The sequence below is a fragment of the Hyphomonas adhaerens MHS-3 genome (assembly GCF_000685235.1).
GTDB lineage: Bacteria > Pseudomonadota > Alphaproteobacteria > Caulobacterales > Hyphomonadaceae > Hyphomonas > Hyphomonas adhaerens.
On record NZ_ARYH01000001.1, the window covers coordinates 1,850,976 to 1,906,152 of the forward strand.

The 55,177-nt window shown below is 63.3% G+C and carries 58 protein-coding genes and 2 tRNA genes (2 of these 60 only partly in view); 43 read left to right on the forward strand and 17 right to left on the reverse strand.

Annotated features, from left to right (window positions below; translation table 11 throughout):
* The 4 genes from HAD_RS09105 to HAD_RS09120 all read left to right on the forward strand — a co-directional run.
* On the forward strand, positions 1 to 1,156 hold the 3' portion of the coding sequence (locus HAD_RS09105) for a penicillin-binding protein activator (RefSeq protein ID WP_162177488.1). Its footprint begins 155 nt before the window's first position; the window shows 1,156 of its 1,311 coding nt (coding positions 156-1,311); the start codon falls outside the window, past its left edge; the stop codon is at positions 1,154 to 1,156.
* 134 nt (positions 1,157 to 1,290) lie between these two features.
* A complete protein-coding gene (gene dnaJ, locus HAD_RS09110; RefSeq protein ID WP_035570631.1) occupies positions 1,291 to 2,448 on the forward strand; it encodes a molecular chaperone DnaJ in 1,158 nt (385 codons plus the stop codon).
* Between the two features lie 101 nt (positions 2,449 to 2,549).
* On the forward strand, positions 2,550 to 4,430 hold the full coding sequence (locus tag HAD_RS09115; RefSeq protein ID WP_035570632.1) for an ankyrin repeat domain-containing protein: 1,881 nt from the start codon (positions 2,550 to 2,552) through the stop codon (positions 4,428 to 4,430).
* 53 nt (positions 4,431 to 4,483) lie between these two features.
* A complete protein-coding gene (locus HAD_RS09120) occupies positions 4,484 to 4,846 on the forward strand; it encodes a SpoIIAA family protein (RefSeq protein ID WP_035570633.1) in 363 nt (120 codons plus the stop codon).
* Here HAD_RS09120 and HAD_RS09125 read toward each other — a convergent pair.
* On the reverse strand, positions 4,843 to 5,736 hold the full coding sequence (locus HAD_RS09125) for an alpha/beta hydrolase family protein (protein ID WP_162177489.1): 894 nt from the start codon (positions 5,734 to 5,736) through the stop codon (positions 4,843 to 4,845). The genes HAD_RS09120 and HAD_RS09125 overlap by 4 nt on opposite strands.
* Positions 5,737 to 5,904: 168 nt before the next feature.
* Here HAD_RS09125 and HAD_RS18560 point away from each other — a divergent pair, with 168 nt between their 5' ends.
* Positions 5,905 to 6,267 (forward strand): hypothetical protein, encoded by a 363-nt coding sequence (locus HAD_RS18560; protein ID WP_156942210.1) that lies wholly within the window; start codon positions 5,905 to 5,907, stop codon positions 6,265 to 6,267.
* Positions 6,268 to 6,436: 169 nt separating this feature from the next.
* On the opposite strand, the gene HAD_RS09135 is transcribed toward HAD_RS18560, so the two are convergent.
* From HAD_RS09135 to HAD_RS09145, 3 genes are all read right to left on the reverse strand, one after another.
* Positions 6,437 to 7,123 carry a Fe2+-dependent dioxygenase gene (locus HAD_RS09135; RefSeq protein WP_035570635.1) on the reverse strand — a complete coding sequence of 229 codons (687 nt, stop codon included), beginning with the start codon at positions 7,121 to 7,123 and terminating at the stop codon, positions 6,437 to 6,439.
* Between the two features lie 63 nt (positions 7,124 to 7,186).
* The gene (locus HAD_RS09140; RefSeq protein WP_051596068.1) at positions 7,187 to 9,406 is read right to left on the reverse strand and encodes a TonB-dependent receptor; all 2,220 of its coding nucleotides are present in this window, start codon (positions 9,404 to 9,406) and stop codon (positions 7,187 to 7,189) included.
* A 204-nt stretch (positions 9,407 to 9,610) separates the two neighbouring features.
* Positions 9,611 to 10,861 (reverse strand): acetyl-CoA C-acetyltransferase, encoded by a 1,251-nt coding sequence (locus tag HAD_RS09145; RefSeq protein WP_035570636.1) that lies wholly within the window; start codon positions 10,859 to 10,861, stop codon positions 9,611 to 9,613.
* Positions 10,862 to 11,004: 143 nt separating this feature from the next.
* Here HAD_RS09145 and HAD_RS09150 point away from each other — a divergent pair, with 143 nt between their 5' ends.
* Entirely contained in the window at positions 11,005 to 11,994 is a 990-nt protein-coding gene (locus HAD_RS09150; protein ID WP_162177490.1) for an aspartyl protease family protein, read from the forward strand.
* Between the two features lie 9 nt (positions 11,995 to 12,003).
* Here the strand turns inward: HAD_RS09150 and HAD_RS09155 are convergent, their stop codons facing one another.
* The 3 genes from HAD_RS09155 to HAD_RS09165 form a co-directional block, all read right to left on the reverse strand.
* Positions 12,004 to 14,838, reverse strand: a complete 2,835-nt coding sequence (locus HAD_RS09155) for a phosphoenolpyruvate carboxylase (RefSeq protein WP_035570638.1) — start codon at positions 14,836 to 14,838, stop codon at positions 12,004 to 12,006.
* Positions 14,839 to 14,945: 107 nt separating this feature from the next.
* Positions 14,946 to 15,857, reverse strand: a complete 912-nt coding sequence (locus HAD_RS09160) for a hypothetical protein (RefSeq protein ID WP_035570641.1) — start codon at positions 15,855 to 15,857, stop codon at positions 14,946 to 14,948.
* Positions 15,858 to 15,907: 50 nt separating this feature from the next.
* A complete protein-coding gene (locus tag HAD_RS09165; protein ID WP_035570643.1) occupies positions 15,908 to 16,744 on the reverse strand; it encodes a TrmH family RNA methyltransferase in 837 nt (278 codons plus the stop codon).
* Positions 16,745 to 16,852: 108 nt separating this feature from the next.
* Here HAD_RS09165 and HAD_RS09170 point away from each other — a divergent pair.
* The 3 genes from HAD_RS09170 (at position 16,853) to HAD_RS09180 (ending at position 18,975) form a co-directional block, all read left to right on the forward strand.
* Positions 16,853 to 16,936, forward strand: a tRNA-Tyr gene (locus HAD_RS09170).
* 25 nt (positions 16,937 to 16,961) lie between these two features.
* Positions 16,962 to 17,035, forward strand: a tRNA-Gly gene (locus HAD_RS09175).
* 128 nt (positions 17,036 to 17,163) lie between these two features.
* Positions 17,164 to 18,975: a sensor domain-containing diguanylate cyclase gene (locus tag HAD_RS09180; protein WP_035570645.1), complete on the forward strand. Its 1,812-nt coding sequence runs from the start codon at positions 17,164 to 17,166 to the stop codon at positions 18,973 to 18,975.
* Between the two features lie 84 nt (positions 18,976 to 19,059).
* Here HAD_RS09180 and HAD_RS18380 read toward each other — a convergent pair whose 3' ends face one another.
* Complete coding sequence (locus HAD_RS18380) at positions 19,060 to 19,233, reverse strand: DUF1328 domain-containing protein (protein ID WP_035570646.1); 174 nt, start codon at positions 19,231 to 19,233, stop codon at positions 19,060 to 19,062.
* Positions 19,234 to 19,379: 146 nt separating this feature from the next.
* On the opposite strand from HAD_RS18380, the gene HAD_RS18565 reads away from it, so the two are divergent.
* The 5 genes from HAD_RS18565 (at position 19,380) to HAD_RS09210 (ending at position 22,471) form a co-directional block, all read left to right on the forward strand.
* Positions 19,380 to 19,541, forward strand: coding sequence for an entericidin A/B family lipoprotein (locus HAD_RS18565; protein ID WP_199285847.1), 162 nt, complete (start codon positions 19,380 to 19,382; stop codon positions 19,539 to 19,541).
* Between the two features lie 413 nt (positions 19,542 to 19,954).
* Positions 19,955 to 20,821 (forward strand): diacylglycerol/lipid kinase family protein, encoded by an 867-nt coding sequence (locus tag HAD_RS17960; RefSeq protein ID WP_051596069.1) that lies wholly within the window; start codon positions 19,955 to 19,957, stop codon positions 20,819 to 20,821.
* A complete protein-coding gene (locus HAD_RS09200; RefSeq protein WP_051596070.1) occupies positions 20,818 to 21,621 on the forward strand; it encodes a metallophosphoesterase family protein in 804 nt (267 codons plus the stop codon). The genes HAD_RS17960 and HAD_RS09200 overlap by 4 nt, the downstream gene beginning before the upstream one ends.
* A 35-nt stretch (positions 21,622 to 21,656) precedes the next feature.
* Positions 21,657 to 21,920, forward strand: a complete 264-nt coding sequence (locus HAD_RS09205) for a hypothetical protein (protein ID WP_051596071.1) — start codon at positions 21,657 to 21,659, stop codon at positions 21,918 to 21,920.
* 41 nt (positions 21,921 to 21,961) lie between these two features.
* A complete protein-coding gene (locus HAD_RS09210; protein WP_051596072.1) occupies positions 21,962 to 22,471 on the forward strand; it encodes a Dps family protein in 510 nt (169 codons plus the stop codon).
* A 41-nt stretch (positions 22,472 to 22,512) separates the two neighbouring features.
* Here the strand turns inward: HAD_RS09210 and HAD_RS09215 are convergent, their stop codons facing one another.
* From HAD_RS09215 to HAD_RS09225, 3 genes are read right to left on the reverse strand one after another with little or no spacing between them, the layout of a single operon-like run.
* Complete coding sequence (locus HAD_RS09215) at positions 22,513 to 24,156, reverse strand: sensor histidine kinase (RefSeq protein WP_035570648.1); 1,644 nt, start codon at positions 24,154 to 24,156, stop codon at positions 22,513 to 22,515.
* A gap of 48 nt (positions 24,157 to 24,204) precedes the next feature.
* Complete coding sequence (locus tag HAD_RS09220; RefSeq protein ID WP_035570649.1) at positions 24,205 to 24,807, reverse strand: sigma-70 family RNA polymerase sigma factor; 603 nt, start codon at positions 24,805 to 24,807, stop codon at positions 24,205 to 24,207.
* A gap of 8 nt (positions 24,808 to 24,815) precedes the next feature.
* A complete protein-coding gene (locus tag HAD_RS09225; protein WP_035570650.1) occupies positions 24,816 to 25,007 on the reverse strand; it encodes a NepR family anti-sigma factor in 192 nt (63 codons plus the stop codon).
* A gap of 170 nt (positions 25,008 to 25,177) precedes the next feature.
* Here HAD_RS09225 and HAD_RS09230 point away from each other — a divergent pair, with 170 nt between their 5' ends.
* A complete protein-coding gene (locus tag HAD_RS09230) occupies positions 25,178 to 25,960 on the forward strand; it encodes a response regulator (RefSeq protein WP_035570651.1) in 783 nt (260 codons plus the stop codon).
* A gap of 71 nt (positions 25,961 to 26,031) precedes the next feature.
* Here HAD_RS09230 and HAD_RS18570 read toward each other — a convergent pair whose 3' ends face one another.
* Positions 26,032 to 26,172 (reverse strand): hypothetical protein, encoded by a 141-nt coding sequence (locus HAD_RS18570; RefSeq protein WP_156942211.1) that lies wholly within the window; start codon positions 26,170 to 26,172, stop codon positions 26,032 to 26,034.
* Positions 26,173 to 26,330: 158 nt separating this feature from the next.
* Between HAD_RS18570 and HAD_RS09235 the strand changes: the two genes are divergently transcribed.
* The 3 genes from HAD_RS09235 (at position 26,331) to HAD_RS09245 (ending at position 27,766) form a co-directional block, all read left to right on the forward strand.
* Entirely contained in the window at positions 26,331 to 26,642 is a 312-nt protein-coding gene (locus HAD_RS09235) for a hypothetical protein (protein ID WP_156942212.1), read from the forward strand.
* Positions 26,643 to 26,644: 2 nt separating this feature from the next.
* Positions 26,645 to 27,043, forward strand: coding sequence for a phage holin family protein (locus HAD_RS09240; protein WP_051596073.1), 399 nt, complete (start codon positions 26,645 to 26,647; stop codon positions 27,041 to 27,043).
* Positions 27,044 to 27,130: 87 nt separating this feature from the next.
* Positions 27,131 to 27,766, forward strand: a complete 636-nt coding sequence (locus HAD_RS09245; protein ID WP_156942213.1) for a hypothetical protein — start codon at positions 27,131 to 27,133, stop codon at positions 27,764 to 27,766.
* Here the strand turns inward: HAD_RS09245 and HAD_RS09250 are convergent, their stop codons facing one another.
* Together HAD_RS09250 and HAD_RS09255 are read right to left on the reverse strand one after the other, a co-directional pair.
* Entirely contained in the window at positions 27,767 to 28,789 is a 1,023-nt protein-coding gene (locus HAD_RS09250) for a phytase (RefSeq protein WP_035570654.1), read from the reverse strand. It abuts the gene before it with no gap.
* 87 nt (positions 28,790 to 28,876) lie between these two features.
* Positions 28,877 to 31,657, reverse strand: a complete 2,781-nt coding sequence (locus HAD_RS09255; RefSeq protein ID WP_035570655.1) for a TonB-dependent receptor — start codon at positions 31,655 to 31,657, stop codon at positions 28,877 to 28,879.
* A gap of 318 nt (positions 31,658 to 31,975) precedes the next feature.
* On the opposite strand from HAD_RS09255, the gene HAD_RS09260 reads away from it, so the two are divergent.
* From HAD_RS09260 to HAD_RS09280, 4 genes are all read left to right on the forward strand, one after another.
* Complete coding sequence (locus HAD_RS09260; protein WP_051596074.1) at positions 31,976 to 32,326, forward strand: ArsR/SmtB family transcription factor; 351 nt, start codon at positions 31,976 to 31,978, stop codon at positions 32,324 to 32,326.
* Positions 32,327 to 32,336: 10 nt separating this feature from the next.
* The gene (locus HAD_RS09265; protein ID WP_035570658.1) at positions 32,337 to 33,203 is read left to right on the forward strand and encodes an MBL fold metallo-hydrolase; all 867 of its coding nucleotides are present in this window, start codon (positions 32,337 to 32,339) and stop codon (positions 33,201 to 33,203) included.
* Between the two features lie 27 nt (positions 33,204 to 33,230).
* On the forward strand, positions 33,231 to 35,036 hold the full coding sequence (locus HAD_RS09270) for a SulP family inorganic anion transporter (RefSeq protein WP_035570660.1): 1,806 nt from the start codon (positions 33,231 to 33,233) through the stop codon (positions 35,034 to 35,036).
* Positions 35,037 to 35,529: 493 nt separating this feature from the next.
* On the forward strand, positions 35,530 to 36,786 hold the full coding sequence (locus HAD_RS09280) for a DNA-packaging protein (protein WP_241765336.1): 1,257 nt from the start codon (positions 35,530 to 35,532) through the stop codon (positions 36,784 to 36,786).
* 5 nt (positions 36,787 to 36,791) lie between these two features.
* Here HAD_RS09280 and HAD_RS09285 read toward each other — a convergent pair whose 3' ends face one another.
* Together HAD_RS09285 and HAD_RS09290 are read right to left on the reverse strand one after the other, a co-directional pair.
* Positions 36,792 to 37,304, reverse strand: a complete 513-nt coding sequence (locus HAD_RS09285) for a hypothetical protein (protein WP_035570663.1) — start codon at positions 37,302 to 37,304, stop codon at positions 36,792 to 36,794.
* Complete coding sequence (locus HAD_RS09290; RefSeq protein ID WP_051596075.1) at positions 37,301 to 38,185, reverse strand: ParA family protein; 885 nt, start codon at positions 38,183 to 38,185, stop codon at positions 37,301 to 37,303. The genes HAD_RS09285 and HAD_RS09290 overlap by 4 nt, the downstream gene beginning before the upstream one ends.
* Positions 38,186 to 38,465: 280 nt before the next feature.
* On the opposite strand from HAD_RS09290, the gene HAD_RS09295 reads away from it, so the two are divergent.
* The 21 genes from HAD_RS09295 (at position 38,466) to HAD_RS09395 (ending at position 54,393) form a co-directional block, all read left to right on the forward strand.
* A complete protein-coding gene (locus tag HAD_RS09295; RefSeq protein WP_206741248.1) occupies positions 38,466 to 39,530 on the forward strand; it encodes a phage portal protein in 1,065 nt (354 codons plus the stop codon).
* Positions 39,530 to 39,760 (forward strand): hypothetical protein, encoded by a 231-nt coding sequence (locus HAD_RS09300; RefSeq protein ID WP_035570665.1) that lies wholly within the window; start codon positions 39,530 to 39,532, stop codon positions 39,758 to 39,760. The genes HAD_RS09295 and HAD_RS09300 overlap by 1 nt, the downstream gene beginning before the upstream one ends.
* A complete protein-coding gene (locus tag HAD_RS09305) occupies positions 39,753 to 40,154 on the forward strand; it encodes an HK97 family phage prohead protease (RefSeq protein WP_035570666.1) in 402 nt (133 codons plus the stop codon). The genes HAD_RS09300 and HAD_RS09305 overlap by 8 nt, the downstream gene beginning before the upstream one ends.
* Before the next feature lie 125 nt (positions 40,155 to 40,279).
* Positions 40,280 to 41,455 carry a phage major capsid protein gene (locus HAD_RS09310; RefSeq protein WP_035570667.1) on the forward strand — a complete coding sequence of 392 codons (1,176 nt, stop codon included), beginning with the start codon at positions 40,280 to 40,282 and terminating at the stop codon, positions 41,453 to 41,455.
* 96 nt (positions 41,456 to 41,551) lie between these two features.
* Entirely contained in the window at positions 41,552 to 41,755 is a 204-nt protein-coding gene (locus tag HAD_RS09315; protein ID WP_035570668.1) for a hypothetical protein, read from the forward strand.
* Positions 41,756 to 41,812: 57 nt separating this feature from the next.
* A complete protein-coding gene (locus HAD_RS09320) occupies positions 41,813 to 42,358 on the forward strand; it encodes a head-tail connector protein (RefSeq protein ID WP_035570670.1) in 546 nt (181 codons plus the stop codon).
* Complete coding sequence (locus tag HAD_RS09325) at positions 42,355 to 42,771, forward strand: DUF3168 domain-containing protein (protein WP_035570672.1); 417 nt, start codon at positions 42,355 to 42,357, stop codon at positions 42,769 to 42,771. The genes HAD_RS09320 and HAD_RS09325 overlap by 4 nt, the downstream gene beginning before the upstream one ends.
* On the forward strand, positions 42,771 to 43,184 hold the full coding sequence (locus tag HAD_RS09330) for a phage major tail protein, TP901-1 family (protein WP_035570675.1): 414 nt from the start codon (positions 42,771 to 42,773) through the stop codon (positions 43,182 to 43,184). Before HAD_RS09325 ends, HAD_RS09330 begins: the two co-directional genes overlap by 1 nt.
* Positions 43,181 to 43,474, forward strand: a complete 294-nt coding sequence (locus tag HAD_RS09335; protein WP_035570676.1) for a GTA-gp10 family protein — start codon at positions 43,181 to 43,183, stop codon at positions 43,472 to 43,474. The genes HAD_RS09330 and HAD_RS09335 overlap by 4 nt, the downstream gene beginning before the upstream one ends.
* Positions 43,474 to 43,695 (forward strand): phage tail assembly chaperone, encoded by a 222-nt coding sequence (locus HAD_RS09340; protein ID WP_035570677.1) that lies wholly within the window; start codon positions 43,474 to 43,476, stop codon positions 43,693 to 43,695. Before HAD_RS09335 ends, HAD_RS09340 begins: the two co-directional genes overlap by 1 nt.
* Positions 43,696 to 43,768: 73 nt before the next feature.
* Positions 43,769 to 44,134 carry a phage tail tape measure C-terminal domain-containing protein gene (locus tag HAD_RS09345; protein WP_051596076.1) on the forward strand — a complete coding sequence of 122 codons (366 nt, stop codon included), beginning with the start codon at positions 43,769 to 43,771 and terminating at the stop codon, positions 44,132 to 44,134.
* 2 nt (positions 44,135 to 44,136) lie between these two features.
* Positions 44,137 to 44,748 (forward strand): phage distal tail protein, Rcc01695 family, encoded by a 612-nt coding sequence (locus HAD_RS09350; RefSeq protein ID WP_035572006.1) that lies wholly within the window; start codon positions 44,137 to 44,139, stop codon positions 44,746 to 44,748.
* 3 nt (positions 44,749 to 44,751) lie between these two features.
* Positions 44,752 to 45,399, forward strand: a complete 648-nt coding sequence (locus HAD_RS09355) for a DUF2163 domain-containing protein (protein ID WP_051596077.1) — start codon at positions 44,752 to 44,754, stop codon at positions 45,397 to 45,399.
* Entirely contained in the window at positions 45,396 to 45,827 is a 432-nt protein-coding gene (locus HAD_RS09360; protein ID WP_035570678.1) for an NlpC/P60 family protein, read from the forward strand. Before HAD_RS09355 ends, HAD_RS09360 begins: the two co-directional genes overlap by 4 nt.
* A gap of 3 nt (positions 45,828 to 45,830) precedes the next feature.
* On the forward strand, positions 45,831 to 49,448 hold the full coding sequence (locus HAD_RS09365) for a baseplate multidomain protein megatron (protein ID WP_051596078.1): 3,618 nt from the start codon (positions 45,831 to 45,833) through the stop codon (positions 49,446 to 49,448).
* Between the two features lie 41 nt (positions 49,449 to 49,489).
* A complete protein-coding gene (locus tag HAD_RS09370) occupies positions 49,490 to 50,377 on the forward strand; it encodes a DnaJ C-terminal domain-containing protein (RefSeq protein ID WP_035572013.1) in 888 nt (295 codons plus the stop codon).
* A gap of 36 nt (positions 50,378 to 50,413) precedes the next feature.
* Positions 50,414 to 51,238 (forward strand): helix-turn-helix transcriptional regulator, encoded by an 825-nt coding sequence (locus HAD_RS18385; protein ID WP_084331856.1) that lies wholly within the window; start codon positions 50,414 to 50,416, stop codon positions 51,236 to 51,238.
* A 55-nt stretch (positions 51,239 to 51,293) separates the two neighbouring features.
* Positions 51,294 to 51,608, forward strand: coding sequence for a PepSY domain-containing protein (locus tag HAD_RS09380; RefSeq protein ID WP_035570679.1), 315 nt, complete (start codon positions 51,294 to 51,296; stop codon positions 51,606 to 51,608).
* Between the two features lie 34 nt (positions 51,609 to 51,642).
* On the forward strand, positions 51,643 to 52,326 hold the full coding sequence (locus tag HAD_RS09385) for a response regulator transcription factor (protein WP_035570680.1): 684 nt from the start codon (positions 51,643 to 51,645) through the stop codon (positions 52,324 to 52,326).
* Between the two features lie 25 nt (positions 52,327 to 52,351).
* Entirely contained in the window at positions 52,352 to 53,779 is a 1,428-nt protein-coding gene (locus tag HAD_RS09390; protein ID WP_035570682.1) for an ATP-binding protein, read from the forward strand.
* Positions 53,776 to 54,393 (forward strand): tetratricopeptide repeat protein, encoded by a 618-nt coding sequence (locus HAD_RS09395; RefSeq protein WP_035570683.1) that lies wholly within the window; start codon positions 53,776 to 53,778, stop codon positions 54,391 to 54,393. Before HAD_RS09390 ends, HAD_RS09395 begins: the two co-directional genes overlap by 4 nt.
* 12 nt (positions 54,394 to 54,405) lie before the next feature.
* On the opposite strand, the gene HAD_RS09400 is transcribed toward HAD_RS09395, so the two are convergent.
* On the reverse strand, positions 54,406 to 55,177 hold the 3' portion of the coding sequence (locus HAD_RS09400) for a [FeFe] hydrogenase, group A (protein WP_035570686.1). 1,301 nt of this gene lie beyond the right edge of the window; the window shows 772 of its 2,073 coding nt (coding positions 1,302-2,073); the start codon falls outside the window, past its right edge; it ends in the stop codon at positions 54,406 to 54,408.

The window sequence follows — 55,177 nt, forward strand, 5'->3', positions numbered from 1 at the left end:
CGAACAGCCGGAAGAGGGCGTCGACGTCACAGACCTCGGCGAACCGGAAGACCTGACACAGGTGCGCGGCGATGGCGGCCTGACACCGGCCTTCATGGAAGGGCGCGAGATCAAGCGCGCCGCCGTACTGCTGCCATTCTCCCACCCGAACGCCCAGGTCCGCGCCGAAGCGGAAAGCATGCTGGCCGGGATCGAGCTGGCCCTGTTCCAGTATGCCGGCGACAGTTTCCTGATCATCCCGAAAGACACTGCCGGCAAGACCTCCGTCACCGAGGCTCGCATCGATGAGGCCATCCGGGAAAAGGCCAATGTCGTGCTGGGCCCGCTGTTCGGCGCCAATGTGAAAGCCATCCGCGAGCGCGCGCAGGAGAAGCAGATCCCCGTCATTGCCTTCTCGACCGACCGCACCGCGGCGGGCGGCGGCGCCTATCTCGCCTCCATCTCGCCGGAGGAAGAAGTCCGCCGCATGGTCGAATACGCCGCCGCGCAGGGTATCCGCAGCTTCGTCTTTCTCGGCCCGCAGACAGCCTATGGGCGTCAGATCGAGACCGCGCTGCGCACGGAATCCTTCAATGTCGGCGGCACGGTGCTGACCTCGGCCTTCTACATGCCGGAAACCGGCGCCACGGAAGCGGCCCGGTCAGTCTCCGGGATCCTGAAATCCGAAATCGCGACGCGTCCGCGCGACAAGGTGGCCGTGATGATCCCCGAGCGCGGCGTGAAGCTGCTCTCCATCGCGCCGCTGCTGCCGTACAACGGCGTGGACATGACCCATGTCACCCTGATGGGCACCAGCCTGTGGGGCGATGAATCCGTCTGGCGCGAACCGACGCTGGATGGCGCCGTCTATCCCGCGCCGGACCCGGAAAATCTCACCACCTTCCGCGAAGCCTATCGCCGGATCTATGGCAAGGCGCCGACAGACCTCGCCGCCGTGGCCTATGATGCGGCCGCCGTGGCGGTGCGTCTCGCAGCGGAAGACAACCTCAAATACAATGGCGTGACAGACCCCGACGGCTTCTTCGGCGTCGACGGCCTGTTCCGCTTCCGCATTGACGGCACCAGCCAGCGGGGCCTCGCCGTCATGCAGATCCGCCCGACCGGCGCAGAGCTGATCGAGAAGGGCGCCAGCCAGTTTGGCCCGGGGGCCAGCTGATCCAGACAATCCAGCAGGCAATTTGACCGGGAAACCGGCGCATTCTGCCTGCATCCCTCCCTTGCACGTGTGTAATTCGCGCCCCACATGACGCGGCAGGGCAGGACTAGAGAGAAACGGCGAGCCATTCATCCATGAGCAAGCGCGATTATTACGAGGTTCTGGGCGTCTCACGTGACGTGGACGACAAGGCGCTGAAATCCGCCTACCGCAAGCTGGCGATGAAATACCATCCCGACCAGAACCCGGACAACAAGGAAGCCGAAGACAAGTTCAAGGAAGTCGGTGAGGCCTATGCGATCCTCTCCGATGCGCAGAAACGCGCGGCCTATGACCAGTTCGGCCATGGCGCCTTCGAGAACGGCATGGGCGGCGGCGGCAATCCGTTCGGGGCCGGTGTCCACCCCGAAGACATTTTCCAGGACCTGTTCAGCCAGGTATTCGGCGCGGGCGGCTTTGGCGGCGGCCGGCGCCGCGGCGGGCCCCAGCGCGGGGCAGACCTGCGCTACGATCTCGAAATCACCCTCGCCGAAGCCTATGCCGGCAAGGACGAAACCATTCACGTGCCCCAGGCCGTCGACTGCAAGACCTGCGAAGGGTCTGGCGCCGCGCCGGGCACAGAGCCGGAAACCTGCGACACCTGCGGCGGCGCTGGCCGTGTCCGCGCCCAGCAGGGCTTCTTCACGATGGAACGCACCTGCCCGCGCTGTGGCGGCAAGGGCAAGACCATCAAGAAGCCGTGCAAGGATTGCGGCGGGGCCGGCCAGGTGCGCGAAGAGCGCACGCTGAACGTGAAGATCCCCGCGGGCGTCGAAAGCGGCATGCGTATCCGGCTGGCCGGTGAGGGCGAAGACGGCGCGAATGGCGGCGGCAAGGGCGACCTCTACATCTTCGTCGATGTCGTCGAGCATGACATTTTCGAACGCGACGGGCCAAACCTCTACTGCCGCGCGCCGGTGCCGATGGTGACGGCCGCGCTTGGCGGCGAGATCGAGATCCCGACCATTGATGGCGGCCGTGCCCGCGTCGTGGTGCCGGAAGGTGCCCAGACCGGCCGCAAGCTGCGCCTGCGCGGCAAGGGCATGCCGTCGGTGCGCCAGTCCGGCCATACCGGCGACCTGTTCGTCGAGATGTTCGTGGAAACCCCGCGCAACCTGTCGCCCCGCCAGAAAGACATCCTGCGCGAATTCTGCGACTGTTCCGGCGCCGACTGCCACCCCGAAAGCGAAGGCTTCCTCGGCCGCATCAAACGCTTCTGGAACGGCGACCACGAAGAAGACCGCCCGAACTAGGCCCTTCGTCTCGAATTCGCCTTCAAAATAAACTGTCCATTTTGGATTGCTGACACATTCTCCGTTTAGGAGATTGTGACGGCAGGCAGAAAGGGCAGGCAATGAAGACGATACGAGGCGCGCTGACCGCAGGGCTTCTGGCGCTGGCCACAGTCTCCGCCCATGCCGAAGCCGAGCCGGAGCCGCCCCCGCGCGAAACCGGCTGGAACATCGCGCCCTTCCAGCCGCACCTCACCCGCAATGACGCGCCAGAACTGTGCCAGCCCTTCGCCGCGGCCTGGACGGATCTGTTCGGCGCTGCGGGGCGGTTGGACTCCGCCGATCTCGACCTGTCCGCCATTCCGCATGAGGCGGTGTTCGCCTTTCCGGAAACGGTGAGAAGCGGGCGGGCGGCACGCACCCAGACGCTCTACGGCCAGACATTTGAAGCGCGTCATGACCTTGATGGCGATGGGGATGAAGAAGTCCTGTTCGTCGTGTCTTACGATAGGGGATGGCGGTATCGCGGCGCGGGTCTCTATCTGTTTGACACGGTCGCCGATTTTGAAGCCATGCAGGCTCAATATCCGGAGCGGTACGGGGAGATCAGCTTTACCTATAACTGGAACGAACTCGCAGCCGAGGTGACAGGCGGGCCGGTCGCCAGTTTCGGCCGGCTCCACCGGGTCCAGTTGTTCCTGCATGAAGGGGTGCTCTATACCGTCTCGGACGGCCGGGGCGTTTCGAGGGGCCAACAGAGTAAACGCGAATCCGTACGCCGCATCTGGCCCGCTGAAGAGGCTGAAACGGTTTGCGAACTTCAGATTCGTCCGGGGCCGGAGCAGTTCGAGCCCTTCATTTCCGCTTCACCATTTTATCAGGCGCTCAAGGCGATGTATGCCGGGCCCGGGGCCAATCAGGGTGGGCGGTGCCACGCGAACAGGGGATGGGTTGGCGTGCCGCCGGACGCCATATTGCCCGACCTGTTCCACCGTCCGCAGGCCTGGCCGGAGCCGAATGGACGGTTTGAACCCGAGGAAGAGCGCCAGGACGACGTTGCCCGAGAGGTGCGCCCCCTGAGCTGGGGGACAAGCGACCCGTCAGGTTGGCAGACCTATCTCTCACTCAAGGCGGACCAGCCGGAATTTCTCCGTCGCATGGAGGAATACTACGCGGAGCGGTTCGCCATGCCGCCGGAGCAGGCAAAGGCCGAAGCACTTCAAGCCTGGCGTGCACTCGTTGACCGCGTCTTCTATTCCCGGAACAATGATATGGCGCTCGCCGTCCTGGTTCCGCCATTTTATATCGCGCACCCGACCAGCGATCCCGTGGATTTCGATTGGGATGCACCGCTCGACGAAATACTCGACGAAGTCATTGCGGGTGTCCGGAACAGTGCGGCGCCGCTCTGGCAGTCCGGTCCGGTAAACGGAGCCGCCATTGCTGCAGCGATTTATGTTAATCGGCCGACTGAGGAAATTCGCGAGCTATACAATTTGGTGCTGCCGGCGGCCGGCCCCCCAGCGACTGAACGTGAACAGAAAAGGCAATGGTATGCCAAGCGGGCCCTGCATGTGGCGATCCTGCCTGCGGCGGTCACCCGGCCGGATGTTCTGGCCATGCTGCTTTCAGAGGGGGCACCACCGGATGACGCGACCAACTCATTTCGCAAGACAGCGCTGATGTATGCCGCGCAGGAAAACCAGCCGGACTCCGCCCGGCTCCTGCTGGCTGCAGGTGCCGATGTAAACCAAACAACTGACGACAGCCCCTACCAAACTGGCTTTCTGACTTGCGTAGAACTACAGCGGGACCACCGAACGGCACTCATGTACGCCGCCGAGAATGCCTCCGAAGAGCTGATCTCACTGATGCTCGATGCCGGGGCCGATCCGGCCGCTGAAGATACCGAAGGCAACTCGGCCAGCTGGTATCTCGCCCGCAACACAAAGCTGGCGGATGAGGCCCGGTCCCGTCTGGAAACGCGGCTGGCGGTGGAGTGAACATGGCCGCGAGTTCATTTGCCTGACGGGCAGGGCGCGCCCATCTGAAGGGCATGTTCAAGCGCATCCCTTCCGCCCCGCCCGGGATTGTTGCCTTCGATGCCGAGGGCAAGATCACCGATTCCGATTACAAGACGATCCTTGTCCCCGCGGTCGACGCGGCGATCAAGGAACATGGCAAGGCTCGCATCCTGATCCGGTTCGGCCCCGAATTCGAAACCTATACGGCCCACGCCATGCTGGACGATGCCGTCTTCGGCACGGCGCACTACACCGCGTTCGAGCGCATCGCCATGGTCACCGACATTGGCTGGCTGGCCAATTCGATGCGTTTCTTCGCGCCGCTCATTCCGGGCAAGATGCGGGTGTTCCCGCTGGCGTCACAGGATGAGGCCATGGCCTGGACGGCCGCCTAGCGGCAGGCTTCTGCCCAATCCATCACGGTGCCGATCAATTCGTCGCGCGACCATGAGAAGGAATGGTCGCCGGAGAGGACGATTCCCGTTGTGTCGATGGCCGGGTCTGCCTCATAGGCGGCGATGAGCGGGCGGATGATCGCGTCGGCCGGGACGGAGGCGTCCTTGTCGCCGCCGACGACGAGAATGCGCTTGCCTTCCAGTTCCGGCGCGAGGCCCTGCAGGCCGAACGCGTCGCGATTGGCCGCGATCTCGGCCATGATCTTCTCGCCGGTCAGGCCGTGCAGCATCTGGAGGCTGTCGCTGTAGGCCATGAAGCCGGCCTTCGCGTCCGGGTCCGCTTCAAAGACGCTGGCCATCACGCCGACATTTGCCGGGGCGATGCCCGCGGCGCAGGCAATGCCGTCATCGCGCGCGGCGGCCTGAAGCGAGGCGAAGCCCCCCATGGAGTGCCCCACAAGCACGATATGATCCGGATCGGTCCGGTACTGGTCCGCATGGGTACGCAGGAAGTCCGTCGCGCTGGCGACATCCTCGATCACATGGGTGAGGGTGTAGTCGCCCTCGCTGCCCCAGGCGCCGCGATAGTGGAAGAACAGCACGTTCCAGCCCGCCGCGCGCATGTCCTGCGCCAGGTCCAGATTTTTCTCATTGCCCGGAAAGCCGTGCAGCAGCACCACAGCCGGGTGAGGTCCCGGCCCGTCGGCCACATAGACGAGGCCATTCAGCCGGTCGCCATGACTGTCGAAGGAGATTTCCTCAATCGCAGGCGGGAAGGCTTCATCATAGGCCGGCGCGGCAGACACGGCCGGCGTGTCCGCAGGGGCTGTCGCGCAGGCGGCGAGCAGGGCGGCGCCGGTGAGCGCGGCGAAAATGGATGCGTATTTCATGAAGATCCTCCCGTTGGAGCGAACCATAAGCGGGAAGACGGAAAGGGGGAAGTCTGGCGGGGACAGGCCGGGCGATATCCCCTCGCCTCGGGCCCGGTTTCATTGGGAAGGCCGCTTGAAAAAGGGCGCTCTATCCGCCCGCTTGGCCTGGCCCCTACGCTTCGAGGCATGCATCCCGACCTCCAACGCTACTTTACCCATGTCTGGCCGCTCTTCTGGCCGTGGCTGGTGTGGAACCTGGTGCGCATTGCCCGTTGGCATACGCGCACCGGGCGGGATGCGCTTATGGCGGTCGATTGCTTTGGAAACATTCGGCTTGTATTCGTGGCCGATGCCCCGCCGCCCGGTGATCTCTACACATATGAAGCGCCGCGCATTCCGCGCTGGGACCGTCCTGCCCTCGGCAGCGATGTGCCCGTGTGCGTGTCTGAGGCGCAGATCCCTCATGATCCGGTGAAGTCCGGTATGGTCATGCTTAGTCATGACATAGTCCGGATTAGTCCGGTTCAGTATGTGCGAGGTCCGCCTTAGCCGGGGCATTGTGCGCCGCCATCATCCTTCGACTTCGCTCAGGATGAGTCTCGTTCTCAGGCGCCACAAATACCGGACTCATGCTGAGCGAAGTCGAAGCATGCGCCACAAAGAACCAAACTTCCCAACGGATGGCTCCGCCACTCCGGCCGCAGGTGCTGGCAGATACCTAGGCGCCTTCGGCCCAGCGCCGGATAAGGTTGTGATAGATGCCCGTCAGGCGGATGACTTCCGGGTCCTTGTGGCCCTTCTCCGCCACCAGCGCCTGGATGGACTGGTCGAGATCGAACAACAGGGTGCGCTCGCCATCGTCGCGCACCATGCTCTGTAGCCAGAAGAAGGACGAGATGCGCGCGCCCCGCGTCACCTCGCTGACAGAGTGCAGGCTGGAGGCGGGATAAAGAACGAGGTCGCCAGCTTCCAGTTTGACTTCCTGCGCACCGAACAGGGTCTCGATCACCAGTTCGCCGCCGTCATAGTCTTCCGGTTCGGTCAGGAACAGCGTGCAGGACAAGTCGGTCCGGATGCGCTCCGGCGAATTCTTGACCGAGCGGATCGCATTGTCGACATGGGCGCCGAACTGGTCGCCGACGACATAGCGGTTGAACAGGGGCGGAAACACTTTCTGCGGCAGTGCCGCCGCCAGGAAGACCGGATTGTTGCCGACGGCCAGGCTGACCAATTGCTGTGCCTTGCGCGCGGCCGGGCTGTCTTCCGGCAGCTGGGTGTTGCGCTTCGCCTCGGCCGACTGGACCCCGGCGGTCACGCGGCCGTCCACCCATTCGGCGGCATCGATCAGCTGGCGGATGTCTTTCACCTGCGCTTTTGTCAGGACGTTTGGGATGCAGATCAGCATGAGGTCACTCTACCGGAAAACTGGAAAGGCGGCCCCCGGAAGGGCCGCCCCTCTTTCGGATGATCAGAAGTCGATGTCCAGTGTCACAAGGGCCGAGCGGCCCGGGGCAACATAGGAGAACGGCGTGCCGGAGCGGTAGAGCGCATCGTAATAGAGCTCGTCCGTGGCGTTCAGCACATTGAAGGTCACTTCCATTGTGTCGGTCAGCTGGTAGCCGCCGAAGAAGTCCACGCGCCAATAGTCCGGCACGAAGGTGGAACCGGCCGCGACCGTGCCGCCGAACTTCTCGCTGTTGTACCCGGCCGTGCCGCCAAGGTGCAGGCGGTCGGTGATCTGGTAGCGGGAGGTCAGCGTGAAGCTCTCTTCGGAGACGTTCGGGAACATCTCGCCGATCTGGGAGGCAATCGTGCTGTCGGTCACTTCGGTCTCGAACAGGGTGAGGCCGCCGAACAGGCTCCAGTTCTCGGTGATGTTGCCGGCGATGCCGAACTCCACACCGGTCACTTCCTGTTCCTGCTCGCCGGTGCCTGCGACGCCCCGGCCAAGCGAGATCGGGACACCGTCGCGGGTGATCTGGAAGACCGCCGCGGTCAGGTCCAGGTGGCCGCCGAGATTGTATTTGGCGCCGAGTTCGAAGGAGGTGTTGTCGATCGGGTCCATCGTGGTGATGCGGGCATCACAGCCGCCATAGTCCAGCGCGAAGGCGTCGAGCTGTTCGCAGGGCGGGTTCGAGGCGGAGGAGTAGCTCGCATAGATGGAGGCATTCTCCACCGGCTTGTACACGAGGCCGGCATGCCAGTTGAAGAAGTCGCTGTCGGCGGAGCGGTCCGGCGCGGCTGAGCCGTCGCGTTCGGTCAGGCCGGTGACGTCGGCGGAGTAAGTGTCGGCCCGCACGCCGATGAAGGCTTCCCATTGCGGGCTGAACGTCAGCGTGTCGAGGGCATAGAGCGCGGCGGTTTCCGTCTTGATGACCGGACGTCCGGTCACCTCGGTATCGTTTCCCCACGGAATGGAATTGTCCGGGCGGTCGAGGTTCAGCAGCGGGTTGGAGGTCGCGCCGGTGCACGGCAGTTCAGCGCATTCCGTGAAGACGCGCTGGCGGTTCAGCGTTTCCTCACGCGACAGCTCGATGCCGGTCACCAGCGTGTGGCCAATTGTGCCGGTGTCGAAGCGGAAGGTGAACCGGCTCTGATTGGTCCAGTAGTCGGTCACCGCGTCGCGGCGTTTGCCGTTGGCGCTGACGGTGCGGGCGACCGAATCCGGCCGTTCGGGGGCCGAAGCGGTGTAGGCATTCTTGCTTTGGCCGTAGCGCAGGATGGAATCGAATTCGACCTTGTCGGAGATCACCCAGTTTGCGTTGGCCGTGTAGACGTCTGCAAAGGTCTCGCCGTAGTCGCGGGAAAGGACGCCGTAGAAATTGTCCCGGTTCACAGCGAACGGGCGGTTGTTCTCGGTGTCATAGGGGTGGCCCCAGTCGGGCAGGTAATCGGAGGACAGGTGATAATAGTCGACGCCGAAGGTCAGCGCGTCCGTGGGAGTCCACTCTGCGGCGGCGGCAACGCCCCAGCGGTCGTTGAACACTTCATCGCGCCCGGCGACCTCGGAATTGTGCGTCATGGCATTCACGCGGACGGTGAAGGTGTCGGTGACCTCGTGGTTCACATCCAGGGTGGCCCGGCGGGTGGCATCGGAGCCGAGGGTGAACTCGACATCGCCCCAGTCGCCCTTGCCCGGTTTCTTGGAGACGAGGCTGACAGCGCCGCCGGTCGTGCCGCGGCCGCCGAAGGCAGAGGATGGGCCCTTCAGCACTTCGATCTGCTGAACGGCAAACGTCTCGCGGGAGCCCACGCCGGGGTCGCGCACGCCATCGACATAGACGTCGTTCCGGGCATCGAAGCCGCGGATGAAGATCCGGTCGCCGAACGCGTTGCCGCCCTCGCCGGTGCCGAGCGTGATGCCCGGCTGGGCACGGAACAGGTCCCGGAAGGATTTGGCGCCGAGGTCGTGCAGCGTTTCGTCGGTGATGACCGTGATGGTCTTCGGCGTGTTCAGCAGGTCTTCGGTGAACAGTCCGCTGGCCGAACGGATGGCCCGGTAGGGTGCGTCCGGGTCGCCATAGGGATTGGTGTCAGCTGTTACGTCGGTGACGGTGATGGTTTCATTGCGCAGTTCCGGCTCGTCGGGCTCGTCTGCGAAGGCCGGCGCGGTGGCTGCAACGGCGACTGCCGCATACATGCCGACCTGTGCGCGGAGGCTCCGCGGTTTGCGAATGGCTTGTCTCATTTAGTTCTCCCTGAGGCCTTTGTTTGTGACCGTTCAGGAGGGGCCTAATGAAAATGAGAATTAATCGCAAGTAATTTTGCAAATAATTCTCAGGCGCATTTGCATTTGTGGATTCTGGGGCATCCCAAGCGAAAAGCGCCCGGTCCTTGTCCAGAACCGGGCGCTTGTCAGAATCTGCCGTCAGGCAGGTGATCAATCAGGCGATCAGGCGTCGATACGCTCGATGATGATTGCCGGGGCCATGCCGCCAGCGGCGCACATGGTGACCAGGCCGTAGCGGCCGCCGGAGCGCTCAAGTTCGTCCAGCGCCGTGCCGATCAGGATCGAGCCGGTTGCGCCGATCGGGTGGCCAAGCGCCATGGCACCGCCATTGATGTTGACCTTGCTGCGGTCGAGATCGAGGTCACGGATGAACTTCTCGGCCACAACCGAGAAGGCCTCGTTGATCTCATAGACGTCGATGTCGCCGGTCGTCAGGCCAGCCTTGGCCAGCACTTTCTGCGCGGCCGGAACAGGCGCGTTCAGCATCAGCGTCGGGCAGTCGCCCATGTTCGCCGTTGCCACAACGCGGGCGCGCGGCTTCAGGCCGTGCTTCTTCATATAGTCCTCGGACGTCACCAGGATGGCGCCGGATCCGTCGACAACGCCGGACGAGTTGCCGGCATGGTGCACGTGCTGGATCTTGCCTTTCAGCTGCGGGTATTTCTTCTCGATCAGGCCGCCATAAGTCATGCCCTTGTCGTCGACGGGCACGTCCCAGAACATGTTGAACACGGTCTTCAGGCCAGCGAGGCTTTCCATCGAGGTGCCCGGGCGCGGGAACTCATCCTTGTCGAGGGCGAGCGAACCGTCGCGGTTGTAGACAGGCACGACCGACTTGTCGAAACGGCCTTCCTTCAGGGCGCGGTCGGCGCGTTCCTGGCTGACCACGGCCAGCTGGTCGACGGCTTCACGGCTGATGCCTTCCAGCGTCGCGATGGCATCGGCGCAGCAGCCTTGTTGCGATTGCGGGTGCATCTCGCGCAGGTGCAGGTTGCCGGCGTCCATCATCGGCGGGTTTTTCGGATCGGCGGTCGCCGCCGTGTAGCTCATCATCTCGCAGCCACCGGCCACGATGCAGTCTTCCATGCCCGACATGATCTGAGCCGTGGCCAGTGCCACAGTGGTGATGCCGGAGCCGCAGAAGCGGTCGAGCGTGACACCGGAAGCTTTCACGTCATAGCCGGCGTCGAGGGCAGCCATGCGGCCCATGTCGGCGCCCTGGGCGCCGCGCTGGCTGGACGTGCCCCAGATGACGTCGTCCACGGTGGCGGTGTCGAGCTTGTTACGCTCGGCGATCTGGCCCAGCACGGTGGCGGCCAGGTGCTGCGGGTGCAGGTGGGCAAGCGATCCCTTGCCAACTTTGCCGATACCGCGCGGTGTGCGGCAAGCATCAATGATGAAGGCCTCAGCCATGATCAGTCTCCGGTTTCCTCAGTTAGTATGGCGCAGGTTTACGCGAACGTAAGGGGCAGCGGAAGTCGTGACGCCGGGGCAGAGTCCCTAACGTCAATACAGTGTGACTTTGAATATTCTATCGAATGTGGGATATTCATAAGATGACAAGGGAGTCGAAACGCGGGCCGACCAAAATGGCGGACCGGTGGCATGTCAAAGGTGCCTTATTCAGCGTTCTGGCCCTGATGGGCTGCTTTCCGGCGTTTGCCAACGAACGTCTGGTTATCCCGTTCGAGGTGAATGAATATCATCATATGGTCGTGCACTTGGAAGTGAACGGGAACGATCGAACGACCGGTATCATCGACACCGCAGCGACTTTTCCGATGATCAACCGGCGCACGGCGCGTCTGGCCGAGCTTCTGGACGTTGAAGAAAATCCGCCTTTGATCAACGTACTGGGCCTGACCGGAGAGGGTATCTATCCTGTTGTCGAGCTGGAGACGCTGCTGATCGGGAACGTCATGAAGCAGGATGTACCGGTTGCCCTGAACGTGGATCTGGATGTCACGGGCGCTCAGAATGTCCTGCCCGCGAGCGCTTTTGAAGGCGATGTGATCGACTTCGATTTCGAGAACATGCAGGTGATGGTCTATGACGGGCGGCCCGACCGGTCCGTCCGCCGGGTATCCAGTTCACTGAAATACGCCGATGAGAACGGGCTGATTTTCGTAGAAGTCCGGATCAATGGCCGTAAAGGCCGGGCACTGATTGATACCGGATCCAGCGTGACCTTTATCAACAGCCGGTTTGCGGAAAGCTCCCATACGAAAACGAACGAAGAAAAAACACAGATCCTCCAGGGAGCCACAGGGGGTGACCAGTCCCTGCGCGTTGCCACTTTGAGAGTCCTGGAGATCGGAGATTACCGGGTGTCGGATATGGATATCCTGGTGAGCGACCCGCCATTGTTTGAATATCTTGGTATGCACGAAGAACCGGCGATGGTGATTGGCCTCGACCTCCTGTCGTCTTTCCGGCTGCAGATCGACCGCCGGCGCAACAGAGTCGTCCTGAGCCTGCCGACCAGCCGCCGCTTTTCCAGAGGCCTCAACTTTAACGCCCGGGACACGAATATTCCGGAATTTTGATCGCTGCGCCTAACCGAATGCGCCATAGGCGTGTGTGATGGCCAGGCTGATCCCGTGTAGGGTCCGGCCGATTTCGTCCAGCGGCGCAATGATGTCCTTGTGGATGCGTTCGTACCCATATGACGTGCTTCGGGTCTGGCTGCCGGGTTCGGTCAGGGCCTGCAGAGGTGTGTCCTGATCGCGGGCGCGGGGAAAGATCTCACTCAACAGCTCGACCACTTCTGCAAAGCGCATTTCCGCAATCATGTTCACGACGTCGCGGGCGCTGGCATCATGACGTTCCGAAAGCCGCGGCAAGCGGCCGGCCAGGGCAAAGGCCCGCATCATCAATGCCTGTCGAACGGCGTGAAGCACGTGCAGGGCGAGACGGTTTTCATGACGCTCTTCCGTGGATGGGGCATCCTGCAGCTGGGCAGTGAGCCGGTCGAACCGGCGCAAGTCGACCGATAGCAGGTTGGCGATCCGGTTGATGGAGACGGCTGTCTCATCGGCTCGCAAGGCGTAGTAGACGGCCCTGTAGGCGGCGGCGCCGCTTTCGGTCTTCATCATGCGGGCATGGGCGATCCAGACGCCCGGATCATAGACGCTGGCATAGCCGCGCAAAGCGGGCAGGCTGGTCAGTCCGCGGGCCTTCGCAGCGAGGAAGACCAGCTGGCGCATACGCGGGCTGGTATCGATCAGCTCCACCAGCCGTTCCGTCTCGCGCTGCAGGGACGAGCCGATTCCGGCGGCGGTGTTGGCCGGAACGCTCAGTTGCTGCAGCGTGGCATTATGGGAAATCGCGCGCAGGGATCGCGGGCCGGAAGGGCCGGCCGCGCGGCGCTTCGGCCGTGACCCTGCTTTGACCGTCAGTCCGCTGGAGAACGCGCCCAGAAGGCGCCCGTAATCCGGGTTCACGAACAAACGTTCATGCCAGGCGCGCAGGGCGCGGTAGAAGTCCCAGACGAGGTCCGTTCGCGTATAGAACGGGTCTGTCTTCGACGCTTCGTCGACCGGTTTGAAAATGTGCACGCCCCAGGCGGCCATGGTCGCGTCCGCCAGGACAGGCGTTGCGAAGTGCAGGTAACCGTCCCCGCCCTGAAAGCTGACTTCATGGCGCAGGTTCAGGCCGCGCATCTCCGCGCCGGCCCGGGTCCAGGGCGTCAGCAAATGGTCGAACCGCTGTTCGAATGTGCCCGGCCATGCGCCCCGCCCCATGGACTCGCCATGCGTGTTGAAGATCAGCAGGTCGACATCGGCATTCTTCGCGGCAAGCGCGCGCGAGATAAGATTGTGAATGCGCTCAATCGCCATGTCGGCTGCGACCTGCCCGATGAACCGTCCAGCGTCGGAGAAGCCGAGCTGGATCGACAGATAGCCGCGCTCTTTCACATAGGCGAGGAATTCGGGCTCCTCCAGCAGCCGTTCGATGAAGCGGCCTCCAGTTTCCAGGGCTTCCGGCGTCTCGAACAGCGGTGAGATATCGAGCATCTCATCGACACCGTACTGGCGGGCAAGATAGAGCGCGCCCATCACGGTGGCCGGGTTTTCGCTTTCGGCGATCAGGAAACGGATGACCGAGCCGGCATCGATGTGCTTGAGGATTTGAGCGCACATCATGAACTGCCGCCGGGCCGTCGATTGCTCCATGAACAGGTCGCCGAAATTGACGTTCACGGGTTTTGACTTGCGGGCCTTCTGGGCGAGTTCCGCCAGCGCCACACGGCCAAGCTCGCGATCTTCTGTCTCGAGGCCGAGGTCCCGGTTGATGACCGTCCGCACCTGGGCCGCGTTGACGCGCAAATGGATGCGGGCGGTGCCGAGTTGCTGGGCGGCGACTTCGGCCCGGAAGGCGATCAGGTCCGCGGCGAGGGCATCGCTTGCGGCCGGGATGGCAGAGTCGAGCACGGCTGTGATTGCGGCGGCATCGAGAATGATATGCTGGTCATGTCCGGTCAGCGCATTGGCAGCCGCGACCAGATTGTCGGCATCGGTCAGGTCTTTCGCGAACAGTTCTGCATGAGACCGGGTAAGCCGGGCCGCGGCGGCGAGGCGGCGGGCGAGGCCGTTGAGGCCCGGCACCTTGCCATGGGCGGCAAGCAGCGTGCCCAGCCGGTCAGCATACCGCTCCAGCTGCATGGCCTTTTCCGTCAGGCGGAAGGTCAGCGATTGCGACCAGTGAATATCGGCCCGGCCGTCGAGGTCATAGCCGACCCAGCATGCCAACGTTGGCATCGCCGGGCGAAGCTCCCGCCAACGATCCGGGAAAGATGTCCTCGCAATTTTGAGAATGGCTTCCGCCATCTTCCGCTGGGCATGCGCGGCATTTTCGAGGGCGGTCTGCACTTCCTCATGTTCGCCATAGAGGCTGATGGCCTGGTTCCAGTCGCGGCTGTCGGCCTTGATCAGTTTTGCGAGGCGGGCGCGGCTGGCTTTGGTCGGCTTGCCGACATGGTCGGCGAAGGCGGCCCGCAGCTCTGTCGACAGGGCGAAGGTCGGGTGGCCGGTAAAGACCAGCCCGCCGCGTTCCTGCGCGACGGCCTCTGCGAAGGCATCGAACCCCTGCTTCGCGATTTCCTCCAGCCGGGAGAGCAGCGGGGCCCAGGCGGCGGTTTCGTCGGCCCCGGCATGCTGGGCGCGGAAACGGCTGGCCCGTTCGTCGATGAGTTCGAGATGGACTTCATTGGCCAGCGCCGTGAGGCCTGCCTGGCTGGCCTTTCCGTCTTCCATGTCCCGGAACAGGGTCTGGGTCAGCGCAAAGACCGAATTGGTCATCGGATCAATGTCGATCCGCTGGGCTTGTTCGCGCAGAAATTCCTGCGCGGCATCAAGGGTTAAAGGCGGCGTGGAGGACGTCTTGTTCATACCCGCGAGTCAAACCGGCCTTTGACCGGAAAGTCAAAGCGAACCTCTCCCGCCGGAAGCATAATACGGCGCCTGACTGGAGATAACAGGCGGCTGTGCCGGATATCCTAGCGGCGGCGGACGAACTTGATGGCGCCAAACAGGCCGGCGAGCACGGAGCCGATCCCGCCGAGGAATACGGCGAGCGGGTTGGCCTGATCGGCGAAGGCAATCGCGCGGTTGATGCCGGTCACCTGCACGGTCACCGTATTGTGGAACGTGCGCAACGGCACGGCCGGGCCCTCATCGATGGCATAAATGTCGAAGGTCAGTTCCTGATTGCCGGCCGTCAGCGGGGTGACGGACCAGCGCCAGGTGTTCTCGGTCAGTGGCGAGATGGTTTGCTGTTCCGGGGTCATCGCCTTGATGGCAAAACCCGACCCGGACAGGCGGGCCTCGACCGTTTTGGAAACCTGGGCTGTGCCCTCTGAAATATTGCCATGGCCCGGCAGGGCATCGACGGCCGTGGAATCGCCGGTGGCGTCGATGGCAAGAACGGCTTCGAAGGGCCGTTTGTATTCGGCGGTTGTCGGCGTCTCGTGGGCTACCGGCACTGTCTTGAGATTGTTCAGGAACGCATCGGATGGGGTGGGTGCCATGACATCCGGGGCCACTTCGACCCTCGCCATGGATTCAGCCGCGGCGGATCCACTGCCTGACAGGCCGTCTGGATTGGACATTGGCTGGTCCAGCGTCGGCGCGGGCACAGAGCGGGAAAGGGACGGGACGGAGGCCGTTTCAGCCAGGATTTCGTCTTCCGGGCCGGGCGGCAGAGGCTCGGCTTCCGGCAGGGCTTCGACCATGACCTCGTCTTCGACGAACGCCTCTTCTGCAGGTGCCGGTTCCGCCATGTCTGACTCGAGCGCCGCAGATTTCGTCATCGCGTTGCCAGGTCCGTACAGCTCCAGCATGCGGGCGCCGCCATAGCCCGCCACGATCAGGCCAGCCAGAAGGACAAGAATCGAGAAGAATCTCAACATGGCGATCACGTGCTCCGTACGGTGAATCCCGGCCGGACCCTAGCAGAGGTTCAGGCGCCGGGAAAACTGTTCCGGGCTGCTTCGTAGAAGGCAATTGCGGCAGCATTGGACACGTTGAGGCTTTCCATGGCTGCGCTGATCGGGATGCGGGCAAGTTCGGCGCAGGCTTTGGCGACGCCCGGGCGGAGGCCCGGACCTTCGGCGCCCAGCACGATGGCCAGTTTCCCGGCCCCTTTGACGGCCTGCGCGATGTCGGCTTTGCCCTCACCGGCCAGGCCGACCGTGTGATACCCCGCCTCTCCCAGCTGTTCGAGGGCACGGGAAACGTTCACGACGCGGGCCTCGGCCACGGTTTCGATGGCGCCAACAGCACTTTTGGCAACGATTCCGGTGATTGGCGGGGCATTCCGGGTTTGCAGAACGAGCGCGCCGAAGCCGAATGCGGCAGCCGACCGGTAGATGGCCCCAAGATTGTGGGGGTCTGATACCTGATCCAGCACCACAATCCGGTCCACGCCCTCATGGATCAGGTCTTCCAGCGCGACCGGGTCCAGCGGTTCGGCGCGCAGGGCGAGGCCCTGGTGGACCGAACCGGGAGGCAGCCGCGTGTCGATGTCCTTGGCCGTCACGATCTGCGGTTCTGGCGATCCCGCAGGCAGGCGGGCCGCGGCATTTTCGGTCGCCAGCAGCTGGATCAGCTTGCGTTCCGGGTTTGCCAGCGCCGCTTCGACCGCATGAATTCCCCAGATCCAGACTCCTGATTCATCAGATGTGTGGCCTTTATTGGGATGCCGGGGGCCCGGCCGGTGCCCCGACGGAGGGCCGCCGTCCTGCGGCCGGCCCGGGCGGCCGTGTGCATTTCGCCGTCTTCCATGGTTGCGCGGCATTTGGTGTTTCCTTATAAGGCCGCTTCCGGAGTGGATCGGCGGTGCTGCGGCGCCTATGTGAAGCCCCGGTCGGACGGCGTCAACGCCGTGCGGCCCGTGAGGTCCCGTGGAGGGATGGGTGAGTGGTTAAAACCGCCAGACTGTAAATCTGGTCCGCAAGGTACGCTGGTTCGAATCCAGCTCCCTCCACCACTTCAGGCGGCTGCATGCTTACGGCGCGGGTATAGCACAATGGTAGTGCAGCAGCCTTCCAAGCTGAGTATGTCGGTTCGATTCCGTCTACCCGCTCCAGCATTTCATCCCAGCCGCGGAAAAGTCGCAACCAGACCGAGGGTCTGAAGCTGGACTGTGCCAAATCGATAAAATTTGGCGGTTTATAGGAGAAATGGGCTTAACGTCTCTGGTGTATGGCTCAGCCTATGCGCCTGAGAACAATTACGAATATCGCTTATGCAGCCACCGTGCTGCTGACCCTTGCCGGCGGCGTCACCATGCTTCTTGCGTCCAGCGCGCTCGAAGACGAGCGTGCGGCAGTCAGCCGTGCCGATGAACTGAAAGAGCGGACTGCGGCCGTCGGAAATGACGTTCTGCGGCTTTCGGACAGAGCGCGGGAATATGTCGTGACCGGGAAAGAGGAGTTTCTCGAAGACTATCTCCACCTCCGGCAGGCCGTGCAGCAGGATGAAGCCCGTATCGCTGCGATCGAGGACATCGGTGCCGGCGATGCGGAGATTAGGGCTCTGTCCGAAGCGGTCCAGATGGCCGATCAGTTGTCAGACGAGCAGGACGCTGCGATCGACGCTTACCAGACGGGTGATGATGCGGCGGCACGGGAATACCTGTTCGGGTCGCACTATGAGAATGAGCTGGACCTGATCGACGCCCGGATCAACACTTTCCACTCGCTGCTCGATCAGCGCACCAACAATGAAGTGCTCGCCGCCGAGCGCCTCGCGCGCTTCTGGCGTGCTGTATCGGAAACGGTGGTGCTGGCGACGGCGTTCATTTTCTTCATCGTCCTGTATTATGTGCTGAAGCGGCGGATTCTGAAACCGGTCGTCAAGCTCAGCGATGTCGTCAGTCGTCTGGCCGCTCAGGAATACGATACGGAGATGATGGAATACGACACGGTCGACGAGATCGGTGACATGGCGCAGGCCATCCGTGTCTTCCGCGAGAACGGGCTGGAGCGCCAGCGCCTTGAAACCGAGCTCGAACATGACCTGCAGCTGCGTAATCTTATGTCTCGCATGACACAGCGCATGCAGGCCTGTGACACCATGAAAGAGATCGCAGGTGTGGTGCGCCGCTTCGTGCCAGTCATTATCCCGAACTGCGCCGGACGGCTCTATGTGCTCAACCATGACGCCTCTGGAATGGTGGCGTCCTGTGAATGGCTGACCCCGCGCGAGGCTGCGTCTGAGTTCATGATGAATGATTGTTGGGGCCTTCGCCGGGGGACCATGCACTACCATCGCGAAGCGGACGCGGACGTGCCTTGCGCCCACCTGGAGGGTGCGGACGAGGACGAGAAGCAGTCCGTCTGTATTCCCCTCATGACCCAGCGCGAGGTTGTCGGCCTCCTCTATATGGAACTGCCCGAGGAGTCCGAAGCGAGCAGTCGCGCAGAAACCTATATTCAGATGCTGGCAGAGAACATTGCCTTGTCGCTTTCGAACATCCGGCTTCGTGAGACGCTTCACGAAATGGCGATGGCAGACCCGCTCACCGGCCTCTCCAATCGCCGGCGGATGGAGGAGAAGGTTGAAGACGCGCTGGGCGACCTAAAGCGTTCAGGCGGCAAAGTCAGCGTCATCATGATTGATGTGGATGAGTTCAAGAAGTTCAACGACACCTATGGCCACGCCGCCGGTGATGATGTGTTGCGCGAAGTGGCGCAGGTGCTCGGCGGGCTGACACGGGAAGACGGTCTCGCATTTCGATATGGAGGTGAGGAGTTTGCAGTCCTGCTGCCAGGGGTCTCGGCTGACGTTGCCGCAAGCCGCGCAGAGGCAATCCGCAGGGAGATTGAGCAGATCTCGATTGTGCGGGGTGATCTGGTTATCTCTGACATCTCCGCGTCCTTTGGTGTTGCAACGACGCCCGATCATGGCAGCGGGGAGGACCTCTTCGCCCTGGCCGATGCGGCGCTCTACAGTTCGAAAGCGTCCGGACGTAATCGCGTGACGGTCGCAGCGTCTCCGGAAGTTGCGCACACACGCATTGCCTGACCTGGCAAACAGTCCTGATGTCATCAAACGAAAAAAATGGGCGCCTTGGGCGCCCATTTTTTACTGCGTTCCGTAAGCGTCGCGTCAGGTGACGCTTTTCCCCTTCACCGCGCGGACCACGAAGGTCAGCACAAGGAGGGCGAGAAAGACAAAAAACAGAATTTGCGCGATTCCGGCAGAAGCGCCGGCGATACCGCCAAAGCCAAGAGCCGCAGCGACGATGGCGAGAATGAAAAATGCGATGGCCCAGCCAAGCATGTTGATCTCCTTTGTTCGTTTCCCTTCGGCGTTGGTGCCGATAGTCAGATAACGGACCTGCCATCAAAGTGTTCCGCGAAAAAATCCGGGAACATTCCTCTTGGTCAAACGTTGCTGCTGCATGGTTCAACGGAAAGGAATTATTCATGAAAACCGCTAAGAATGCTCTCAAGATTGCAGGCTTCGGACTGATCACGCTGATGGCTGCGGCCTGCAACACTGTTGCCGGTGCTGGTGAAGACATCGAAGCTGGCGGCAGTGTGATCCAGGACTCGGCAGATGAAGTCAAGGACGAGATGTCGAACTAGATTTTCGGCATCGGGGAGGAAAGAGCGCACCAGGCCGGTGCGCTCTTTCTTTATGCGGAGAAAGGAAATTCAACCGCTCAGGGTTGCTTGTGGGTGAGCAAAAGAACCGCCCCGTCCGTTGTGCGGGTGGCTGAAGGTGTGTTTCCGGCGCGCAGGCACGAAAGAAGTGACAGGACGCCAGCCAGCGCAAGGGCCATCACAGCGCGGAATGCGCGGGGTCCGCGAATGCGGTCCAGTGAGCGCACTGTCGCCTTCCATGTCGATCGAATGGGAAGGTGGCAGACAGGGCTCAGTCGGGTCGGGGATGCGTCGTTCATGGACCAGGAACGCACCGTCTCGTTTTCGGTTCCCGGTCGCCGCATGGAACATGCAGCCGCCTGGTGCGTTGGAATCCCGTTGACGGAGACTCCTGCATGAAATTCTCAGTGATCATCAATCCATTGTCCCGGTCCGTGCCGAAAGGCGCAGCGGATGAGCTGGAGGCGGCGATCCGCGCTTCCGGGCACGACATTGCGCAATTGCATTGTCGTTCCAACCAGCTTGAGGACGATGTCCAAGCTGCTGCGAGCAGCGGCGCGGATGGCGTTATTGCCTGGGGTGGCGATGGCACGCTTGCCTGTGCGCTGACTGCCTGCGGTGTCTCTGGCCCGCCGGTCCTGGCGCTTCCGGGTGGCACGATGAACATGCTGCCGAAGCGTCTGTATGGCGATGAGGCCTGGCACCAGATCCTGGCGCGGGTTTTGTCAAAGCCGGCCACTGAAACGCTTGCAGCGGGTAAGATCGAGAACCGAAGGTTCTATGTCGCCGCCCTGTTCGGCCGTCTGACGGGGCTTGCGGAAACGCGCGAAGCTGTCCGCAAGGGCGAATTGCGCGATGCTGCGCAGGCGCTTGTCGAAGGGGAGGTGCTGGATGTCGAGACCAGGTTGAAACTGTCTGGGGCGAGACAGCATGGCAGGTCAGACCTGTCAGAGCAGGATATTCAAGCGGTGGCCGCAGCCGTAACGCTGAAAAGCGGGCCATCCCCTGCCTTTGAAATCGCTGCGATTGATCCAAACAGCACGATGGAACTTTTCTCCACGGCGCTCGACGCCATGATCCATGGATGGAAAGACGCCGGTCCGGTCGAGCATGATGTGTCCGACACGGTTGCCGTGCAGGACCTGGCGGGTGCGGACATTCCGGCGACCCTGGATGGCGAGCAGGTGACCTTTTCCTCGCCCGTCCGGATCGACCTTGTAAAAGACGCTGCCCGCGTATTGTGTGCGGAGGCGAGCCATTGAGGCTTGTTCACCTTGCTGACATTCACTTTGGCGCCGCTGACCCGCGCGTGCTTGATGCCGCAGTCCGCTCGATCGAGCAGGTCGCGCCGCATGCACTTGTCATCGCGGGCGACCTGACGCAGAGCGGGAAACACCGGGAGTTCGAAGCGGCCCGGCGGTGGCTCCAGGATTTGGGGCTGCCTTGCGCCTGCACACCCGGAAATCACGACACCCCGATGTTCCAGCTGCATCATCGTGTGCTGAACCCGTTTGGCCGGTATGAGAAATACCTGTCCGACTTTGCGTTTCCGCTACGTATGGGGGACATCCGGATCGATGGACTGAATACGGCGCGCGGCTGGCAGGCGCGGCGGAACTGGGCGGAAGGGTCCGTTGACCTTGAAGATCTGGACGCCGTACTGGAGCAGGAGAGCCCTGAGGGCATCCGCTTGCTCAGCTGCCACCATCCTTTCATCCCGCCGACAGACACGCCCCTGCAGACCGCCACCCGGCGCGGGCACCGTGCCAGCCGCAAGCTGGGGCGGAGCGGTACAAATGTCCTGCTCACCGGGCATGTTCACTCCCCGCAGGCGGAGATCATCCGTGTGCCGGAAGGAAGCTATGTTGCTGTAACATCGGGCACCCTGTCGATGCGTCTTCGGAACGTGCCGCCCTCCTTCAACGTGCTGGACTTCGATGGTGACGTGATGAGTGTGATGGCGCTCAGCTATGACGGGAACGGGTTCACGCAGAAAACAAGAAGCGTCTGGAATCTCTCGAGGATGGAACAGTTGCGTCCGCCGGGCGTTGTATCAACGTGACTCTCAAGGGGGCACATCATCAAAGGAGATTTGAGATGCGTATGAAAATTATTGCTGCTGCACTAGTCGCCACCGGTGTGCTCGCTGCTTGCGATGCCAACCAGGGCCCGATGGAAGAAGCGGGCGAGTCGATTGATGAAGCCGTCGATAATATGGACCAGCCGGATACGGTGGGTGAGTCCATTGATAACGCTGCAGATGAAACGGCGGACGCTGTTGAAGATGCTGCCGACGATATTGACGGCGCGATCGATGAAGCCGGTGAGGCGATGGAGGAAGCTGCCGATCCTCCGCAGTAAGATCCGGCAGACATTCATTCGAGACACGAAAGGAGATTATCATGGCCACTGAGGCCCTTAATATTACCAAACCCGATTTCAGAACACGGAACGGAATTTCCGAGGAAGACCGCAAGAAGATTGCCGAGGCGCTGGGTATTGTCCTTGCCGACACCTACATGCTGTTCATCAAGACGCAGGGTGTCCACTGGAATGTCACCGGCCCGACTTTCATGGGCGTACACAAGCTGACGGAAGAGCAGTACGAGAACATGTACGAAGCCATTGATGATCTGGCGGAACGTATCCGGGCGCTCGGCCACAAGGCGCCGGCCAGCTATACCAAATATGGCGAACTGTCCTCCATCAACGACCGGGATGAGGAGCGCTCCGTGGGGCAAATGCTCACCATGTTGATCGCCGACCACGAAACGGCCGTTCTCAATATGCGCGCCGCGACCGAGTGGTGCGAAGAAAAGAGCGACTATGTGACAGCAGACATGCTGACTGAGCGTATGTCCTGGCACGAACAGGCCGTCTGGATGCTGAAATCCCTGGCCGCCGAGAAATAATCAGGAATCCGGATAACGGATCTAAACAGGCCCCGCGCTCCTCAGCCCGGGGCCTTGTTTATGTCCGGCATGTAGAGCGAAATGACAGTGCCTTCGCCGGGGGTGCTGTCGATCGTCAGCTCCGCGCGCAGCTGGCGTGAAAACGCGGTCATGAGCTTTGAGCCCAGCCCCTTCCGGACGTCACCTGATGAGGTGTCGAAGCCAATCCCGTTATCCGTGACCTTCAAGGTGGTGTTGCCATCTTCATCAAGCGTGAGCGTAATCGTTACTTCGCCGCCATTTTCGTCGCCAAACGCATACTTTGTGGTGTTGGTGACAGCCTCGACCAGAAAGAGTGCGACAGGAATGGCATCGTCGGCCGGGCGTTCGATATCCTCATAGGATTGCGAAATCCGGATGTTTCGCGTGTCCATGCCCAGGGCTTCCGCCAGATGGTCGATCAGTCCTTTCAGGAAAGGCCGCATGCTGACAAGCTCAAGGCGCTCGTGTTGGTACAGCGTTTGGTGGACAATCGCCAACGCATCAATCCGGTGCCGGGCGGCAGAAATCGCCAGGCGCGCTTCGGGGTCCTGCAATTGGCGTCCCTGAAGATTCAGGAAGCTGGTGACGATCTGGAGGTTGTTTTTCACGCGGTGATGAATCTCTTTCACCGCCGCGTCGCGGACGTTGATGGCGGCTTTCAGGTCGCTGTCGCGCTGGTCGATGTCTGTGGCCATGTCTTCCATCGCCTCGGCCAGTTCGGCGATCTCCACGGGGGCGGATGCCATGGCGTCGCCCGCCCGGAAGGCATATCGGCCGGCGCCGTAGACACGCGCAATACGGATCAGGCGGGAGAGCCAGCGCAGCACCAGACTGTCGATGGCAAGCCAGACAGCCAGAAGCGCAATGGAAAAGGCGAGTAGGGGCAGGCCGAATGACGAGACCGGCTGCAGGGTGAATTCGCTCCAGAAGCCGGGTGACTCCCGTGATATGACGGCGAAAACATTTGCGGGCCCAACTGGCCGGATCACCACATCCATCGGCGAGGCGTTCTGACGCCGGAGAACGAACATCTTCGAGGTGCGGGTTTCCGCCGCTTCGGTGACCCAATTCGGATCGATCTGTGAGAAATGCTCCGAGCCGAATACACGGCCGTCGCCATCGGCAATGGCGACTTCGACACCGTCGGCAATGACGCTCGCCCGGGCAAAGCTGGCCAGCGACCGGGACCGGAGCCCGAGCGCGACCGATCCGTCAAAAGTGCCGTCGGGTGTGTCGACCCGCGTGAAAATGGCAAAGATCCAGTCTTCGGTGGCTTGTCCGAAAAAGGCGTCGGTGCGGAACGTTGCTACTTCATGCTTCAGTCGCTGGTTCCAGTCCGGGTTGGACATTTTGAACCCCGGTTCTCGATTGTTGGCACACAGGGCCACACCGTCCGCGTCGAAGCGGATGAGGCTGGAAAGGGCTGGGACGCTGGGCAGGAGTTTGTTGTAGATTTCGCCACAGTTGCTGGTGCCGATATCATCCTTGAACAGATTGAGCAGCAATTCGGCTTCATCAATTGTCTGATCGACCCCGTCCACGGATGCACCAGCGATCAGCAATAACTCATTGCTCCGCGTCCTCAGGGCTTCGCGCGCATCCATGTATGCACTGACGGCGCCGAGCAGGAGGACCGGGGTCAATGCAATAGCCAGCGTCGCCACCAGGCGACGCCGCAGGCTGGATGAGGCCGCCCGGTCAGGCACGCAGGATCAGTTGCCGTTGGCGGCAGAAATGGCCGCTGCCTGTTTCATGATGTCGTCGAATGCCTCCTCGGAACGGATGCTGTCATCACCACTGTAGCTGGCTGTATTGTTGTCCAGCAGTTCTGCAACGGCTTTGCGGGCGCGCGACACGCGGCTCTTGATCGTCCCGACGGCACACCCGCAAACCTCTGCGGCTTCTTCATAGGCCAGACCGCCAGCGCCGACGAGGACGAGGGCTTCACGTTGGTCATCGGGCAACATTTTGAGTGCATTGCGAAGGGCAAGCAGGTCGAGTTCATCGCCGGAGTTTGCCGGTGAGACCAGTGTCGCTTCGGCGACTTCCGGGTCCAGTGACGAACGCCGCCACGAGCGGCGTTTTTCAGAGTAGAAAATGTTCCGGAGGATGGTGAAGGCCCAGGCTTTCATATTGGTGCCGGCCTGGAAACTCTGGCGGGCATGCCAGGCTTTCAGCATTGCGTCCTGTGCGAGATCGTCAGCGAGGGTCGAGTCGCCGCAAAGACTGCGCGCGAAGGCACGAAGGTGCGGGATCAATGCCGCGAGCTCTTGTTTGAATGTGGTGTCATCAAGTCGTTCGGTTGGTTCGCTCATGCATCCACCTACGAAGACTTGTTCTGGGAGTCGGAGGAACGATTGCGGTCGGCTTCTTCAAGCAGCCGCATGAAATCGTCCGGTACATTCTCCTGGGTTACGTCGTCATAAAGACGGCGAAGCTGTTCTCCCAGGCGGTCACCGCGACGCTTTCGTTCCGGATCGACCACCTTGCGGCCGTCGGTTTTTTTGTCGTCCATTTCAAAAGTGCCCTAAACAGTTCGATTTGGTGCGCGATTGAGGCGCTGATCTGTCATTATAAATCCTGAATTCACCAAAGGTTCCGCGAAAACCGCAAAAAAAACCGATTTTTTATGCAACCAATTCGCGGCACGTGGGTTGTTAACGCAGTGTTGATGGAGTTTTTCCCATGAATCTTGTACAAAATCTGGCGCCGCACCTGCCTTATTTGCGACGCTACGCCCGGGCACTAACGGGCAATCAGGACAGTGGTGACGCCTATATTCGTGCTTCCCTTGAGGCGCTTGCCGCCTCTCCCGACAAAATGGATACCGAAGGTGACCCCCGGGTTGCGTTATATCGCTTCTTCCATGTCGTCTGGGGCTCGACCGGGGCGCAACTGGACGGCGGAACGGAAGACGGCGACGCCGCCACGGAACGCCTTCAGAGACTTGCGCCTATCCAGCGGCAGGCGTTCTTGCTGACCGCGCTGGAGGGGTTTTCGCGTAGCGAAGCCGCTCACATCCTTGGTGTCAGCGAAGGCGACCAGGCTGAACTTGAACGTGCCGCTATCGCCGAAATCGAGGCGGAATTGTCCACCAGGGTGCTGGTTATCGAAGATGAACCAATCATCGCGGCTGACCTGGAAAGCCTGGTTGAGGAGCTGGGGCACAAGGTCACCGGCAATGCGACGACGTATACCGAAGCTATGGAGATGGTAAAATCGGATCCGCCGGGTCTTGTCCTTTGTGACATCCAGCTGGCGGATGGATCCTCCGGGATCGATGCGGCGAACGACATCCTCAAGGAAATGGATGTGCCGATCATCTTCATCACGGCCTTCCCGGAGCGCCTGTTGACGGGCGAGCGGCCTGAGCCGACCTTCCTGATCCCCAAACCGTTCCAGGAGAACACGGTGAAGGCCGCGATCGGACAGGCGCTGTTCTTTCATCCGGCGCGCGAGACAGCCTGACGGAAACGCCTTCCGGAATACAAAAACGCCCTCCCGGCGGGAGGGCGTTTTTCGTTTGCGCGAAACATGGATCAGAAGGCCTGAGCCAGCATGACCGCTCCGATACCCATGATTGCGACAAGCGTCCCGGCGGCGAGTACCCAGACAAGGCCCACACGCTCGCCCTGACGGGCTTCGTTCGGTGTAAGGTCAGTTTCTTGTTGCGTTTGCATAATTATCTCCTTTCACGACATCAACGTGCAGCAAGGATTCCCGTTCCATATGGATGCCTCACGATTCCGTGTCCGGAAGAATGAATGTTTCGCCATGCCATGGAACCATGCCGCTGTCTGGCCGTTGGTTCTTGTACGAAACGGAAAAGGATAATCCCATGAGCACAGTCGCTAAAGAAAGCCATGCAGCCGCCAATGACGAAGACCTGAAAGACGATCTGAAATTGCTGAAGGACGACATGGCGACATTGCGCAAGGATCTGCAGTCCGCTTTTGGAAGCCTCAAAGGGCTCGCCGCCTCAAAAGCTGGCGATGGCGTTTCCAAGGGCAAGGAGCTGGCGAATGACGCTGGCGATCACTTGCAGTCAGCCCGCGCCGACCTGCAATCGCAGATTCGTGAAAAACCAATGCTTGCAGTTGGTGCTGCCTTCGGTGCCGGTCTGCTGATCGCCATGTTGGGACGGAAGTAATCGTGGACGAAACAAAGCTCCGCATATTTGCCGCAGCCGTCGGAGCCGTACTGGCTCTTGGCGGCGTGCTGGCATTGTTCGTGGCCATAACGATTTCCCTGGCTCAGGTGATGGGTCTGGCAGCGGCCGCCTTCACGGTGGCCGGGGTAGGTCTGTTGCTTGCGGCTGTCTGCCTGTTTTTCTGCCTTCAGCCCTTCCGATCCATGGAACAGGAAGTGGACGAGGTCGAAGAGGCGACGGCGGACGCGCTGGCGGATTTGCCGCTGGACACGCTGCGCAGCTTTGTCGAGCGGAAGCCGTTGACCACGACGGCCATCGCCATGGCACTCGGCTATTCGGTCGTTCGGCATCCGCACACCGCGCAGCGCCACGCAGAACGCTTCATCATGTCGATGCTGTAATAATCGCAACACGATGTGGCAGCAGTGAAGGGCAGGCGAGACATTCGTCCCGGCGCACCCTACATAAGTAATATGCGTGTCCCGCTCATGATCCTTTCAGCGCTCGGCGCCGGTCTTGTGGCCGGACGCAAACTGCTGGGCAAGGAAATCAGCGGCCGGAAGAGCAAGGCGGTCGAGTCCGCAGTCCAGGAAGCGCGCCACCGCATTCGCGCGGATACGATGTTATTCGTCTCCCGCAGCTTCCGGCGCTTTGCCATTGCCACGGGGATCAAGCTGGCGATCCTCTTATGGCTATGGGGCCTGCACCATTTCGCTGGCATGCCGCGGCCCATTTTCGCGACCATCACGGTGATGACGCTTGCCGCATTCATGATCCGCGACCTGTGGATCAATTACCCCGCAATCAAGCTCACCCTGACAGAGCTGCACCGGCATGGCTGGCATCCCAAGCGTGCGGTGACAGAGACCATTGCGGCCCGTGTCTTCGAAGAAGTGCTGGTCGAGGCGGGAAACCAGAAGCAGACGCGTACGGGCGCGGTCATGCTGATGCTGGCGGGCGAAGACCGCAGCCAGATGCACCATGATGTGGCGACCGCCGTCGCCGACGTTGCGCGTGTCACGACATGGGATGATATCCGGCCGTATATGATTTCGGCTGTGGTGCGGATCGGAACGCTGGCCCTGATCTACAGTGCCAGCGTCTGGATCCTGGTGCACTACTGATCAGTTGAGATCGAGTGCCTCGGAGACGGCGGTCCAGTCCACCATCTTGAAGTTCTGATTGAATTCGGACACCGGATTGGCGTCATCCTGCACGACCAGAAGACCACCAGGCAGGCCCGGCAGCGGGGTGGACGAGATGTCGAGGCCGTCCGTATGGGTCACACCGCCGATCCCGGTGGCTTCATTGTCTGCAATCATGAACACGCCGCGCGGGGCAAAGGGCGGGGCGCGATCGTAAACGACATAGCGGTCAGCCTCTTGTGCCGACACCACCAGATAGCCTGACTGGTCATCGTCGCCCAGCCAGAGGCTCATGCCTTCGACATCCTCGACCAGGCCGTTGGCCGCTGCAATCGTGTCCACAACGAGCGGTTCAGCCGTCTCGTCCTTCAGGTCCACCGCCCACACGCCGAAGGCTTCCTCGCCAACGAACAGGCGCTCATTGGCATCGTCGAACACGCAGCCTTCCAGTTTGGATGGCAGTTTGACGACGCGGTCCAGTGACGGGGACAGCGTATCGACCGTCTCCCACGTCGCCGACCACAGCTGGACCGTGCCATCCTTGTAGGTGACGGCCGCCATGTAGGTCCCGCCCGACATGCCGGCGCAGATTCCGTACGGCTCTTCCTTGCCGGTCGGCGAGTCCCCGATGTGTGAGACCGTCAGGGTTGATGGATTGATATCGAACCATGAAATGACGTTGTGCGAATCGTTCGAGGCGACGGCGATGTTGCCGCGCAGATCGACATTGTTGACCTGACCGACGGGCAATTCCTGGAGCTCCCCGCCATCGAGGGCGTAAACGTAGACGCCTTCATCCTTGTTGGTGCCGAGGATGAGCGAGCTGGCGGGATCAGAGGTGTTGACCCAGATCGCCGGGTCGTCGGCGAGGTCGCCTTCGCCATTCATCGGCGCTGTTTCGTTCATGGCCACGATCGTGGCGACATCACCGGCGAAGGTCGCCGGGGCAGTGGCGCAGGCTGCGAGCGGCACGAAGGCGGCGAGCCAATAGGTGGATTTCATTGTAAAATATCCTGATCTTGTGTGACCGGGCCGGAATCCGCTTGGCGAATCCCGGCCCCCTTGAGTCAAACTACTAGCGTAGGCCGATTAGTATGTCAGCCGCACACCAAAAACGGCGGACCAGCCGAACTCGTCATATTGAGAGAGGCGGCTTTCATTGCCGTGGTAGTAGAACTCCGGCTCGTCCGTGAGGTTCTTGCCTTCCAGGTAGACCTGGATGTGATCGTTCAGCTCGTACTTGGCAGAGGCTTCGACGCGCATGTGATCGCCCGTGTAGCGGTCGAGGTTCTCGCCGAACAGTTCGTCTACATAATCACCGCGATAATTGGCGGAGACGCGCAGGTCCCAGGGGCCCTTGTCGTAGCCGAGCGAGACGTTCCAGACCGTATCATTCTGCTTCAGCAGCGGCACTTCACGGCCATCCGGCAGCGTCGCTTCAGAGTCGGCCAATGTCAGGTTCGCCGAAACGAGGAAGCCTTCGAACGCGTCACCGAGGAAACCGAGGCCCTGGACGTAGTTGAACTCGACCCCTTTCACCGTGGCTTTGCCAGCGTTGATATAGGTCGATACTTCTTCAAGACCGGCGAGGGTGTTGGCGTCCAGGAAGCTCAGGTCGATCGAACCGGGGACATCCGCGATGTCATAGGTCACCGGGAAGATCGCGTTCCGGATTTCCTTGTAGAATACACCGGCCGAAATCACGGAGAGCTTGGTCGGATAGTATTCGATGGACGCATCGATGTTGGCGGCCTCGTACGGATCAAGGTCCGGATTGCCCATTTCCGCTTCGTCGCGGTCATTGTTCAGGGCGAAAGTCGGACGCATTTCGCCGAAGGCCGGACGCACGATCGACGAGTAGTAGGCCGCGCGGCCGATCAGATTGTCAGCAAACGCATATTTGAGGTTCAGGCTTGGCAGGAAGTGCGCGTAATCGTCATCATATTTGCGCTGGCCGACATTGGCCGGATCATCTTCCTCAAAGAAGATGTTGCCGGTTGACGAGACGTCCGTTGCCTCGACCCGCGCGCCGACGACTGCGGTCAGGTTCTGCATCTGGAAAGTCCCCATGCCGTAACCGGCCAGGATCTTCTCTTTGATAGTGTAGTCCGCCGACAGGCTGTCGAAGTTTGAGCCATCCTCGTCCAGTTCGTCAGCCGTGAAGTCGTTGCGCAGGGCCTTTGTCAGCTCGCCGCTCGGCCACTGGAACATCGGGTTGCCCATGCGCCAGCCGGAAATCCGGGCATTGTCGGTGATGTAATCGGTGAGCAGGACGTCGTCGCGCTCATAGATCATCAGGTTTTCATCGCGGACCTTTTCCCGGTCGCGCAGTTTCATGCCGAATTTCCAGGTCACTGGCGTGTCGCCCAGAACCGTGTCGTTCGTCACGTCGAACTTGTAGGACCATTCCGTGTCTTCGTTGATCGTGAATTCGCGCTCGTAGGAATCCATTTCATAGTTTGCCGGGTCGAGCAGGAAGTCAAAACCCGGGCCGGAGAAGACCGGCTTTTTCGGGTTGGAATTGTCCCACAGAAGGATGCCGCTGCCTTCCATGTCGTCCGACCGGAAGGTGACGTCGTGATTATTGGAATCGTCTTCCTCGGCATAGGCATAGGAAATCTCGTAGTCGAACGCCCAGTTGCCGGCGAAGGTCTGGCCGCCCACCGCGTAAGTCTGGATGTTGCGGACTTCTTCGCGCATACGCGCCTCGGCGTCGGATTCGGCGTAATCGAAAGCGTAGCCCGTGCTGGTGAGGGATGGGTCTTCCTCGTCGAGGCTGCGGATCTCCCACTTGTTGCGGGTTTCATCGTCCTTGTACTGGTTATACAGAGTCCGCAGGTACAGCTCGGTGTTTTCCGTCATCCGGTAGTCGATGTTGACGACCATGCCGATGCGTTCGCGGGTCAGGTCGTAGAAGCGCTGCTCATAGTCGTCATCCGGCACGAAAGCGCCGAGATCGTCGTTAAAGCCCCAGCCGCCGGTCTCATTGTTGTGCGCCTGGATGCGGAGGTCCTGATAGTTCAGCGAGGCGGCAACACCCAGCTTGTCCCCGAACACGTTGGAATAGGTCAGCGTGCCTTTCGGTGAGATCTCTTCAGTGATCTCGTTGTAGGATCCTTCCAGTTTTGCGCGGAAGAACCGGCCGTCGCGGTCAAACGCCGAGATGGTTTTCAGGTTGATGACGCCGCCGATCGTGTCGGCATCGACGTCCGGCGTGAGAGACTTCTGGACTTCGATGCCGTCCAGCAGGTCAGATGGCACGCCATCCAGCAGGACGCCGCGGCGGTCTTCCGGGGATGGGGTACGCACACCGTTGATTGTGGCGGAGATCAGGTCGGTATTGATGCCGCGGATCGAAACATAGCGGCCTTCGCCCTGGTCATTCTCGATCGACAGGCCCGGCACGCGCGAAAGCGAGTCTGCCACAGTGGTGTCAGGGAAGTTGCCGAGACCGTCGGAGTCGATCACGTTGATCAGCGCGTCAGATGCGCGCTGCTGGTTGATGGCGCCGGCTTGCGCGGCCGAAGAACCGACGACGAGCACGTTATCGAGGTAGCGGACATCGCCGCCGAGCGTCAGGTCCACAGTTGCGGTGCCGGACAGGGAGACATCGGCGGTGACGGTGTCAGCCCCAACATAGGAAACCGACAGGGTGTAGTCGCCGGCGGGGATATTGTTGAAGCGGTAGGCCCCGAAACGGTCGGAAGAAACGGTCCGGCCCAGCTCCTCGATGGTGACGAGGGCGCCCTGGAGCGGTGCTTCCCCGGACGCATCGGTGACCTTGCCGGTGATGATGTCGGCGGACGCCGCCTGGATAAGTCCGGCTGAGGCAACCCCGAGCGCGAGCAGTGAACGATATGATTTTGTCATGACAGACCCCTCTGTGAACGAAGGCGCCTTCCCACAGTTTCTTGACGGCCTGATTTCGAATTTGTCACCGTTCCATGACACGCGCTGATTGATGCCGCACCGCAGAGAGAAAACCGCAGATTGCCACGCGACTGCGCTATTCCGGCAACAGCCGGGCCTGCCGGTTTCCAGAATTTTGTAAGGCACCGAAACGGGATCTGTCTGGCCGGCCGGGTGAGTCCCACGAGGGTGCGGCATGTCCGCAATCGGGCATCCGGCCCCTTGGAATCTCATGATTTACGCTTATGTAAAGTGTAAAGTAAGACCGGAGAGATCGAAATGATCAGGGACAGTGAGAATATGGAGCCGCTGGTGGCCGAAGCCACAGGCCTGCTCAAATCCCTCAGCCACCCGGACCGGCTGATGATCTGCTGCCAGCTGCGCGGCGGTGAAACGTCAGTTGGAGAGATGGAAGCCGACCTCGGCATTCCACAACCGCGCCTGTCGCGGGAACTCGCCAAGCTGCGCGAGGAGGGTGTGCTGACGGCGCGCCGGGATGCGCGGCAGGTTTTCTATACACTTTCAGACAAGCGCGCGCATTCCATGGTGGATGCGATCTGCTCGGTCATGCTGGGCCAGCAGGCCGATCCCGGTGTGCGCATTTCAAAAACAGCCAAAACCAGAAATTAAGGAGCCCGCGATGACCAATCCAGTTGTGACAGCTTTCTTCGACGAGCCCACGTTCACGGTGAGCTATGTTGTGGCCGACCCGGACACCAAGACCTGTGCCGTGGTCGATTCGGTGCTGGATTTCGATCCTGCGTCCGGACGGACCAACACCGAGTCTGCAGACGAGATCATTGAGTTCATTCAGAAAAACGATCTGGAGATCGCGTGGGTCCTGGAGACCCATGTACATGCCGATCACCTGTCGGCCGCGCCGTATATCCAGGAAAAGCTGGGCGGCAAGATCGCCATCGGTGCCGAGATCCGCACGGTGCAGGACACGTTCGGCAAGATCTTCAATGAAGGCACCCGCTTCCAGCGCGACGGCAGCCAGTTCGACAAGCTGATGGTGGACGGCGACACATTCCGTATCGGGAACATCGAGGCCCATGCCATTCACACGCCCGGCCACACGCCGGCCTGCATGACCTACGTGGTCGGCGACGCGGCTTTCGTGGGCGATACCATGTTCATGCCGGACTATGGCACCGCCCGGGCGGACTTTCCCGGCGGAGACGCCCGCACGCTCTACCGTTCGATCAAGAAAGTGCTGAGCCTGCCGCCCGAAACGCGCCTGTTCATGTGCCATGACTACAAGGCGCCGGGCCGGGACGAGTACAAGTGGGAAACCACGGTCGCCGAGGAACGGGCGAACAATGTTCACGTCCATGACGGGATCACCGAGGACGAATTCGTCGCCATGCGCGAGGCGCGGGATGCGACGCTGGACATGCCGCGGCTGATTCTGCCTTCGATCCAGATCAACATGCGCGCAGGGCAGATGCCGGAACCGGACGATAATGGCACCAGCTATCTGAAAATTCCGCTGAACGCTCTATAGTGCCGGAAAAAGCCGGGGGCTGAACGCGTGAAACTGTCGGAACATCTGCCCATTCTTGAATGGGGCCGGGCCTATAATGGCGGGACGTTCGCCAATGACATGATGGCGGCGGTGATCGTGACGGTGATGCTGATCCCGCAATCGCTGGCCTATGCGATGCTGGCGGGCCTGCCGCCGCAGGTGGGGCTGTATGCCTCCATCCTGCCGCTCATGGTCTACGCGATTTTCGGCACCAGCCGGACGATGGCCGTCGGCCCGGTGGCGATCCTGTCGCTGATGACGGCCGTGGCTGCCGGCAAGGTGGCCGAGCAGGGCACGCCGGAATACCTGACCGCCGCGATCATCCTGGCCGTCCTGTCGGGCCTGATCCTGGTCGTCATGGGCATCTTCCGGCTGGGCTTCCTCGCCAATTTCCTGAGCCACCCGGTCGTCTCCGGCTTTGTCACCGCGACGGGCATCCTGATCGCGGTCAGCCAGCTGAAATACCTGCTGGGCGTACAGGCCAACGGGCACAACATCATCGAGACGCTGGCCAGCATCATTAGCCATCTGGGCGACGTGAACTGGTATACGGTCGCCATCGGCGGGCCTGCGGTGGCCTTCCTGTTCTGGGCCCGCAAAGGCCTGAAGCCGCTGCTGCTGGCGCTGGGCCTCAAGGAGAATATCGCCGCCATGCTGGCCCGGTCCGGCCCGGTTCTGGCCGTGGTGGTGGGCGGCGTGGCCGTCGCCGCTTTCGGGCTGGAAGCGAAAGGCGTGCGCATCGTCGGCGACATTCCGAAGGGGCTGCCGGGCCTGACCGTGCCCAGTTTCGACCCCGGCCTGTGGCAGTCGCTGCTCGGCTCCTCCGCGCTGATCGCGATGATCAGCTTCATTGAATCGGTCTCCATGGCGCAGACGCTGGCCGCCCGGCGCCGCCAGCGGATCGACCCGGACCAGGAACTGGTCGCCCTCGGCGCCTCCAGCCTCGCGGCAGGTTTTTCCGGCGGCTATCCGGTGACGGGCGGCTTTGCCCGTTCTGCCGTGAACTTCGATGCAGGCGCCGAAACGCCGGCGGCCGGCGCCTACACCGCCGTCGGCATCGCGCTGGCGGCCCTGTTCCTGACACCGCTGCTCTACAATCTGCCGCAAGCCGTGCTGGCCGCGACGGTCATCGTGGCCGTGCTGGGCCTGGTGGACCTGAAAAAGCTGGCCCACACGCTGAGCTATTCGAAGCGGGATTTTGCCGCCATGCTGGGCACGATCCTCGTGACGCTGCTGGCGGGCGTGGAACTGGGCGTGACGACCGGCATCATCGTCTCAATCGGCCTGCACCTTTATGTCACCTCAAAGCCGCACTTTGCGATTGTGGGGCAGGTGCCCGGCACCCACCATTTCCGGAATGTGAACCGCCATGCCGTGGTCACGCCGAAGCATATCGTCACGATACGGATCGACGAGAGCCTCTATTTTGCCAATGCGCGTTTCCTGGAGGATACGGTTTACTGTGTCCTCGGGAACCGGCCGGATGTCGAGCACATTGTCCTGATGTGCCCGGCGGTGAACCATATCGATGTCAGCGGCCTTGAAAGCCTGGAGGCGATCAACCGGCGCCTGAAGGATGCGGGCGTCACCCTGCACCTCAGTGAGGTGAAGGGGCCGGTGATGGACCGGCTGAAACGCACGCATTTCCTGGATGAATTGACCGGCAATGTGTACCTGAACCAGTTCGATGCCATCGTGGACCTCGACTATGATTGCGCGAAATCCGCCATCGAAAAGACGGGCGAAGTGACCGACCCGGCCTCAGACCCATGCCCCTCGCAATGCATTGCGGGCGTGCGGGAGATGAGCTGACCGCCGTCCTCCAATCCAACAGGTAAGGGCCTGCGCCAGTCTCCGCGCATGGCTGGACAATCACGAAGACGAGACATCACCGAACGCGACGGGCGGGCGATGCGGCTGCTGTATCTCAGCGGGCGCAGCGTGGCGGAGATCGCGCGCAGGCTGGACCGCGATGCGGCGGTCATTTCCCGGTACATGACACGGCATGACCTGAAGCGGCCTGAGGCGCCGCTGGAGCGGCAGACGCTGGCGCTGGAATATGCCTTTGACCTTCAGATCGATGCCCTCGTATCCGCTCAGGGAACGGAGGAGATCAACGCATCGGTGGCGATGATCGTGCGCACAGCGGGAGAAGTGCGCCGGATGCAGGAGGCCCAAACACAGGTGGCCCAGACACAGGGCGCAAAGGGGGAGCATGCCAATGCAAGTGCGGAAGCCGCGAGGGAGCGGTACGACCATCTCGAGGGATTGCTCGGAAATCTGGTCCCGGGATACGAGACAAAGAGTGAAGGACTGGACGGCGGCAGGCGCAAAGGGGCAGCCGGACCTGCGCGAGTTCGTGGAATATTTCCCCTTCCTGCTGACCTGCCGGGAGGCGCAGGTAAACCCGCCGGGCCACTGGCGGACCTGGCTGTTCCAGGGCGGGCGCGGGGCGGGCAAGACGCGCGCCGGGGCCGAATGGGTGCGCTGGCGCGTGATCAATGGAGCGGGGCGCGTGGCGCTGGTTGGGCCGACGCTGCACGATGTGCGCGAAGTGATGATCCATGGCGAGAGCGGCCTGATGGGCATCGAGCCCGAAACCCGCTGGCGCCCGGTCTATCATGCCACCCGCCGGATGCTGGAATACACGAACGGGGCCCGGGCCTACGTCTTCTCGGCGGAAGATCCGGACAGTTTGCGCGGGCCGCAATTCGACGCGTCCTGGTGCGACGAGGCGGCGGCCTGGCACTATGCGGACGCGACATGGGACATGTTGCAGATGGCGCTGCGCCTCGGAACGAACCCGTCCGCGCTGGTGACGACGACGCCCCGGCCCACGGCGCTGATGCGGCGCCTGCATGCCGGGCCGGACACCGTGGTGACGCAGAGCACGACGCGGGAAAATGCGGATCATCTCGCGCCCGGCTTCCTGAGCGTGATGGAGGCGGCCTATGGCGGCACGCGTCTCGGGCGGCAGGAGCTGGATGGCCAGATGGTGGAAGACCCGGAGGGCGCGCTGTTCCTCCGGTCACGGATTGACGAGACGCGGTCGGGCATTGTGCCGGCGCTGTGGGATGTCGTGGTCGCGGTGGACCCGCCCGCCACCAGCGGGGCGGCGGCGGATGCCTGCGGTATCGTTGCGGCAGGCCGGGCCGGGAACGATGCCTATGTGCTGGGCGATGCCTCCGCGCAGGGGCTGCGTCCGCTGGACTGGGCGGGCCGGGCTGTGGCCCTTGTGCGCCAGGTGGGCGCGCGGGAAGTGATCGCGGAGGCGAACCAGGGCGGCGAAATGGTGCGGCAGGTGCTGGAGACGGCAGGCTGTCCGGTGCCGGTGCGGCTGGTGCAGGCGCGCCTGTCGAAGCGGGCAAGGGCGCTGCCGGTGGCGACGCTGTATGAGCAGGGCCGCGTGCATCATGCGGGGCAGCTCGGCGCGCTGGAGGACGAAATGTGCGCCTTCGGGGCGGAGGGGTTTACTGGCTCGCCCGACCGCGTGGACGCGCTGGTCTGGGCTGTCTGGGCGCTGATGCTGGACGAGGCCGCTGTCGGTGTGCGCCAGTTGTGAGGCGTCTAGTTCCCGGTGCGGAAGCTCTTGCGGCCGAAATAGGAGCCGGAGGAGGCGGGCTTTTTCGGCGCTTCGGGCTCGGCCGGGGTGTCGGTATCGGCGTCGGTGTCTGCGGGCGTTTCCGCAGCAGGCTCTTCCACCGGGGCCTCGGCAGCCGGGGTTTCTGCCGGGGCTGGCGCGGTAGCGTCCGGCGTCTTGCCGTCCATCAGGTCGCGGATCCAGGCGCAGGCGGCTCCTGCGGTGGAGACCTCGATGTCCGGCACGCTCTTGTCGAGGCGGCGGGCCAGCAGCCGGGCCTGGTGCGCGGTCAGCGATTTCAGCTGCGCCTCGAAAATGTCCTTGCCGACGGCGTCCCGCAGGGCCCGCATGACCTCCACGGTTTGCCCGGCGGAGATCATCAGCTTCTTGGTCAGCAGGCCGGCCGCGGCGGCGTATTCCTTTTCGCCCAGCGCGCTGAAGGCCTGGTTCAGGAGGGCTGTCAGCGCCTCGGCGCCAGCCTTGTGTGCGTCGCCGCTCATGCCAGCGCCGCCTTCACTTCAGCCAGCAGGTCCTTGATGACCGGCAGCGCGCCACCGGACCATTTCGCCTCGATCGTCGGATCGGGGCCAAGTTCGATCGGGTTGGTGGCAAAGCCTGATTTCATCGGGATGACGGTCTTGAACATGGTGAACTCGGCTTCCTGGGCCGCCGCCGCTTCGCGCATGGCATTCAGCACGACCTGCTGGTGTGGAGAATTGTCATACCGGGTCGCCAGCACCATGGGGAGTCTCTTCACGTCGCGGTCGCGCAGGCCCTCCATCACGTCGCCGGTGAAGAGGTCGAGCCCGAGCGTGGACATGAAGTCCGGAATGGTCGGCACGATCACGAGGTGGCTGGCGGCCAGCACGGATTCGGTCATGGTCGAGATGCCGGGCGGGCAGTCGCACAGGATGACGTCATACTTCGCTTTGAGCAGGTTGAAGTCGTCGCGCAGGCGCCGGCCGACCTGGTTCTCCAGGGCTTCCATGGAATAGCCCTGCTCGGTGAGGTGATAGATCAGCTCTTTCTCGGTCTTGCGCAGGCGCGGGCTGGAGGGGATCAGGTCCAGCGGCAGCGGCTTGCCATTCGCGGTGACGTCGGAGGCATCGGTGACGATGTATTCTTCCAGCCGCTTCTGCTCGTTCGCCTCGAAATTTTCCAGCAGCCAGTCGGAGATCGTGGCATAGTCGCTGATCGCCTGGAACAGGTGTTCGTCCCCTTCATTGCCGAAGACCAGCAGGGAAGCATTGGCCTGTGTATCCAGGTCGACGACCAGCACGCGGCGCCCTTCGGCTGCAAAGGCTTCTGCCAGGCTGACGGTGGTTGTGGTCTTGCCCACGCCCCCCTTGGAATTGGCAATGGAAATCACGCGTGCCGACATTCTAGCAGCTCCTCAACCCCTTGAAACGGAAGCTACCGACAAAGCAGATTTGCACCCCCGTGGCTACGCCTGAACGTCGCAGGCCTGTGGGAAATAGCAGCGCCTGTCCCGCAGGGATAAGCATGCTTTGCTTTGTATTTATTGAGTATTTTAAATCCCAATCCTCCGGGGAGGGCCGCGCCTTAACTTCACGCCATCAAACGACGGAGGCGATTGCGGCGGCATGGCGTGGAACTGGATCCCGGGAAAAAACAGGCATGAGTCGAAATCGGCTCCACCCATGGTGGCGCTCACCGATCCAGGAGGCCCGAATTGGGGCGGCCGGGACGGCGGCGCGCTGACCCGGGATGGCTATCTGCGCAACGCCGTGGCGTATCGCTGTGTCCGCATGGTGGCCGAGGCCGCGGCCTCCGTTCCGCTGGCCACGGCGCATGAGGAAGCCGCCCGCCTGATCCGCAAACCGGCGCCGGAAATGGCCGGCCCGGCCTTCCTGGAGGGCGTCTACACTCAGCTGCAATTGCACGGGAATGCCTTCATCGAGGCGGTGACCCTGCCGGGCGGGGAAGACGGCGAGGAGCCGGGCATCGACGCGCTCTACGCCCTGCAGCCGGGCCGTGTGCGCCCCATCACAGACGGCCGGGGCTGGGCCGAGCGTTGGGCGGTGCGGGAACGCAAGGGCGAACGCCTGCTGCCGCGCGAGGCGGTGCTGCACCTGAAACTGTTCCACCCGGAAGACGACATACTCGGCCTGCCGGCGCTGGCCCCGGCCCGCCGCGCGCTGGACCTGCACAATGCCTCCGCCGACTGGGCCAAATCCCTGATCGACAATTCGGCCAAGCCCTCCGGCGCGCTGATCTGGTCCGGCCATGGCCGTATGCCGCCCGAACAGTTCGACCGGCTGAAGCAGGATCTCGATGCACTTTACTCCGGCGCGGCGAATGCCGGGCGGCCGCTGCTGCTGGAAGGCGGGCTCGACTGGCGGCCCATGTCGCTTTCGCCCGCGGACATGGATTTCCTGGAGGCCCGCAACAGTGCCGCGCGGGAGATTGCGCTGGCGCTGGGCGTGCCCCCGCAACTGCTGGGCATTCCGGGAGACAATACGTATGCGAACTACAAGGAAGCCAATCTTGCCTTCTGGCGGATGACCGTGCTGCCGCTGGCCGAAAAGATGGCAGCGTCCTTGTCGGTATGGCTGGACGAGCCGCTGGGCGGGGACGTGGACGTGCGCTGCGATCTCGACCGCGTGCCGGCGCTGTCCGCCGAGCGCGAGGCGCTGTGGGCGCGGCTGGAAGCGGCCTCCTTCGCGACGCCGGATGAGAAGCGCAAACTGGCGGGGCTCGGCTGATGGAGATCGAAAAGAAAGTCACGCTCAGCCTCGTCATCGCCATCCTCGTGCAGACCGGCGGCGCGCTCGTCTGGGCAGGCTCTGCCGCCGAACGCATCCGCGCCGTGGAGACGGAACTGGATGACCGCAAGATGGTCTCCGAACGGCTGGTGCGGGTCGAGGCGCAGCTGGAATCCGTGAGCGGCCAGCTGAACCGGATCGAACGCCGCATGGAGGCGCGCGATGAGTGATCTGTTGATCGAAGGCTATGCCGCCCTGTTCGGAATACCGGACCAGTCGGGAGACGTGGTGCGCGCGGGGGCGTTCGCGCACGCGCTCCGGTCCGGGGCCGCCCTGCCGATGCTGTTGCAGCATCGGCAGGGCGCGCTGGCCGGGCGCTGGACGCGGATCACCGAAGACGGACGCGGCCTGTTCATGCGTGGGCTGATCGAAAAGCCGGGTGTGCAACAGCTGGTGCGCGGTGGCCTCAGCGGCCTGTCCATCGGGTTCCGGCCGCGCCTGTGGAAGCCGCTGCCCGGTGGCGGGCGGGAGCTGATCGAAGTGGATCTCGTGGAAGTGTCGCTGGTGCAGGCGCCGATGCAGGCACGGGCACGGTTTGGTGTGGTGGGCGCGGAGGCGGCTTGAGCAAGCCCGCGCGCGTGCTTCGACTTCGCTCAGCATGAGCGCTTCGGAGGTGCGGCGTGAAAGGAACTCATCCTGAGCGAAGTCGAAGGATGAAGCGTGAAGACAGGATTTCAAAAGGAGTGGCAATGACCAAGGAAACCAAGATGGCAGGCGGCAACAAGGCGGCAGAGGCCGACCTGATGGCGGCGTTCGAGGCCTTTCGCGAGGCGAACGATGCGCGGCTGGCCGAGATTGAATCGAAAGGGGCAAGCGATCCGCTGACGGATGAGCGCCTGTCCCGGATTGACCGGCGTCTGGAGGCGCTGAGCCTCAAGATGGCGCGGCCGGAGGCGGGCGCGGCCCCGGCGGCGGAGCCGGATGCCCGCACCGAAGCCTGGGGGCGTTACCTGCGCCAGGGCGACGACAGCGGCCTCGCAAAACTGGACGTGAAGGCCCTGAACACGGGCACAGATGCGCAGGGCGGCTATGTTGCCCCGCCGGAACTGGACCGATTGATTGAGGCCCGCCTCCTGGCGGCAAGCCCGATGCGCCAGATTGCGACCGTGCGGCAGACCTCTGCCGGCACCTATCGTAAGCCAGTCAGCCTCGGCGCGGCAGCAAGCTGGGTGGCCGAGGAAGGCGCGCGGACCGAGACCACGCATTCCGGCCTCGCCTTGCTGGAATTTCCCGCGGGGGAACTCTACGCCATGCCCGCGGCGACGCAGGCCCTGCTGGAGGATTCCTACGCCGACATCGACGCCTGGCTGGCCGATGAGGTGGAGAATGCCTTTGCCGCGCAGGAATCGGCGGCCTTCGTGACGGGTGATGGCACGAACAAGCCGAAGGGCTTTCTCGATTATGAGATTGTCGCCGAGGCGAGCCATGTCTGGGGCAAGGTCGGCTCGGTCGCGGGGGATTTTGGTGCTGCCAATGCCGCCGACCAGCTGATCGATCTGATCTACACGCCGAAAAGCCAGTTCCGCGCCAATGGCCGGTTCGTGATGAACCGGCGCACGGTGTCAGCCGTCCGTAAACTGAAGGACGGCGACGGGCGCTATCTGTGGCAACCGGGCACCGGCGGGGACCCGGCCACGATCCTCGGCTATCCGGTGACGGAAGTCGAAGACATGCCGGACATCGGCAGCGGCAATGCGGCCATCGCCTTCGGAGATTTCCGCCGCTTCTACCTGATCGCCGACCGGCAGGGCGCCCGCGTCCTCCGCGACCCATTCAGCGCCAAGCCCTACGTCCTCTTCTACACGACCAAACGCGTCGGCGGCGGCGTGCAGAACTTCGATGCCGCGAAGGTCATGGTGTTCTGATTTTTGTTTGCTCGGGCGCGGCTCCTCGCTGCGCTCGGGCGCCCTGTGCCTTGCTTGTGCGGGCACGCTCTCATTCACATTGGAAAGGAACTAAGCATGTTTGAATCTGTCATCGTCTCCATCATCCGCCAGGCCGCGCTGCTGACCAAGGCGCAGCAGGACGAGTTCACCACGAAAGTGGCCGAAGCCGTCGCGACCCTGATCAATTCGACCGAGACCGAAATCGACGACGAACTGATCCGCAGCATCGGCCTGCCCATCGGCTCGGCAGTCGTCGAGAAACTGGGAACGCTGGTCTGATCCCAATCCCCGGTCCCGCCTGACGCGGGACCGGCACTTTTTCCAAGGAAATTCAAAATGACACTGACGGTGATCACACCGCCAGCGGAGGCGGCTTTGTCTCTTAGCGTGGCGAAAGACTATCTCCGCATCGGGCATGACGGGGAGGACGCGCTGGTCGCGGCGCTGATCCCGGCGGCGGAGGTACGGCTGGAGACGGCGGGCGGCCTCGCGCTGGTGACGCGGACGCTGAAGCGCAGCTGGACGTGCTGGCCGGCGGGGGTGCGTCGGGGCGGTCTGTGCCTTTTGCCCGCGCCGGGAAGCGCGCTGGTGGCCGTAGAGATCGTGGACGCCGAGGGCACTGCGGAGACGGTTACCACGCGCTTCGTGCTGGAGGGCGGGCGGCTGATGCTGAAGCCCTTCGTGCCGCTGCCGGGCATTCCGCTCGGCGGGCGCGTGGAGGTGACGTTCGTTGCAGGCTATGGCGCGGCGGCGGATGTGCCGGAGGATCTGGTGCACGCGCTGAAGCGGCTGGTGCTGGTCGCCTACCAGCGCGGCGAGGGCGCAGACCTGCCGGAAGACGTCGCGGCGATATTGAACACCCGCACTGAGGTGCGGCTGTGAACGGGCGGGCGGAAGAGGCTGTGCAGGCCGCGCTGATGGCGCTGCTGCGCCGTGACGCGGATGTGAAGTCCGTATTCGGAACGCCCGCCCGCGTGCTCGACGCGGAAAGCGAGGAACCGCTCTATCCCTATGCGCTGATCGACCGGCACGAGACGAGCCCTGCCGGGGCGAGCCTTGTGGACGGGCTGGAGCATCGCATAACGCTGGCCTGCTACTCCCGCGACTATGGCGTGCGCGGCGCGAAGGAATGTCTCTCGGCCCTGCGCGCGGCTGTGGAGCGGGCGGACTGGGCGGTAGAGGGCCAGCATGTGGTGCTGTCGCAGGTGATCTTCGCCGATGCCATGCGCACGGCGGACAAGCGCGCCTTTCGCGGTGTGGTGCGGATACGGATCATTACAGAGGAGGCAGCCTGATGGCGGGGCAGAAAGGCAGGGACATCCTGCTGAAGATTTCAGACGGGGGCGGCGGTTACGTCACGCTGGCGGGTATCCGCGCGAGCCGGATCCAGCTGTCGGCTGCCCTGGTGGACGCGACCAGCGCCGACAGTCCGGAGGCCTGGCGTGAATTGCTGGCCGGGGCGGGCGCGAAGACGGCGAAAGTCACAGGCCGGGGTGTGTTCAAGGACGCGGCCAGCGATGCGCGCATGCGGGCCGTCTTCTTCGCGGGCGAGGCGCCGGACTGGCAGTTCATCCTGCCGGATTTCGGCACGCTGGCTGGCGCGTTTCAGGTGAGTGAACTCAGCTGGAGCGGCGAGTATGACGGCGAGGCGGAATTCTCCGTCACGCTGGAAAGTGCCGGCCTGGTCAGCTTCGAGGCGATGCCATGAACGCGGCGCGGGGAGAGACTTGCCTGATGATCGGCGGCGGCGAGCGGCGGCTGTGCCTGACGCTGGGGGCGCTGGCGGAAATCGAGGCCGCCTTTGGCTGCAAGCGGATGAGCGAGCTGGACGCGCGGCTGCGCAGTCTGTCCGCCGCAGACCTGACGCTTGTGCTGGCGGCGCTTTTGCGGGGCGGCGGAGAAGACGAGGCTGCCGCGCGCCTCGGAAGTGCGGATGTGTCCCCCGGCGCGGCGGCGCGGGCGGTGGCGGAGGCGTTCCGGCTGGGGCTGGCGGCGTAATGCTTCCGTGGAGGGACATGCTGCGCGCGGCACTGTCGGCCGGGATCACGCCGAACGCGTTCTGGCGCCTGTCCCTGCGCGAGTGGCGCTGGATGGCGGGTGAGCGCAGCGAGGCGATGAGCCGGGGGCAGCTCGCGGCGCTGATGGGGGCGTTTCCGGATGGGGAGGTGCGTGGCGCTTCATCCTTCGACTTCGCTCAGGATGAGTCCGCACTCTCGTAGCGCTCATGCTGAGCGAAGTCGAAGCATGTGTGCGGGCTTTCCGGGATGACACTGACAATCAGGGGAGAAAGACGTGAACAATTTCGAAAATGATCTCGCCTCGGCGGCCGATGCGCTGCAGGCGCTGGCGGATGGGCCGGGGGTGGAGGCGGCGAATGCGCTGGAGGCAGCGTTCGGGCAGGCGGGCGAGCGGATTGAGGCGACGCTGGCGCAGGCGGCGCGCAGCGGCGAGCTGGACTTTCAGCGCATGGCCGATGCCATCCTGCGAGACATCGCGCGGGTGGCCGCTGAAGCCGTGTTCAATGGCGGGCCGTCTTCCTCCGCGCTGAACGTCAACATGAACTTTGCGCAGGGGACGGAACAGTCCGCTGTCGCCGGGCGCAATGCCATCGGTGCCGTGCTGGCGCGGATGGTTAGCCAGGGAGGGCGGTTCCTGTGAGCCTGAACAATTTTCATGAGGTGAGCTTCCCCGTGCCGCTGGCGCTGGCCGCAAGCGGCGGGCCTGAGCGGAAGACGGAAGTCGTCACACTGGCCAGCGGGGCGGAGGCGCGCAATGCGCTGTGGGCAGGTAGCCGCCGCCGCTGGGATGTGGGCAGCGCGGTCACGCGGCTGGACACGCTGCAGGCCGTGGTCGCCTTCTTCGAGGCGCGGGGCGGGCGGCTCTCCGGCTTCCGCTTCCGCGATGCGCTGGACGAACGGAGCTGCGCGCCCGGCGCCGCGGTGAGTGCCACCGATCAGGTGATCGGTACGGGCGACGGTGTGACGGACACGTTCCAATTGGTGAAGGCCTATGGCGGTTATGCCCGGCGAATCCTGAAGCCAGTTGCGGGCAGTGTTGTGGTTGCGGTGGACGGTGCCCCGGTATCTGCGAGCGCCGATGCGGCAACCGGGATGGTCACGCTGGGAACAGCCCCGGCAGCGGGCGCCGTGGTGACGGCGGGCTATCGGTTCGACTGCCCGGTGCGGTTCGATGCGGACAGGCTGGACGTGAACCTTGAAGCCTTCGGGGCGGGCCGTGTGCTGAGCATCCCGCTGATTGAACTGGTGGGGTGAGGCATGCGTCTGATCGAGAGTGAATTTGCCGCCCGGCTGGCGAGTGGCGCGACGACGACCTGCCTGTGCTGGCGGCTGACGCGGGTGGACGGTTTCGTGCTGGCCGCGACGGAGCATGACCGGGCGCTGCTTGTGGACGGGGTGACCTATTCACCGGGCGGGGCCCTCAGCGCAGGCAGCTTCACGCAGAGCGCCGGGCTGCAGCCGGGGCAGGCCGCAGCAGGCGGCGTGCTGGCCGATGAGGCGATCACCGAGGCGGATCTTGCCGAGGGTCTGTGGGATGGCGCGCGCGTGGACGTACTGCGCGTCGACTGGGAGCGGCCGGACCTGTTCGTGCAGGTCTGGAGCGGGCGCCTCAGCGAGGTAACGCGGGGCCCCGGCGGGTTCGAGGCGGAACTGGTGTCCCTCAAGGCGGATCTGGAGCGGCCCGTGGGGCGTGTCTATGCGCGCGCCTGCGATGCGGTGCTGGGGGATGCGCGCTGCGGCGTGGATACGGGTGGCTTTCCGGGGCTGGCCTGCGACCAGCGGTTCGCGACCTGCCGGGACGTGTTCGGCAATGAGGAGAACTTCCGGGGCTTCCCACACCTTCCGGGCGCGGAGTTTGTGCTGGAAGGCCCGGCGGCGACGGGCAATAATGGGGGCAAGCGATGACACGATCAGAAGTGGTGGCCGCCGCGCGCGGCTGGATCGGCACGCCTTACCGGCACCAGGCAAGTCTGAAGGGCGCAGGCTGTGATTGCCTCGGCCTTGTGCGCGGGGTGTGGCGGGAACTGGTGGGGCCAGAGCCGGAAGCCGCGCCCGCCTATTCGCCCGACTGGGCCGAAGCGCTCGGCGAAGAGACATTGCTGGAAGCGGCGCGGCGGCACCTGACCGAAATACCGGCCGGGGCGGCCGGGGCGGGCGATGTGCTGCTGTTCCGCATGGCGGCAGGCGTTCCGGCGAAGCATTGCGGCATCGCGACCGGCGAAGGCACGCTGGTGCATGCCTATTGGGGGCGGTCGGCGGTAGAGACGCGGCTGGTGCCGTGGTGGCAACGGCGGGTGGTGGCGGCGTTCCGCTTTCCGGGACTGGAGGACTAAGGCATGGCGCAGATCGTATTGTCTCAGGCCGGGGCGGCGCTGGGGTGGCAATTGTTGCCGCAGGGATTGAAATTCCTTGGAACGCAGGTCGCGGGCGCCGCGATCGGCCGGGCAGCGGGGGCATTGGCAGGCAGCCTGATTGATGCGCGGCTGGCTCCGCCGGTGGACGGGCCGCGCGTGAAGACATTGCCGGTGATGGAATCGCGCGAAGGCGTTGGCATTCCCTCGGTCTATGGGCGCATGCGGGTGGCCGGGCAGGTGATCTGGGCGTCGCGCTTCCGGGAGCATCGCACGACGCAGTCCAGCGGCAGCAAGGGCGGCCCACGCGTGACCACCTATGACTATACGGTGAGCCTCGCGGTGGCGTTGGGCGAGGGACCTGTGCTGGCGCTGCAGCGGGCCTGGGCGAATGGCAAGGCGTTCGACCTGTCGCAGGTGACGCACCGCCTGTATCGCGGGGACGAGACGCAGGCGCCCGATCCGCTGATCGAGATGATCGAAGGCGCCGCCCCGGCCTATCGCGGCACAGCCTATATTGTGTTCGAGGATTTGCCGCTGGACGATTTCGGCAACCGTATCCCGCAGCTGAGTTTCGAGATCGTCCGTGTGCCGCCGGGCAGTGACACGCCCGGGCTGGACGCGTCTGTCACCGGGGTGAACGTCATCCCGGCGTCCGGCGAATTTGTCTATGCAACAGAGATTGTGCGCGAGCGGGTGCGCCGCGGGCAGGAGCGGGCGCTGAATGCAAATTCCGGTGAGGCGCGGGCGGACTTCCTCGTCTCGCTGGACCAGCTGGAGGCGGACCTGCCGCGTGTGAACCGGGCGGCGTTGACGGTCGGCTGGTTCGGCACGGATGTGGCGGCGGGAGCCTGCCAGATCCATCCGGGTGTGGAGACACGGGAACGGGTGACGGTGCCGCAGGGCTGGAGTGTTGCGGGGATCGACCGGGCGGAGGCTTATGTCGTCTCGCGCGATGAAGACGACCGGCCGAATTATGGCGGCACGCCGTCTGATGGCTGCGTGACGCAGGCGATTGCGGAAATGACCGCACGCGGCATCGCTGTGACGTTCTCGCCCTTCCTGTTCATGGACAGCGAGGGCTTTCCCTGGCGCGGGCGGATCGGTGTCAGCGCGGATGGCACGGCAGCGGCGCGCAGCGAGATCGACGCCTTCGTGAATGGGGCGGCGGGCTTCCGGCGGTTCATCCTGCACTATGCGACCCTCTGCGCGGCGGCGGGGGGCGTGGAGGCGTTCCTGATCGGCAGTGAGATGGTGGGCCTGACACGTATACGGGATGAGACGGGGGCGTTTCCCTTCGTCGAGGCGCTGGTCTCTCTGGCTGCCGAAGTGAAGGCCATCCTGCCGGGGGCGAAGGTGTCGTATGCCGCGGACTGGACGGAGTATGGCGCCTATGTGCCCGGCGATGGCAGCGGCGATGTCCTGTTCCCGCTGGATGATTTGTGGGCCAGCCCGGATGTCGATTTCGTCGGGATCGACTGGTATCCGCCCATGGGCGACTGGCGCAACGGGACAGAGCATTTCGACGCGCTGGCCGGGTATGAAGGGCCGGATGATCCGGACTATCTCACCTTCCAGATCAGCGGCGGCGAAGCCTATGACTGGTACTATGCCAGCCAGGCGGACCGGGACGCGCAGGTGCGTACACCGATCAATGACACGGCCCATGGCGAGCATTGGGTGTTCCGCGCGAAGGATCTGGCGGGCTGGGCCGGCAATCTGCATTATCCACGCCCCGGCGGTGTGCAGGCAGGGGCGCCGACGGGCTGGGTGCCCTGGTCGAAGCCCGTTCGTCTGAGTGAGATCGGCTTTGGCGCGGTGGACAAGGGCGGCAATGCACCGAACCTGTTCTATGATCCCAAGAGCACCGAGAGCGCTCTGCCGCCATATTCCACCGGCACTCGGGATGATGTGTTCCAGCGTCAGGCGCTGGCGGTAACGCTGGCGCATTGGGAGGCGAGCCTGCTGGTGGAGGCGGCCATGGTCTGGGCGTGGGACGGGCGCCCGTTCCCGGCCTGGCCCCTGCGGGACGATGTGTGGGGCGACGGAGCTAACTGGGCCCGCGGGCACTGGCTGAACGGGCGTGCGGGCCTCGCGGCACTTGGCGATGTGGTGCGGGACATCTGTGTGCGCGGCGGCGTGGAGACCGTGGAGACAGGGGCGCTCGATGGGGTGGTGCAGGGCTTTGCGCTGGAGGGCGTCTACAGTGTGCGCGGGGCGCTGGAGCCGCTGAAACTGGCCTTCGGCATTGAGGCGGTGGAGCGGAACGGGGCAATCGTGTTCCGGATGGAAGGCGACGGGTCTGTTCACGAGATCGACAGTGGACGGATCGGGGAGGCCGGTTTCGTCGCGACGCGGCACCTGCTGGACAAGGCCCCCGGCCGCGTACGCCTGCAATATATCGACGGAGGTGAGGCGTTCGGTCCGGCTCTGGTGGAGGCGCGCCGGTCAGGCGGCGATGTGCGGCTGGTGACCGATGCGAGCGTGCCGCTGCTTGTGTCTTCACTTGAAGCCGAAGATATCGCCGGGCGGCTGCTGGCCCGCCTCACAAGTGGGGAAACGGCGGAGGTTACGCTGCCGCTGTCCGGTCTCGCGATTGAGCCGGGCGATGCGGTGCAGCTGGGCGGCGCTGCGATGTGGCGCATCGACGAAGTCGTGGACCGCGGCGCGGAACGCATTCTCTCGCTGAGGGAAGACCTGCCCGCAGCGAACCGCGTTCGTTCCGTCGGCAGCGGCGCAGTCCCCGATCCGGCGTCGGTTTCCGGCGGTGTGGATCTGGTGCTGATCGACGGGCCGCGGGCGGCCGGGGAGAGTGCGGGCCTTCGTATCGCCGCATGGGCCGATCCATGGCCGGGAGAGGTGCAGGTGCTTGCCGGTCTGGACGCCGGGGCGATGACGGCGCGGGCCGTGCTGTCCCGGCCTGCGGTGACCGGCTTCCTGACTGAAGACATGCCGCCCGGTCCGTGCGGCCGGTGGGACCGGGCCAATACGCTCCTTGTGGAAACGGCGGGCGCCTTTGCCAGCCTGCCGCAATCCCAGGTCCTGTCCGGCGGGAATGCGCTGTTGCTGGAAACCGTGGAGGGCTGGGAACGTCTTCAGTTCGCGACAGCCGAACTCGTCGGACCGGACCGGTGGGCGTTGTCTGACCTGCTTCGGGCCGAGCGGGGCAGCGTCAGCGCCCCGGCCGTTGCGGGGGCGCGGGTCCTGTTACTGGATGGATCGGATGTGCTGGCGGAGCTGTCGCCCTCAGAAATCGGTGTGGAACTGGATTGGCGAACGGCCGGGGATGAGGCGTCGCTGTCTCTCGCCTTTGCCGATGAAGGCGGGCGCCCCTGGCCGGTCAGCCATCTGAGCGCGTCGGGCACGCTGCTCAGCTGGGTGCGCCGCGGGCCAGACCTGCCGGAGAGCTGGGCCTTGCCGGAGGGCGCGAACACAGGACGGTTCGCCGTTCAATTCGATACAGGCGCGGGTTTTGGCGACGAGGCGGTCGTCGATTCGCCGTCAGCGGTGATCCCGTCAGGTGCCGTTGCAGCGCGCGTAACTGAAATCGGCGCAGATGGCCGCATGGGCAGGTGGGTTTCAATCCCCCTCGGGACACCTTAACTGTATGGCAGAAAATGATTTACCAGAAGGATCCGACTCACTTGGCCATCGACCCCTATATCGTGCTCGGCGTTCCGCGCTCGGCGACGGAGGCCGAGATCAAGAAGGCGTACCGGGCCAAGGCGAAAGCCCTCCACCCGGACCAGCACAAGGATGATCCGAAGAAGGCAGACGAGTTCAAGCGCGTCTCGGCGGCCTACGAAATCCTTGGCGACAAGGAAAAGAAAGCCAAATTCGACCGCGGCGAGATCGACGGCGATGGAAACCCGACGGGATTTGCCGGCGGGGCGCATCCCGGCGCTCATCCTGGTGGAGGCGGGTTCCGCTGGCAAAGCACGTCCGGCCAAAGCCCGTTCGAAGGCGCGCAGGGCGACCCCTTTGAAGACATTCTCTCCGGCATGTTCGGCGGTGGCCGGTCCCGCCGGGGTGGCCCGGGGCCGCAAAAGGGCCGGGATGTCCGTTATCGCGTGCAGGTCGACTTTGAAGATGCCGTTCTGGGCGCCCGCCGCCGCATGACCATGGCCGACGGCCGGGCGCTGGACGTCAACATTCCCGCCGGCATCGATACCGGTCAGACGCTGCGTCTTAAAAGCCAGGGCCAGCAGTCGCCCTATGGCGGCCCGCCTGGCGATGCGCTGCTCGAAATCGAGGTTCGCCCGTCGAAAGTCTGGGAACGCGACGGCAAGGATTTGCGCATGAAGCTGCCGATCGGCCTGAAGGAAGCCGTTCTGGGTGGCAGCGTGGAAGTGAAGACGCCGTCCGGACATGTCACGCTGAAAGTGCCCGCTGGTTCCAACACCGGCGCACAGCTGCGGCTGAAGGGAAAAGGCGTGAAAACGTCGCCGCCGGGGGACCTTTACGTCCGGCTGGAGATCGTTCTCGATAATCCAAAGGACGAGGGTCTACGTAAATGGGCTGAGAAGTCGTGAAGTCCAACTGGGTAGACTGACGCCTGCACGAATATCATGATGGAGCCGGCCTGGACCGACAAAGCGACCTCCGCTGGAGAGGTGAAAATGCTGGATCTGTTGCGTGAGATACTGAGAGCGGAGTCTGTGCTGGACCTCAGCGCGCGCAGCATGGCAGCGTTCAATGCACTTGGATTCACAAAAGCCTATTATCTCTCCCCGGTTGTACTGGACCAGACAATGGGCCAGGCCATGTTCAATCTCGGTTTTCCGGCGGAATGGGAAACGGCTTATCGAGCGGCGCCGAAGGGGACGGATCCGTTGCCCTGCATCGCCCTGCGAATCGGCCGGGCGTTTCGCTGGGGTAAACTGCCGGAAGACGTGTTGGTGCAGCCCTCGGATGCCGCCTACATCAAATCCCTGGAGAAGTGGGGCATGGCGGACGGGATCGGGATTCCGGCCTACGGGTCTGCCGCCCGAGTCGGATTTGTGGGAATCGGCGGTCCGAAAAGCCCGGACGGTTTCGAAACAGCGGATATGGAAATCCTGCAGATAGCGGCACAGACCTCGTATCTCCGCTATTGCGAGCTGCTGGTCGTTGATGCCGATCCGCTGCCGCGCCTGTCCAGCCGGGAACTGGATGTGCTGCGCCTGATGGCACAGGGAAAGAGCAATGCCTCCATCGCGCGAAACCTGGAGCTGTCGCAGGAGACGGTCGACACCTATGCGCGGCGGATCTTTCTGAAGCTGAAAGTATCAGACCGCACATCCGCCGTGATCAAAGGCATCACCCGTGGCCTCGTCATCGCCTCTGAACCGCAGATTGAAGAGGCAATCCGGACCCGCCAGCCCGATTATGACGGGCCGAAAGATGCTGAATGATTCAAAGTGGTATCGTTCACTTAACATTCAGCGCTGTCGCCTTATACGACATGGTATGAAACGGATTGCCGCCCTTTTTCTGGCTCTCGGCCTCGTCGTTGCGCCCGCAGCGTCGGCGCAGGACTGGATGAACCAGTTTTCGCCCGGACAGGCGCGCGATTCGCGCAATCAGGGGCGTACCGTGCCGCTCAGCCAGATTTTCAACAATCTGAAGCGGCAATATGGCGGCTACCAGCTGGGCGCCGACTTGTATGACCGGGGCAACGGCAAAGCGGTCTACGAGATCGATTGGATGACGAAGAATGGCCGCAAGATGCATTTCGTGGTCGACGCGCAAACCGGCGCGATCCTTGACCGCCGTGGTGGCTGAGCCGACATTAACCTTTTCAGGGAGTAGCTGAACCATGCGTATCCTGGTTGTTGAAGACGATTCTGACCTGCGCCGCCAATTGGCCGACGTGCTGGGCCAGTCCGGTTATGCCGTGGACCTGGCCGCCGACGGCGAGGATGGCCACTTCCTGGGTGATACCGAACCGTATGACGCCGTGATCCTGGACCTTGGCCTGCCCAAGATGGACGGGGTGAGCGTGCTGAAGAAGTGGCGCGCGGATGGCAAATCCTTCCCGGTCCTGATTCTGACCGCGCGCGATTCGTGGAGCGAGAAAGTGGCCGGCTTCGATGCCGGGGCCGACGATTACCTGACCAAGCCATTCATCACCGAAGAGCTGCTGGCGCGTCTGCGTGCCTTGCTGCGCCGTGCGGCCGGGCACTCTGCGGCGACGCTGGAAGCGGGCAAGCTGATGGTCGACACCCGCGCCGCGCGGGCCATGGTCAATGGCGAGCCGGTGAAGCTGACCGCCCATGAATATCGCGTCCTGTCCTACCTGATGCATCATCAGGGCCGGGTTGTTCCGCGTACGGAGCTGGTGGAACATATCTACGATCAGGACTTCGACCGCGATTCGAATACGATCGAGGTTTTCATCGGGCGTCTGCGCCGGAAGATCGGACAGGAGCGGATCCAGACCGAACGCGGTCTCGGCTATCGTCTGGTCGTGCCGGAGAACGAAGCGCGCATGGCCGGCTGATGCCGGCCCGCGCTGAATGCCGGGTATGAGCGAAGCCGACACCAAACCTGTTACATTCCTTGACCGCTGGACACGCTTGTCGCTGGCCCGGCGGATCATTCTGGCCGCAGCCGTCTGGGGCCTGATCGTCCTGATTGGTGGCGCCCTTGCCTTGTCGGCCTTGTACCGGGCGCAGACATTGTCCCTGCTGTCCGACGATCTCGACCAGACCCTGATTACCCTGACACGTGACATGACGCGCGAAGGGGCGTTCCTGCCCGATGGCCGGGTGACGGACGACAATCACGTCTTCCTGTCGACCGATTCCCGCTATCAGACCCAGTATTCCGGGCGTTACTGGGCGATCGTTGCGGTCGACGAAGACGGTGCGCCAACCGGCGACCTGCGCTCACGCAGCCTTTGGGATGAACCGGTCCCGATGTCGCCGCGCCTGCTGAAGCGCGCGCTCGGCACGCCGGGCACGACGCAATTTGGCATTGGTCCGGGGCCTGCCGGCCAGAGAATTTTCGCTGCGGCCAAGGCCATTTTTGTCGAGAACCGGGAGACGCCGCTTGTGCTGGTCGCGGCGGCGGACAGGGCGCAGAACGATGCGGCGGCGACCCGGTTCCGCAACCTGCTGATCGGTACGATGGTCGTGCTCTTTGGTAGCGTCTTCGCGGCCATGGTGGCAGGCATCCGTTATTCCCTGCGCCCGCTGGTGAAACTGGGGAACGACATTGCCGAGATCCGGGAAGGCACGCGCCTGAAACTGGCCGACGACTACCCGTCCGAAGTGCAGCCGCTGACGGAAGAGCTGAACAAGCTGGTGGATCACAACCGGCAGGTGGTGGAGCGGGCGCGGACGCATGTCGGCAATCTCGCCCACGCGCTGAAGACGCCGATTGCGGTGCTGCGCAACGAGGCGACGGGCAAGACGCAACTGGACGATGTCGTGCGCCGCCAGGTCGATTCCATGCAGACCAATGTGGAGCACTACCTGAAGCGCGCCCGAATGGCGGCCCGTGCGGAGGCGCTGGGCGCCCGCACCGAGCTGCGGCCCGTCCTGGATGGCATCGCCCGGCTGATGAACCGGCTCTACGATGCCAAGGGCATAGACGTGACGGTGTTCGGCGGCGACGGGGCGGTGTTCCGCGGGGAACAACAGGACCTGGAAGAGATGGTCGGCAATCTCATGGAAAATGCCTGCAAATGGGCGAAGGCCGATGTGCAGGTCAGCGTTTCGGACGATGCCAGCGAGCTGCGCATCGAAGTCGATGATGACGGGCCGGGCCTGACAGCGGAAGAACGCGAAGGTGCGCTCAAGCGCGGGGTGCGACTTGATGAAACAACCCCGGGCACCGGGCTGGGTCTGTCGATTGTCACCGAGCTGGCAGAGCTGCATAAGGGCGTGCTTGAACTGGATGAGGCCCCGGCCGGGGGCCTCCGCGCACGCCTGAGGTTTCCGAAACGATGAACCGCCTGAATATTGCCGTCGCCGGACTCTGCCTCGCCATCGCCGTGGCGGGCTATCTGGCGGTGGGAAAGCCCGGCATGCCGGACAATCCCATGGCAGAGCGCCAGGCGGGGCTTGCCGACAAGATCGCCAATGCGCCGGAAACGCTGACGCCGGCCGAAACGCTGTCGCGCCTCGAACTCGCAACCCGGCAGCGCCCGAACGACCCGCAGCCGCATTTCTTCATTGGCGAGATGCTGCGCGCCGAGGGCCGCCCGGAAGATGCCGCGCGGGCGTATCAGTCTGCGCTGCGGCGGGATGAAAATTTCGTCCCGGCGCTGGTGTCGCTGGCCGACACGCTGGTGGCTCTGTCCGGCGGCGGAGTCAGCCCGCAGGCAACGCGGCTGTATGGCCGCGCCTACGAACTCGACCAGTCGCAAGTGCGCGCCGGGATGTGGGCCGCCATGGGCGCCGCACAGGCAGGCGACCAGGACAAGGCCGAACAGGCCATGCGTTATATCTATAACAATCTCCCCGAAGACGATCCGCGCCGCGAACGCTTCAAGGGCATGATCGCAGCCATCGGGCAGGGGGAAGAAGCCCCGCCCGCGCCAGAGGCTGCCCCGTCGGAATAGGTCAGTCCCGCTTTACAGAACCTGCCGCTGCAGCGTTTTTATGAGCGTCGAGGAACGGCGGCCATCATTGGCCGGACACAATTCCAGAGTGAACCGGCAGCGCTGGCCGTCAGGTGTCACGACGGTGAGATCCTCATTGTCGGCGGCAGACGCCATCTGGTGGCGCAGATAGCGGGCCGCGTATTCGCGTGGGGGCAGTTGCGTGCGTATGAACGATTCGATGTTCTCTGCACCCTGAATGTCTCCGAAAGGGGATGCGGTGGACCAGATCCCGTCCGGATGGAACAGGCTTGCGGCTTCCCCGGCCTCCCGCCGGTCGACATAGTCGAGAAAGCGCATCAGCATTGATCGCTTGGAGCCTCTCCCTGAATAGTGCGTATGCAGCAAGTGGTGAGCCGCCGCTGAGTTCGGCTTATGCAACTGAGTTTCGTAGAGCTTCCGGACATCCGTGTTTTCGTAGGAGCGCCGGCGCGGCGCTCTGGCGTCCATGTCGTAAATCGCTTTGCTGCGCTTCTTCAGGACGTCCGGGTCCATGGATTTCGGTTCGCCGCCGCCACCGAGGCAGCCACCCGAACAAGCCATCACCTCAATCGCGACAAATTCCGTGCGCCAGTCATCCGACTCCAGCATGCGCTGGGCGGCGGCAATGCCATTGCACACGGCAACGGTTCCCACGCCGGGAATGGATGCCGTCTTCACCGCATCATGTACGCCCCGCAATTGCTGCCACTCCAGCGGAATCTGGTCTTCCAGGCCTTTGAGGTGAGCGGCTGTCCGCACCATG

What these genes read in the sequence shown, in the direction of transcription:
- HAD_RS18565 (WP_199285847.1), top strand. Translation starts at nt 19,380, where the DNA reads ATGAAAACCGCTAAGAATGCTCTCAAGATTGCAGGCTTCGGACTGATC.
- HAD_RS09260 (WP_051596074.1), top strand. Translation starts at nt 31,976, where the DNA reads ATGATCAGGGACAGTGAGAATATGGAGCCGCTGGTGGCCGAAGCCACA.
- HAD_RS09120 (WP_035570633.1), top strand. Translation starts at nt 4,484, where the DNA reads ATGTTCAAGCGCATCCCTTCCGCCCCGCCCGGGATTGTTGCCTTCGAT.
- HAD_RS09390 (WP_035570682.1), top strand. Translation starts at nt 52,352, where the DNA reads ATGAGCGAAGCCGACACCAAACCTGTTACATTCCTTGACCGCTGGACA.
- HAD_RS09330 (WP_035570675.1), top strand. Translation starts at nt 42,771, where the DNA reads ATGGCGGGGCAGAAAGGCAGGGACATCCTGCTGAAGATTTCAGACGGG.
- HAD_RS09320 (WP_035570670.1), top strand. Translation starts at nt 41,813, where the DNA reads ATGACACTGACGGTGATCACACCGCCAGCGGAGGCGGCTTTGTCTCTT.
- HAD_RS09300 (WP_035570665.1), top strand. Translation starts at nt 39,530, where the DNA reads ATGGAGATCGAAAAGAAAGTCACGCTCAGCCTCGTCATCGCCATCCTC.
- HAD_RS09290 (WP_051596075.1), bottom strand. Translation starts at nt 38,185, where the DNA reads ATGTCGGCACGCGTGATTTCCATTGCCAATTCCAAGGGGGGCGTGGGC.
- HAD_RS09265 (WP_035570658.1), top strand. Translation starts at nt 32,337, where the DNA reads ATGACCAATCCAGTTGTGACAGCTTTCTTCGACGAGCCCACGTTCACG.
- HAD_RS09255 (WP_035570655.1), bottom strand. Translation starts at nt 31,657, where the DNA reads ATGACAAAATCATATCGTTCACTGCTCGCGCTCGGGGTTGCCTCAGCC.
- HAD_RS09230 (WP_035570651.1), top strand. Translation starts at nt 25,178, where the DNA reads ATGAATCTTGTACAAAATCTGGCGCCGCACCTGCCTTATTTGCGACGC.
- HAD_RS09305 (WP_035570666.1), top strand. Translation starts at nt 39,753, where the DNA reads ATGAGTGATCTGTTGATCGAAGGCTATGCCGCCCTGTTCGGAATACCG.
- HAD_RS09360 (WP_035570678.1), top strand. Translation starts at nt 45,396, where the DNA reads ATGACACGATCAGAAGTGGTGGCCGCCGCGCGCGGCTGGATCGGCACG.
- HAD_RS09295 (WP_206741248.1), top strand. Translation starts at nt 38,466, where the DNA reads ATGGTGGCGCTCACCGATCCAGGAGGCCCGAATTGGGGCGGCCGGGAC.
- HAD_RS09250 (WP_035570654.1), bottom strand. Translation starts at nt 28,789, where the DNA reads ATGAAATCCACCTATTGGCTCGCCGCCTTCGTGCCGCTCGCAGCCTGC.
- HAD_RS18385 (WP_084331856.1), top strand. Translation starts at nt 50,414, where the DNA reads ATGATGGAGCCGGCCTGGACCGACAAAGCGACCTCCGCTGGAGAGGTG.
- HAD_RS09315 (WP_035570668.1), top strand. Translation starts at nt 41,552, where the DNA reads ATGTTTGAATCTGTCATCGTCTCCATCATCCGCCAGGCCGCGCTGCTG.
- HAD_RS09180 (WP_035570645.1), top strand. Translation starts at nt 17,164, where the DNA reads ATGCGCCTGAGAACAATTACGAATATCGCTTATGCAGCCACCGTGCTG.
- HAD_RS09150 (WP_162177490.1), top strand. Translation starts at nt 11,005, where the DNA reads ATGACAAGGGAGTCGAAACGCGGGCCGACCAAAATGGCGGACCGGTGG.
- HAD_RS09145 (WP_035570636.1), bottom strand. Translation starts at nt 10,861, where the DNA reads ATGGCTGAGGCCTTCATCATTGATGCTTGCCGCACACCGCGCGGTATC.
- HAD_RS09355 (WP_051596077.1), top strand. Translation starts at nt 44,752, where the DNA reads ATGCGTCTGATCGAGAGTGAATTTGCCGCCCGGCTGGCGAGTGGCGCG.
- HAD_RS18560 (WP_156942210.1), top strand. Translation starts at nt 5,905, where the DNA reads ATGCATCCCGACCTCCAACGCTACTTTACCCATGTCTGGCCGCTCTTC.
- HAD_RS09245 (WP_156942213.1), top strand. Translation starts at nt 27,131, where the DNA reads ATGATCCTTTCAGCGCTCGGCGCCGGTCTTGTGGCCGGACGCAAACTG.
- HAD_RS09340 (WP_035570677.1), top strand. Translation starts at nt 43,474, where the DNA reads ATGCTTCCGTGGAGGGACATGCTGCGCGCGGCACTGTCGGCCGGGATC.
- HAD_RS09135 (WP_035570635.1), bottom strand. Translation starts at nt 7,123, where the DNA reads ATGCTGATCTGCATCCCAAACGTCCTGACAAAAGCGCAGGTGAAAGAC.
- HAD_RS09235 (WP_156942212.1), top strand. Translation starts at nt 26,331, where the DNA reads ATGAGCACAGTCGCTAAAGAAAGCCATGCAGCCGCCAATGACGAAGAC.
- HAD_RS18380 (WP_035570646.1), bottom strand. Translation starts at nt 19,233, where the DNA reads ATGCTTGGCTGGGCCATCGCATTTTTCATTCTCGCCATCGTCGCTGCG.
- HAD_RS09155 (WP_035570638.1), bottom strand. Translation starts at nt 14,838, where the DNA reads ATGAACAAGACGTCCTCCACGCCGCCTTTAACCCTTGATGCCGCGCAG.
- HAD_RS09310 (WP_035570667.1), top strand. Translation starts at nt 40,280, where the DNA reads ATGACCAAGGAAACCAAGATGGCAGGCGGCAACAAGGCGGCAGAGGCC.
- HAD_RS09335 (WP_035570676.1), top strand. Translation starts at nt 43,181, where the DNA reads ATGAACGCGGCGCGGGGAGAGACTTGCCTGATGATCGGCGGCGGCGAG.
- HAD_RS09165 (WP_035570643.1), bottom strand. Translation starts at nt 16,744, where the DNA reads ATGCCGCGCAACCATGGAAGACGGCGAAATGCACACGGCCGCCCGGGC.
- HAD_RS09205 (WP_051596071.1), top strand. Translation starts at nt 21,657, where the DNA reads ATGCGTATGAAAATTATTGCTGCTGCACTAGTCGCCACCGGTGTGCTC.
- HAD_RS09385 (WP_035570680.1), top strand. Translation starts at nt 51,643, where the DNA reads ATGCGTATCCTGGTTGTTGAAGACGATTCTGACCTGCGCCGCCAATTG.
- HAD_RS09210 (WP_051596072.1), top strand. Translation starts at nt 21,962, where the DNA reads ATGGCCACTGAGGCCCTTAATATTACCAAACCCGATTTCAGAACACGG.
- HAD_RS09380 (WP_035570679.1), top strand. Translation starts at nt 51,294, where the DNA reads ATGAAACGGATTGCCGCCCTTTTTCTGGCTCTCGGCCTCGTCGTTGCG.
- HAD_RS09220 (WP_035570649.1), bottom strand. Translation starts at nt 24,807, where the DNA reads ATGAGCGAACCAACCGAACGACTTGATGACACCACATTCAAACAAGAG.
- HAD_RS09115 (WP_035570632.1), top strand. Translation starts at nt 2,550, where the DNA reads ATGAAGACGATACGAGGCGCGCTGACCGCAGGGCTTCTGGCGCTGGCC.
- HAD_RS09365 (WP_051596078.1), top strand. Translation starts at nt 45,831, where the DNA reads ATGGCGCAGATCGTATTGTCTCAGGCCGGGGCGGCGCTGGGGTGGCAA.
- HAD_RS09285 (WP_035570663.1), bottom strand. Translation starts at nt 37,304, where the DNA reads ATGAGCGGCGACGCACACAAGGCTGGCGCCGAGGCGCTGACAGCCCTC.
- HAD_RS09140 (WP_051596068.1), bottom strand. Translation starts at nt 9,406, where the DNA reads ATGAGACAAGCCATTCGCAAACCGCGGAGCCTCCGCGCACAGGTCGGC.
- HAD_RS18570 (WP_156942211.1), bottom strand. Translation starts at nt 26,172, where the DNA reads ATGCAAACGCAACAAGAAACTGACCTTACACCGAACGAAGCCCGTCAG.
- HAD_RS09160 (WP_035570641.1), bottom strand. Translation starts at nt 15,857, where the DNA reads ATGTTGAGATTCTTCTCGATTCTTGTCCTTCTGGCTGGCCTGATCGTG.
- HAD_RS09395 (WP_035570683.1), top strand. Translation starts at nt 53,776, where the DNA reads ATGAACCGCCTGAATATTGCCGTCGCCGGACTCTGCCTCGCCATCGCC.
- HAD_RS17960 (WP_051596069.1), top strand. Translation starts at nt 19,955, where the DNA reads ATGAAATTCTCAGTGATCATCAATCCATTGTCCCGGTCCGTGCCGAAA.
- HAD_RS09125 (WP_162177489.1), bottom strand. Translation starts at nt 5,736, where the DNA reads ATGAAATACGCATCCATTTTCGCCGCGCTCACCGGCGCCGCCCTGCTC.
- HAD_RS09225 (WP_035570650.1), bottom strand. Translation starts at nt 25,007, where the DNA reads ATGGACGACAAAAAAACCGACGGCCGCAAGGTGGTCGATCCGGAACGA.
- dnaJ (WP_035570631.1), top strand. Translation starts at nt 1,291, where the DNA reads ATGAGCAAGCGCGATTATTACGAGGTTCTGGGCGTCTCACGTGACGTG.